General features: G+C 62.1%; 54 protein-coding genes and 3 pseudogenes (1 of these 57 cut by a window edge). 35 read left to right on the top strand and 22 right to left on the bottom strand.

The annotated features are described in order from the left end of the window. Window positions 1-503 carry the final stretch of a hemolysin family protein gene (locus AC0L2C_RS03630; protein WP_473495489.1) on the top strand. 808 nt of this gene lie to the left of the window's left edge, so only the last 503 of its 1,311 coding nucleotides appear in the window; the start codon falls outside the window, past its left edge; its stop codon occupies window positions 501-503. A gap of 249 nt (window positions 504-752) precedes the next feature. Here AC0L2C_RS03630 and AC0L2C_RS03625 read toward each other — a convergent pair whose 3' ends face one another. From AC0L2C_RS03625 to AC0L2C_RS03615, 3 genes are all read right to left on the bottom strand, one after another. Then, complete coding sequence (locus tag AC0L2C_RS03625; protein WP_473522713.1) at window positions 753-1,616, bottom strand: alpha/beta fold hydrolase; 864 nt, start codon at window positions 1,614-1,616, stop codon at window positions 753-755. Continuing rightward, window positions 1,613-2,521: an alpha/beta fold hydrolase gene (locus AC0L2C_RS03620; protein ID WP_473522712.1), complete on the bottom strand. Its 909-nt coding sequence runs from the start codon at window positions 2,519-2,521 to the stop codon at window positions 1,613-1,615. Before AC0L2C_RS03620 ends, AC0L2C_RS03625 begins: the two co-directional genes overlap by 4 nt. Window positions 2,522-2,697: 176 nt before the next feature. Further along, on the bottom strand, window positions 2,698-3,570 hold the full coding sequence (locus AC0L2C_RS03615; protein ID WP_473522711.1) for an NmrA family NAD(P)-binding protein: 873 nt from the start codon (window positions 3,568-3,570) through the stop codon (window positions 2,698-2,700). A 116-nt stretch (window positions 3,571-3,686) separates the two neighbouring features. On the opposite strand from AC0L2C_RS03615, the gene AC0L2C_RS03610 reads away from it, so the two are divergent. After that, window positions 3,687-4,619, top strand: a complete 933-nt coding sequence (locus AC0L2C_RS03610; RefSeq protein WP_473522710.1) for a LysR family transcriptional regulator — start codon at window positions 3,687-3,689, stop codon at window positions 4,617-4,619. A gap of 123 nt (window positions 4,620-4,742) precedes the next feature. On the opposite strand, the pseudogene AC0L2C_RS03605 reads toward AC0L2C_RS03610, so the two are convergent. The 4 genes and pseudogenes from AC0L2C_RS03605 to AC0L2C_RS03590 form a co-directional block, all read right to left on the bottom strand. After that, window positions 4,743-5,060 (bottom strand): annotated as a pseudogene (locus AC0L2C_RS03605) (VOC family protein); the annotation flags it as partial. Between the two features lie 345 nt (window positions 5,061-5,405). Next, a pseudogene (locus tag AC0L2C_RS03600) lies at window positions 5,406-6,284 on the bottom strand (AraC family transcriptional regulator). Window positions 6,285-6,405: 121 nt separating this feature from the next. Then, the gene (locus AC0L2C_RS03595) at window positions 6,406-7,221 is read right to left on the bottom strand and encodes an oxidoreductase (protein WP_473522709.1); all 816 of its coding nucleotides are present in this window, start codon (window positions 7,219-7,221) and stop codon (window positions 6,406-6,408) included. Between the two features lie 356 nt (window positions 7,222-7,577). Beyond that, complete coding sequence (locus AC0L2C_RS03590) at window positions 7,578-7,994, bottom strand: RidA family protein (RefSeq protein WP_473522708.1); 417 nt, start codon at window positions 7,992-7,994, stop codon at window positions 7,578-7,580. Window positions 7,995-8,124: 130 nt separating this feature from the next. Here AC0L2C_RS03590 and AC0L2C_RS03585 point away from each other — a divergent pair, with 130 nt between their 5' ends. The 5 genes from AC0L2C_RS03585 (at window position 8,125) to AC0L2C_RS03565 (ending at window position 12,754) form a co-directional block, all read left to right on the top strand. Continuing rightward, on the top strand, window positions 8,125-9,027 hold the full coding sequence (locus tag AC0L2C_RS03585) for a LysR family transcriptional regulator (RefSeq protein WP_473522707.1): 903 nt from the start codon (window positions 8,125-8,127) through the stop codon (window positions 9,025-9,027). Between the two features lie 563 nt (window positions 9,028-9,590). Then, a complete protein-coding gene (locus tag AC0L2C_RS03580) occupies window positions 9,591-10,583 on the top strand; it encodes a cupin domain-containing protein (RefSeq protein WP_473522706.1) in 993 nt (330 codons plus the stop codon). Window positions 10,584-10,870: 287 nt separating this feature from the next. After that, the gene (locus AC0L2C_RS03575) at window positions 10,871-11,236 is read left to right on the top strand and encodes a putative quinol monooxygenase (RefSeq protein WP_023799825.1); all 366 of its coding nucleotides are present in this window, start codon (window positions 10,871-10,873) and stop codon (window positions 11,234-11,236) included. After that, a complete protein-coding gene (locus tag AC0L2C_RS03570; RefSeq protein WP_473522705.1) occupies window positions 11,233-11,976 on the top strand; it encodes an SDR family oxidoreductase in 744 nt (247 codons plus the stop codon). Before AC0L2C_RS03575 ends, AC0L2C_RS03570 begins: the two co-directional genes overlap by 4 nt. A gap of 121 nt (window positions 11,977-12,097) precedes the next feature. Next, window positions 12,098-12,754, top strand: coding sequence for a DUF1579 family protein (locus AC0L2C_RS03565; protein WP_473522704.1), 657 nt, complete (start codon window positions 12,098-12,100; stop codon window positions 12,752-12,754). Between the two features lie 194 nt (window positions 12,755-12,948). Here AC0L2C_RS03565 and AC0L2C_RS03560 read toward each other — a convergent pair whose 3' ends face one another. Beyond that, entirely contained in the window at window positions 12,949-13,461 is a 513-nt protein-coding gene (locus AC0L2C_RS03560) for an OmpA family protein (RefSeq protein ID WP_027155108.1), read from the bottom strand. A gap of 10 nt (window positions 13,462-13,471) precedes the next feature. Further along, a complete protein-coding gene (locus AC0L2C_RS03555) occupies window positions 13,472-14,131 on the bottom strand; it encodes a L,D-transpeptidase (RefSeq protein WP_027155109.1) in 660 nt (219 codons plus the stop codon). A gap of 194 nt (window positions 14,132-14,325) precedes the next feature. Here AC0L2C_RS03555 and AC0L2C_RS03550 point away from each other — a divergent pair, with 194 nt between their 5' ends. Next, a complete protein-coding gene (locus AC0L2C_RS03550; RefSeq protein WP_128169604.1) occupies window positions 14,326-14,745 on the top strand; it encodes a helix-turn-helix domain-containing protein in 420 nt (139 codons plus the stop codon). Between the two features lie 96 nt (window positions 14,746-14,841). Then, complete coding sequence (locus AC0L2C_RS03545) at window positions 14,842-15,483, top strand: hypothetical protein (RefSeq protein ID WP_167366605.1); 642 nt, start codon at window positions 14,842-14,844, stop codon at window positions 15,481-15,483. Between the two features lie 635 nt (window positions 15,484-16,118). On the opposite strand, the gene AC0L2C_RS03540 is transcribed toward AC0L2C_RS03545, so the two are convergent. Next, the gene (locus AC0L2C_RS03540; protein ID WP_473522703.1) at window positions 16,119-17,354 is read right to left on the bottom strand and encodes a class I SAM-dependent methyltransferase; all 1,236 of its coding nucleotides are present in this window, start codon (window positions 17,352-17,354) and stop codon (window positions 16,119-16,121) included. Window positions 17,355-17,702: 348 nt separating this feature from the next. On the opposite strand from AC0L2C_RS03540, the gene AC0L2C_RS03535 reads away from it, so the two are divergent. After that, complete coding sequence (locus AC0L2C_RS03535) at window positions 17,703-18,761, top strand: alpha/beta fold hydrolase (protein ID WP_473522791.1); 1,059 nt, start codon at window positions 17,703-17,705, stop codon at window positions 18,759-18,761. Window positions 18,762-18,916: 155 nt separating this feature from the next. Continuing rightward, a complete protein-coding gene (locus tag AC0L2C_RS03530; protein WP_473522702.1) occupies window positions 18,917-19,966 on the top strand; it encodes a class I SAM-dependent methyltransferase in 1,050 nt (349 codons plus the stop codon). A gap of 257 nt (window positions 19,967-20,223) precedes the next feature. On the opposite strand, the gene AC0L2C_RS03525 is transcribed toward AC0L2C_RS03530, so the two are convergent. Together AC0L2C_RS03525 and AC0L2C_RS03520 are read right to left on the bottom strand one after the other, a co-directional pair. Further along, window positions 20,224-20,610, bottom strand: coding sequence for a YybH family protein (locus AC0L2C_RS03525; protein WP_473522701.1), 387 nt, complete (start codon window positions 20,608-20,610; stop codon window positions 20,224-20,226). A 29-nt stretch (window positions 20,611-20,639) separates the two neighbouring features. After that, on the bottom strand, window positions 20,640-24,044 hold the full coding sequence (locus tag AC0L2C_RS03520) for an adenylate/guanylate cyclase domain-containing protein (protein ID WP_473522700.1): 3,405 nt from the start codon (window positions 24,042-24,044) through the stop codon (window positions 20,640-20,642). A gap of 403 nt (window positions 24,045-24,447) precedes the next feature. On the opposite strand from AC0L2C_RS03520, the gene AC0L2C_RS03515 reads away from it, so the two are divergent. From AC0L2C_RS03515 to AC0L2C_RS03500, 4 genes are all read left to right on the top strand, one after another. Next, window positions 24,448-26,313: a TPR end-of-group domain-containing protein gene (locus tag AC0L2C_RS03515; protein ID WP_473522699.1), complete on the top strand. Its 1,866-nt coding sequence runs from the start codon at window positions 24,448-24,450 to the stop codon at window positions 26,311-26,313. 118 nt (window positions 26,314-26,431) lie between these two features. Next, window positions 26,432-27,760, top strand: a complete 1,329-nt coding sequence (locus AC0L2C_RS03510; protein WP_128186517.1) for a gluzincin family metallopeptidase — start codon at window positions 26,432-26,434, stop codon at window positions 27,758-27,760. 22 nt (window positions 27,761-27,782) lie between these two features. Beyond that, a complete protein-coding gene (locus AC0L2C_RS03505; RefSeq protein ID WP_128186519.1) occupies window positions 27,783-28,424 on the top strand; it encodes a hypothetical protein in 642 nt (213 codons plus the stop codon). 38 nt (window positions 28,425-28,462) lie between these two features. Next, window positions 28,463-28,789, top strand: coding sequence for a hypothetical protein (locus AC0L2C_RS03500; RefSeq protein WP_473522698.1), 327 nt, complete (start codon window positions 28,463-28,465; stop codon window positions 28,787-28,789). Between the two features lie 95 nt (window positions 28,790-28,884). Here AC0L2C_RS03500 and AC0L2C_RS03495 read toward each other — a convergent pair. Further along, a pseudogene (locus AC0L2C_RS03495) lies at window positions 28,885-29,716 on the bottom strand (quinone oxidoreductase family protein). On the opposite strand from AC0L2C_RS03495, the gene AC0L2C_RS03490 reads away from it, so the two are divergent. Next, entirely contained in the window at window positions 29,630-29,935 is a 306-nt protein-coding gene (locus AC0L2C_RS03490; RefSeq protein ID WP_473522801.1) for a hypothetical protein, read from the top strand. The pseudogene AC0L2C_RS03495 and the gene AC0L2C_RS03490 overlap by 87 nt on opposite strands. 13 nt (window positions 29,936-29,948) lie before the next feature. Next, window positions 29,949-30,383, top strand: coding sequence for a winged helix-turn-helix transcriptional regulator (locus tag AC0L2C_RS03485; RefSeq protein ID WP_473495156.1), 435 nt, complete (start codon window positions 29,949-29,951; stop codon window positions 30,381-30,383). 63 nt (window positions 30,384-30,446) lie between these two features. Here AC0L2C_RS03485 and AC0L2C_RS03480 read toward each other — a convergent pair whose 3' ends face one another. Then, the gene (locus AC0L2C_RS03480) at window positions 30,447-31,052 is read right to left on the bottom strand and encodes an NADPH-dependent FMN reductase (RefSeq protein ID WP_128176248.1); all 606 of its coding nucleotides are present in this window, start codon (window positions 31,050-31,052) and stop codon (window positions 30,447-30,449) included. A 92-nt stretch (window positions 31,053-31,144) separates the two neighbouring features. Here AC0L2C_RS03480 and AC0L2C_RS03475 point away from each other — a divergent pair, with 92 nt between their 5' ends. Further along, window positions 31,145-31,513: a winged helix-turn-helix transcriptional regulator gene (locus AC0L2C_RS03475; protein ID WP_473522697.1), complete on the top strand. Its 369-nt coding sequence runs from the start codon at window positions 31,145-31,147 to the stop codon at window positions 31,511-31,513. A 200-nt stretch (window positions 31,514-31,713) separates the two neighbouring features. Here the strand turns inward: AC0L2C_RS03475 and AC0L2C_RS03470 are convergent, their stop codons facing one another. After that, window positions 31,714-32,109 carry an acyl-CoA thioesterase gene (locus AC0L2C_RS03470; protein WP_027151084.1) on the bottom strand — a complete coding sequence of 132 codons (396 nt, stop codon included), beginning with the start codon at window positions 32,107-32,109 and terminating at the stop codon, window positions 31,714-31,716. 111 nt (window positions 32,110-32,220) lie between these two features. Here AC0L2C_RS03470 and AC0L2C_RS03465 point away from each other — a divergent pair, with 111 nt between their 5' ends. From AC0L2C_RS03465 to AC0L2C_RS03455, 3 genes are all read left to right on the top strand, one after another. Continuing rightward, the gene (locus AC0L2C_RS03465) at window positions 32,221-32,793 is read left to right on the top strand and encodes a GNAT family N-acetyltransferase (RefSeq protein ID WP_473522790.1); all 573 of its coding nucleotides are present in this window, start codon (window positions 32,221-32,223) and stop codon (window positions 32,791-32,793) included. A gap of 162 nt (window positions 32,794-32,955) precedes the next feature. Next, window positions 32,956-34,572, top strand: a complete 1,617-nt coding sequence (locus AC0L2C_RS03460) for a GMC family oxidoreductase (RefSeq protein WP_473522789.1) — start codon at window positions 32,956-32,958, stop codon at window positions 34,570-34,572. After that, complete coding sequence (locus AC0L2C_RS03455) at window positions 34,569-35,780, top strand: mandelate racemase/muconate lactonizing enzyme family protein (protein WP_473522696.1); 1,212 nt, start codon at window positions 34,569-34,571, stop codon at window positions 35,778-35,780. Before AC0L2C_RS03460 ends, AC0L2C_RS03455 begins: the two co-directional genes overlap by 4 nt. Before the next feature lie 138 nt (window positions 35,781-35,918). On the opposite strand, the gene AC0L2C_RS03450 is transcribed toward AC0L2C_RS03455, so the two are convergent. From AC0L2C_RS03450 to AC0L2C_RS03440, 3 genes are all read right to left on the bottom strand, one after another. Continuing rightward, window positions 35,919-36,857, bottom strand: coding sequence for a diacylglycerol/lipid kinase family protein (locus AC0L2C_RS03450; RefSeq protein WP_473522695.1), 939 nt, complete (start codon window positions 36,855-36,857; stop codon window positions 35,919-35,921). A 749-nt stretch (window positions 36,858-37,606) separates the two neighbouring features. Beyond that, window positions 37,607-38,566, bottom strand: coding sequence for a hypothetical protein (locus AC0L2C_RS03445; protein ID WP_473522694.1), 960 nt, complete (start codon window positions 38,564-38,566; stop codon window positions 37,607-37,609). A 133-nt stretch (window positions 38,567-38,699) separates the two neighbouring features. Beyond that, window positions 38,700-39,740 (bottom strand): CapA family protein, encoded by a 1,041-nt coding sequence (locus tag AC0L2C_RS03440; RefSeq protein WP_473522693.1) that lies wholly within the window; start codon window positions 39,738-39,740, stop codon window positions 38,700-38,702. A gap of 155 nt (window positions 39,741-39,895) precedes the next feature. On the opposite strand from AC0L2C_RS03440, the gene AC0L2C_RS03435 reads away from it, so the two are divergent. The 7 genes from AC0L2C_RS03435 (at window position 39,896) to AC0L2C_RS03405 (ending at window position 47,817) form a co-directional block, all read left to right on the top strand. Beyond that, the gene (locus tag AC0L2C_RS03435) at window positions 39,896-40,510 is read left to right on the top strand and encodes a hypothetical protein (RefSeq protein WP_473522692.1); all 615 of its coding nucleotides are present in this window, start codon (window positions 39,896-39,898) and stop codon (window positions 40,508-40,510) included. A 54-nt stretch (window positions 40,511-40,564) separates the two neighbouring features. Next, entirely contained in the window at window positions 40,565-41,146 is a 582-nt protein-coding gene (locus AC0L2C_RS03430) for a hypothetical protein (RefSeq protein ID WP_473522691.1), read from the top strand. A gap of 110 nt (window positions 41,147-41,256) precedes the next feature. Next, on the top strand, window positions 41,257-44,469 hold the full coding sequence (gene uvrB, locus AC0L2C_RS03425; RefSeq protein ID WP_473522690.1) for an excinuclease ABC subunit UvrB: 3,213 nt from the start codon (window positions 41,257-41,259) through the stop codon (window positions 44,467-44,469). Window positions 44,470-44,836: 367 nt separating this feature from the next. After that, window positions 44,837-46,366: an ABC-F family ATP-binding cassette domain-containing protein gene (locus AC0L2C_RS03420; RefSeq protein WP_473522689.1), complete on the top strand. Its 1,530-nt coding sequence runs from the start codon at window positions 44,837-44,839 to the stop codon at window positions 46,364-46,366. A gap of 104 nt (window positions 46,367-46,470) precedes the next feature. Further along, window positions 46,471-46,656, top strand: coding sequence for a hypothetical protein (locus AC0L2C_RS03415; RefSeq protein WP_023799860.1), 186 nt, complete (start codon window positions 46,471-46,473; stop codon window positions 46,654-46,656). Window positions 46,657-46,848: 192 nt separating this feature from the next. Further along, window positions 46,849-47,277 (top strand): VOC family protein, encoded by a 429-nt coding sequence (locus AC0L2C_RS03410; protein ID WP_091598521.1) that lies wholly within the window; start codon window positions 46,849-46,851, stop codon window positions 47,275-47,277. Between the two features lie 186 nt (window positions 47,278-47,463). After that, window positions 47,464-47,817: a DUF1428 domain-containing protein gene (locus AC0L2C_RS03405; protein ID WP_023799862.1), complete on the top strand. Its 354-nt coding sequence runs from the start codon at window positions 47,464-47,466 to the stop codon at window positions 47,815-47,817. 7 nt (window positions 47,818-47,824) lie between these two features. On the opposite strand, the gene AC0L2C_RS03400 is transcribed toward AC0L2C_RS03405, so the two are convergent. Together AC0L2C_RS03400 and AC0L2C_RS03395 are read right to left on the bottom strand one after the other, a co-directional pair. Further along, a complete protein-coding gene (locus AC0L2C_RS03400) occupies window positions 47,825-49,459 on the bottom strand; it encodes a tetratricopeptide repeat-containing sulfotransferase family protein (RefSeq protein ID WP_473522688.1) in 1,635 nt (544 codons plus the stop codon). A 195-nt stretch (window positions 49,460-49,654) separates the two neighbouring features. Further along, complete coding sequence (locus AC0L2C_RS03395; RefSeq protein ID WP_473522687.1) at window positions 49,655-49,849, bottom strand: hypothetical protein; 195 nt, start codon at window positions 49,847-49,849, stop codon at window positions 49,655-49,657. A gap of 383 nt (window positions 49,850-50,232) precedes the next feature. Here AC0L2C_RS03395 and AC0L2C_RS03390 point away from each other — a divergent pair, with 383 nt between their 5' ends. From AC0L2C_RS03390 to AC0L2C_RS03375, 4 genes are all read left to right on the top strand, one after another. Next, window positions 50,233-50,499: a hypothetical protein gene (locus AC0L2C_RS03390; RefSeq protein ID WP_023799865.1), complete on the top strand. Its 267-nt coding sequence runs from the start codon at window positions 50,233-50,235 to the stop codon at window positions 50,497-50,499. Continuing rightward, on the top strand, window positions 50,496-50,744 hold the full coding sequence (locus tag AC0L2C_RS03385) for a hypothetical protein (protein WP_077379956.1): 249 nt from the start codon (window positions 50,496-50,498) through the stop codon (window positions 50,742-50,744). Before AC0L2C_RS03390 ends, AC0L2C_RS03385 begins: the two co-directional genes overlap by 4 nt. A 50-nt stretch (window positions 50,745-50,794) precedes the next feature. After that, window positions 50,795-50,932 (top strand): hypothetical protein, encoded by a 138-nt coding sequence (locus tag AC0L2C_RS03380; RefSeq protein ID WP_167366538.1) that lies wholly within the window; start codon window positions 50,795-50,797, stop codon window positions 50,930-50,932. 169 nt (window positions 50,933-51,101) lie between these two features. After that, window positions 51,102-52,655: an EAL domain-containing protein gene (locus AC0L2C_RS03375; protein WP_473522686.1), complete on the top strand. Its 1,554-nt coding sequence runs from the start codon at window positions 51,102-51,104 to the stop codon at window positions 52,653-52,655. Between the two features lie 87 nt (window positions 52,656-52,742). Here the strand turns inward: AC0L2C_RS03375 and AC0L2C_RS03370 are convergent, their stop codons facing one another. Continuing rightward, entirely contained in the window at window positions 52,743-53,144 is a 402-nt protein-coding gene (locus tag AC0L2C_RS03370) for a Kazal-type serine protease inhibitor family protein (RefSeq protein ID WP_128177013.1), read from the bottom strand. 533 nt (window positions 53,145-53,677) lie between these two features. Here AC0L2C_RS03370 and AC0L2C_RS03365 point away from each other — a divergent pair. From AC0L2C_RS03365 to AC0L2C_RS03355, 3 genes are all read left to right on the top strand, one after another. Beyond that, a complete protein-coding gene (locus AC0L2C_RS03365) occupies window positions 53,678-53,890 on the top strand; it encodes a cold-shock protein (RefSeq protein WP_023799871.1) in 213 nt (70 codons plus the stop codon). A 255-nt stretch (window positions 53,891-54,145) separates the two neighbouring features. Continuing rightward, window positions 54,146-54,358, top strand: coding sequence for a cold-shock protein (locus AC0L2C_RS03360; protein ID WP_006202521.1), 213 nt, complete (start codon window positions 54,146-54,148; stop codon window positions 54,356-54,358). Between the two features lie 232 nt (window positions 54,359-54,590). Beyond that, window positions 54,591-55,007 (top strand): BA14K family protein, encoded by a 417-nt coding sequence (locus AC0L2C_RS03355; protein ID WP_473522788.1) that lies wholly within the window; start codon window positions 54,591-54,593, stop codon window positions 55,005-55,007. 178 nt (window positions 55,008-55,185) lie between these two features. On the opposite strand, the gene AC0L2C_RS03350 is transcribed toward AC0L2C_RS03355, so the two are convergent. After that, window positions 55,186-55,827, bottom strand: a complete 642-nt coding sequence (locus tag AC0L2C_RS03350) for an MBL fold metallo-hydrolase (RefSeq protein ID WP_473522685.1) — start codon at window positions 55,825-55,827, stop codon at window positions 55,186-55,188. Window positions 55,828-56,041 lie beyond the last annotated feature (214 nt).

Genomic DNA, 56,041 nt, shown 5'->3' with positions numbered 1-56,041 from the left:
CGATGCTCGGCGGTCGCGCGCTCGACCCGCGCCGGCATGTGCGCACCGCTCCCATCGTCCATGACCAGGCCGACGCGCTGGATGTCCTTTCGACACTCAAGGAATCCAACGTGCCGATGGCGCTGGTCCATGACGAATACGGCCATTTCGAAGGCATCGTCACCCCGGCCGACATACTGGAAGCCATCACCGGCGTCTTCCGGGCGGACCTCGACGCCGGCGACGAAGAAAACGCCGTCAAACGTGACGACGGCTCATGGTTGCTCGCCGGCTACATGCAGGCCGACGAGATGGCCGACGTTCTCGGCATCGACCTGCCCGAGAACCGCGACTACGAGACTGTCGCCGGTTATGTGCTGGCGCATCTGCACCATCTGCCGACGACCGGCGAATGCGTCGATGCGCAGGGCTGGCGCTTCGAGGTCGTCGACCTCGACGGCCGCCGCATCGACAAGCTCATCGCCACCCGCCTGCCAGGCGGCCATCGCGAAATCGTGCGGTAGCAGGGTTGCAAGACAATCGCTTCTGGTTTGCGCTGCCCCTCATCCGCCTGCCGGCACCTTCTCCCCGTATAGTGACGGGGCGAAGGGGCTGGCCGCAACGTCGGCGCCCTTTCTGCAACACTGGAGATTGGCGAAATCCTTTGCGAAGGCGTCCTTCTCCCCGTCACTAAACGGGGAGAAGTGCCCGGCAGGGCGATGAGGGGCAGCGCAAACGTGAGGGCAAGTCGGTCCCGGATCGCGAACGGTTGCTCAAGGTCGCAGCGTCCGCTCAATAAAGTCGGTCATCAACGCGGCTGCCGCCTCGGCGTGGGTTTCGAGCAGGAAGTGGCCGCCGTCGAAGATGTGCGCTTCCATACGTGGAAGGTCTTGCATCCACGACAGTGTTTCGGCGATGTCGAAGAACGGGTCGTGGCGGCCCCACAGCATGAGCGCCGGCGGTTGCCACGTTTCGATATAGTCGGCGATGACACTGAAGCGCGCGACATGGTTGGCGTAGTCGACGAGGAGCGCGCGTTGTGTTTCCATGCCGCCAGGCTGATTCATCACCCTCCAGTCCTCGATCCAGGGTTCGCCTTTGATCCGGGCAGCGACATCCTCCGGCAAGCCGTCCAGATATTGCTCGCTTGTGCCTTCCAGGGTCAAAAACGCGGTAGCCTCCCTTTCGTTCGCTTCCGTCGGGTTTGACCAGAACTCGAACGTGGCTTGCCATTGCGACCCGAACCCTGTGCGGTGTGCGTTGGCGCTCTGGATGATGAGGCCTGAGACGAGGTCGGGGGATTGCATGGCGACCTGGAGACCGACAGGCGCGCCCCAATCGTGCAGGTAGATGAAGCGCCGACTGATCGCGAGATGACTCAGGAGCTCCTGGATTGCGCCGCTGAACGCTTCGAACGACGGCGCGGGCAACGGCGCCGATTGGCCGTAGCCAGGCAAGTCGGGGGCGATGACGAAGGCGACGCGCGCAAGGCCGGGAATGATGCCCTGGAAGGTGCGCGACGAGCTCGGGAAGCCGTGCAGGAGCAGCAGCGCGGGATTGGACGCATCTCCCGCGGTGATGAAAGAAAGCTCGGTCCCGCCGGACAGGCGCAGCCGCTGTTGCGTGGGGGATGTCATGCCTGCACTCCTCGCACTGGTCCGGGATGGGCTCGATCAGGGTGCATCTCCTGTGTTCGCTTGATGAACTCGACCATCAGGCAGAGTGCTGGTTCGGCGTGCGTCTCGAGCAGGAAATGCCCGCCGTCGAAAACATGCGCTTCCATACGCGGCAGATCCTGCATCCAGGACAGCGTTTCGGCGATATCGAAATAGGGGTCGTGACGGCCCCAAAGCATGAGCGCCGGCGGTTGCCATCTCTTCAGATAGGCGGCGATCGTATAGAAACGCCCGGCATGGCTTTTGTAGTCGCTGATAAGCGCGCGGTGGGTCTCCATGCGGCCGGGAAGATTCATCACCCTCCAGTCCTCGACCCAGGGGTCGCCCCTGATCGTGGCGGCGACATCCTCTGGCAGGCCGCCCAAATATTGCTCGCGTGTGAATTCGAAGGTCAGGTCGGGGGTCGCGGCCGCTTCGTTCTCCTTTGTCGGTTCTGACCAGAATTTCAACACGGCGTCCCAGACAGGACCGAAGCCGGTTCGATGCGCGTTTGCGTTCTGGATGATGAGCCCCGAAACCAGCTCGGGCGCTTGCGTGGCGATCTGCAGACCCACGGCGGCGCCCCAGTCATGAATGTGGATGAAGCGGCGCCCGATCGCGAGGTGGGTCAGCAATTCGGAAATCGCCTCGCTGATCGCGGCGAAGGAGGGTGTCGGCGGGACGCCGGACTGGCCATGGCCCGGCAGGTCGGGCGCGATGACATAGGCTGCGTCCGCCAATCCGGGAATCACATCGCGGAATGCATTTGCGGAGCTGGGAAACCCATGCAGGAGGAGCAAAGCGGGGTTGGATGGATCGCCCGCAGTGACGTAGGCAAGCTCGGTTCCACCGGAGAGACGCATTTGGCGTGAGGCAGGCAGTCTCATGTTCAGGATTCCCTTTTTGCCGTCCGGAATAGAGTTAAGTCCAAACGAGTGGCGCGAGTTCCGCACGTCGCCGACAGCGTTGGTCGGCGAGACGCGGGGGTATTGCGGCCGAAAACGTTCCCTGCAAGTGGCTGGAAGCCCGTGATCCGTTTCGGCCGTCGCTACTCGGCCGAGGATCAGCGGCCGGCTGGTGTTGCGACAACGCGCTCTATCGCCGTCGCCAGGAAGGTCATGCCGCGCCGGTGCTCGCTGCTGTCCTGGCGCATGAACAGGCCGTTGGCGATTCCCTCATACATACCGAGCAATGCATCTGCCACCTCGCCCGGCACGCCTTCCTCGGCAAGCAGCGCGGCACGCTCCTCCGGCGCAACAAGCACAGGCGTCACCGGCCGGCCGAGAACGTCCGCGAAGGCCGATGCCACGTCGCCGGCGCTCCAGTCTTCCGGTCCGCCCAACTCTACGACCCGCTTTCCGGTCCATTCCTCGCACAGCACGGTCGCTGCTGCGCGCCCGACATCGATCGTGCTCACCATCGGGATTTTCTGCGAGGGCTCGATAAAGGTCGGCAGTATGCTTTGCGACAGGACCGGTTGCGCCACCTCGCTCCAGGTTTCGACAAAATACCCCGACCGCAGGAAGGCGGTGGCCGGCGCCACGCCGTCGAGCAGCGCCTCGAAGCTGTTGAGGGTGGCGATGACGCCGGTGCCGGAGGCATGCTGCGCGCCGATGGACGACAGGACGACGGCCTTTGGCAGACCTGCACGCCGTGCCGCATCGGCAAGCGCGGCGCCGATTTCTTCCGTGCGCTGATAGGGATCACCGCTCACCGGCGGCGGGTTGAGCAGGAACGCTGCCCGCGCGCCCTTCAGCGCATCGGCCATGGCGCCGGCATCCTCCATGCTTGCGACGGCTACCTCCGCGCCGAGGGCTGTCCATTTTTCGCCCCGTTCCTTGCGACGCAGCACGACGCGCACGGCTTCACCGCCTGCGATCAGGGCGCGCGCGACCTCGCCGCCGGCCCGTCCGTTTGCTCCAAGCACGACATACATCACTTCTTCTCCTTCTGCTCGCCTGACCTTCATCCGGCCTGACCTTCATCTCGATTGACGGGGGAACGATAGGCGCAGGCATTTCATGCGTCCAATGCATGGTGTATATAGTCGTCATGCGTGAAGTGGATTTACGCCGGATCGACCTGAACCTGCTGGTGGCGCTCGAAGCGCTGCTGGACGAGAAGAACGTCACCCGTGCCGCAAGCCGGCTCGGCATGAGCCAGCCCGCCGCGAGCCGAGCGCTCGGCCGATTGCGCGCGCTGTTTTCGGATGCGCTGCTGGTCGATGGACCGGGCGGCTACGTCCTCAGCGCCCGTGCGGAAGAGGTGCGCCCTGTGCTGCGCGGCATCTTGGCGGGTGTGCGAGAGATGGTCGAGGCCAACGCGTTCGATCCCGCCACCGCCACCGGCCGGATCCGGCTGCTGATGCCCGATCTCCAGGCCGCCGTGCTGGCGCCGCATCTGCTCGCCCGCCTTGGACGCGAGGCGCCGTCCCTCGATCTCGATATCGTCGCGCCGGGCACGGACGCAGTCGAAGCGCTGGAGCAGGGCATCGCGGATGCGATGGTGGCGCTGGTCGACGAAGCCCCGGCCGGCATCCGTCGGCGCGGCCTCTATGACGAGACGCTCGTGACGCTGATGCGCGCGGAGCACCCGGCGCTCGCCCGAAAGCTGACGCTCGAGCGTTTCCTGGCGCTTGAGCATATCGTGGTGAGCGTCACCGGCGTCGGGCCTGCGCCTGTCGACGAGGTGCTTGCCCGCATCGGGCGAACGCGGCGGGTGAAGCTGCGCGTGCCGAACTTCTTCGCGGCGCTCGAGATCGCCGCCCGCTCCGACCTCATCATGACCCTGCCTTCGAGCCTGGCGCGAGCGGCCGCCAACATGAAGCGCTTCGTATCGTTGCCGCCGCCCCTCGATCTTGGCAGCTTCACGATGAGCCTTGTCTGGCACGCGCGCCAGCAGGACGCGCCCAGGCACATATGGTTGAGACGTGCCATTGTCGCGGCGGCGGCGGACATGTCGTCGGCGATCGACGTTGGAAACTGAGGCCGCAAGGCGGCTCTCTGGAGCACAATGCCTCGAGCCGACCCGCGTTCAGGAAAGATGCTCTAGAAGGATCTCAACCGAAGCCCAGGTTCGGCGCTTGCGTTTCCGCCTGCTCGGGTGCCTTTAGTCACGGTCGGCCCCCTCCGCCTGCCAGAGCTGGATCGGGTTGCCCTCCGGATCTGCAAGCCGGACGAACCAACCATTAGGGTAATGTTCGGTGTCGACCTCAACCGCAATTCCGGCTGCCGTGAGCTGTGCGACCATGGCCTGGAGGTCGCGCACGCGGAAATTGATCATCCACGGCTGGTCGGCGCGACCGAAATAGTCACTATCCGCAGCAAACGGTGCGAAGACGGTTGCGCCCTGCTGTTGCTCCCACGAGCGTTGATCGTAGCTTTCTGGCGGCAGCGCCACGCCGAGATGGTCGGCATACCATCGAGCGAGCGCATCGGGCTACTTCGCTCTGAAGAAGAAGCCACCGATGCCGAGCACCTTTTCCATTGTATCTCCTTACCGACTCGATCGCGGTGATGACCGGCCCAATCCATATACGCGATATCAGGCGCTGCAGGGCTTCTTGGTCAAAACGACTGACAATGCCGCTCTTTGGAGTCCTGAAGGCGCCTGTCTGCACTGTGCAACCGCTCGTGTTTGTTGGCGAACCATTCTGGAGGTCGCGGTGCGGACCAAGCAGACATCAGTTCGGCGCGGAATTTAGCTGTCTCCAGTGGTGATTTGACCCACGTTCGACTGTAGCGGAGATGACCGCCATTGGAAGGTCAGCAATCACACCAATGGCAGGAAGATGTCGGTGATGGCTTCGTGCTCGGCAACCATCGGAACAAAACTCACCCGCTGACAGTAGAGGGGAAAATCCCGAAGGGCCTCACCGCTTGCCGGCAACCAGTCGCGATACAGGAATTCGATCGCCGGCTCGACATTTTCTGCGCCGATTGCGCGAAGCACGGCACATTCGTCCGGCCGGAAGAACACCGGCTTCCACGCCCTGGTCGTTCATCTCGATTTTCCGATCGGTCGCTGCACAGATGTCGAGGCGAAATTCGTCCGGCGGCGTTATGTCGGAATCCGAATGAAACACATTGTAGGTTGCACTGGACGCCGCGCTCAAACCTGCAGCCCTTCGCCAGGCGATGAATTTCTGGATAGTCTCGGCGACCAGGGCCGGATTGCCTCGGTTCTGCAGGACGGCGACGGGTGTTTCCGGCACGTCGATGATGTTGACGTCAGCCAATGAATACGCCGTTTTCATGAGCTTGCTCCTCGCGTTGGTCAATGGCCACAGGCTGGCAAACCACACCTCCCAGTCGGGCGTGTCCCGAAATGCGGAAGGCAATTCCCAAAGCTTTTCCGAAACGCGCGGGCGAAGGCGTCGGGCGCATCGTAACCGACGTCCAGCGCGGTTTCGGTCACGCTCGCCTCGTCCTTGAAGGCAAGCACCTGTCCCGCCCGTTTCATGCGAACGAGTTGGACGTAGCGATGCACTGATATGCCGAAATATCCTCTGAATTGGCGGTGGAAATGGTACTTGGACAAGGCCGCAACGGCACTAAGCGTGTCCAGGCCAAGATCATCCTCAAGATGCCGGTCGATGTAGCTCAACACCCGTTTCATGCGCGCGTGGTAGGGATCTTGCCGCGTCGTCATCATGCTCTCCTGTGTGAGAGCAATCTGCCAGCTTGCGAGACAGCGCGCTCGACTGTTCTTGCTGAACACCCCTGTTCACTTCGATGCGGAGCCGTTGGCGGTGGAGCACTGCAAACCGGGTTCAGACCGGCAGGCGGAACTGTTTGCGCAAGCTCTTGTCGAACATCTCTGCGGGGGCAAAGCGGCGCAGAATGCTGACCTGGCGCGCGGCCCTGCCGGCGGTATAGCGACGCCGCGGGCGGACATCGGTCGCCGCCTTGACCACCACATCCGCCACCACTTCCGGCGGATCGGCTTTCGGCATCACATCGCCCAGCAGCGCCTTGAGCCCGGCGCGCGCCCGATCGTATTCCTGCAACACCGAATCCGGCTCGATCCCGTTCTGGTCGAAGACGGTACGCACGAATGCCGGCTCGATGACCGAGACGCGAATATCGAAAGCACGAACCTCGTGATCGAGCGATTCCGAATAGCCCTCAAGCGCGTGCTTGACCGCAGAGTAATGAGCTGAGTATGGCGCCGGCACCAATCCCAGAATCGAGCCGATATTGATGATGCGCCCTTCGCCGCGCTGCCGCATTGACGGCAACACCGCATTGATCATGCGGATGACGCCGAACAGATTGACGTCGAACAGCGCCTGCACCTGTGCGACCGAGGATTCCTCGGCACCGCCAAGCAGACCGACGCCGGCATTGTTGACCAGGAGGTCGATCCGCCCGGTCTGCGCCAGCACGGTTGAAACGAGGGCGCTGACAGAAGCGCCATCGGTCACGTCGCAAACCAGCATGGTCACCCCGTCCGGGCCGTTGCCGACGGAGCGGCGACTTGTCCCGAAGAGGGTGAATCCTGCCCGCGCAAGCGCCTCGGCGCTGGCGTGGCCGATGCCCGAGGACGCTCCGGTCACAACAGCGGTCTTTCCGGAATTCGCATTCATTTCGTGCTCCAAATCGTGAGGGCCAGAATTTTCTCGCCGGTTGAATTACGATCCTAATAACATATTATGATCATAATGCAATGCCAAAAGGGAATGACAGTCGCGCGCTTACGAAAAGGGCCGAAAGAACGCGTCACGCGGCCGGACCATGGGAGTTGCTGACCCTACACGTCAGGACGAAGTGGCGTCCTGACGTGTAGGGAGCGGGCTGTCTGCCAGCTTTGCCGTAGAGGGGTGCCCTTGCCGCTGCCCATATGCAGACTTCGCCGACGGCGAAACTGGAGCCTAAAAGCTCCCCTGCTGCCCCCGGGCGTCGTCGGGAACAAGCGCCAATACAGAAATTGCAGGGCGAGCGATCAGCCCGACGGCTGGCCGCTGGTCGTCGAAGGGATGCGGGCGATGACCTTGATCTCGAAATCGAAGCCGGCAAGCCAATTGACGCCCACTGCCGTCCAGTTCGGATAGGGAGGTCCGCCGATCTCCTCCGCCCGGACCGCCAACACCGTTTCGATCTGTTGGTCCGGGTTGGTGTGGAAGGTGGTGACGTCGACAACGTCGTCGAAGCTGCACCCGGCGGCGGCCAAGACCGCGCGCAGATTGGCAAAAGCCCGCCGAACCTGATCCTCGAATGCGGGCTCGGGCGAGCCGTCCTCACGGCTGCCGACCTGCCCCGAGACGAAGAGAAGATCGCCGGAGCGAATGGCCGCGGAATATCGATGAATATCGTACAACGCGTGGCGTTTGGCCGGATAGATGGCGTCACGTGCAGGCATTCGTGTTCCTTTCTGCCTTGAAAACGGCAGCGCGCCGGAGGCGCCGAGTTGATACAGGCAGGAGATAGGGCAATCGCATTACGCGCATTAGCCGTTGAAATCGGCATGAGCTGATGCAAAATTACCATCAATGTCCCGCCCGTCCCTCAACGATCTCACCGCCTTCGTGGCCGTTGCCACGCACCGCAGCTTCCGCCGCGCAGCGGACGAGATCGGCACGGCACCTTCCACATTGAGCCACGCCATGCGTGCACTCGAGGAGCGCATGGGCGTGCGCCTTCTCAACCGCACCACACGCAGCGTCTCGCCGACGGAAGCCGGGTTCCGGTTGCTCGATCGCCTTCAGCCGGCGCTCGCCTCGCTGGACGAGGCGCTCGACAGCGTCGCCGGGTTCCGGGGCAATGTCGCGGGCACCGTCCGCATCAACGCACCACGATTGGTGGCTGGGCTTCTTGTTCGCGGGGTTCTTCCGCGGATGGCGGAGCGCCATCCGGACGTGACCGTGGACATCGTCGTCGAGGGGCGGCTGATCGACATCGTGTCCAGCGGCTTCGACGCCGGCGTGCGCCTCCTCGGATCGGTCCCCAAGGACATGATCGCCGTGCCGCTTGCACGCCGGTTGAGGTTCATCTGTGTCGCGTCGCCAGCCTACCTCGATCGCTTCGGCGACCCGGGAACCCCCGAGGAATTGCAACGCCACCATTGCATCGGCCACCGCCTGCCCAGCGGCAAGCTTTACCGATGGGAGTTCGAACGCGCCGGCCAGGAACTCGTGATCGAGGCAAACGGCCCCGTCGTCCTCGACGACGAAGAACTGATGGTCGAAGCCGCAATTGAGGATCTGGGAGTCGCCTACGTGGCCGATTGGGCCGCCGAAGCGGCCTTGTCCGACGGCCGGCTGCGCAAGGTCCTGACCGCGTGGATGCCCGCTGCGGAAGAAGTTGCGGTTTACTACCCCGGACATCGAGCCGTACCGCCCGCACTGCGGGCCTTTCTCGATGTCGTCAAAGACCTGCGGAAGAAAGAACCTTAGCGACGAGCAGCCGCGCCATGACCGGTCGTTGGGCCGGGGGAGTGCTCAGTTCGTTGCTATTGCGCCAACGCATCAGTGTTCTGCCTCAGTGCGTACGAATCCTGCATTGGGCCGATGACCAGTTCGATCGGTCGGGCTGAAGCAGGCGATGACGCAAGTGGGGCCGAGGGCGGACCGGCAGCTTGTAGTTTGATATGTAGGTGAGCAGACATACAGCTCGGCGCAGGAATCCCTCATCTTTTGCTATCGGATAGCCGACATTCGCGACAACCTGCGCTGATGTTCCGTTGCGGACTTCCCATATCGCACGAAAGAGCCGGACTTGATTGGAACTCTATCGTCGAGCAGATCAGCCACACGACGTAGTCTGCCAAACACCGACATTGCGCCGTCGCCTCGGTATGGGAACGCGCGAGCCGAGAAAATTCGGTAGTCGCGCAGCCGCCATCATGCAGACCTATTAGATTTAGGACCTAGAGGATCGATCCGTAGCATATTCTGCCCACCAAGAGATAAAGGGATGGATAAAGAGTATGCAAAAGGTTCGAGGCAAAGGAATGCATATGGACGATCCGCTTAGATCCATGAATCGGCCCGGTCTTGGACGTGCAACGATGGGCTATCAGCCGGCCGAGAATGATTTGTTGAGCGAGGTGCTGCGCGACCTGCGCCTTGCCCATGCGAGATATGGCCGCAGCGAATTAACGGCGCCCTGGGGCATCGCCGTGCCGTTCAGGGAGGGCGTACGATTTCATGCGATGCTCGAGGGTCAGTGCTGGATACAAGCCAAGAGCTTGCCACCGCTGCTGCTGGAATGTGGCGATGTGCTTCTTCTTCCCCACGGAACAGAGCACACCATGTCCGACCGGCCCAAAGGGAGAGCCTTGCCACTGGACGATATCAAACCGGCGTTGATCGGGAATGGAACCTACGAATTGAAGTCTGGCGGCGGCGGTCCGCGATCGCTGATCGCATGCTGTACGATCGGCTTTGAGGGGCCGACGGCAAATCCGCTCCTGGAACTGCTGCCTCCGGTGATGCATATCCGCTATGCAGAGCACAGCGATACTGTCCTGCCAAACCTCCTTTCTATGATGGCGCGGGAGGCTGATGGGCAAAGAATCGGATCGGCAACGGTAATGGCGCGCCTTGCTGATATTGTCATGACGCAAGTAATCAGATCCTGCGTCGAAACGTGTTCCGACAATCTGACTGGTTGGCTGGCGGCCGTGCGGGATCCGCAAATCGGGTCTGCGCTTGCAAGAATCCATCGCTCCCCCGGCGAAGACTGGCCAGTCGATCGCCTGGCGGCATTGTCTGGGCTGTCGCGATCGAGGTTTTCGCAGCGATTCAAGGGTCTGTTGTCGGTATCTCCCGCCCGCTATCTCCTGCAATGGAGGCTTAGGCTGGCCGAATCCTGGTTGCGGAACGGATATATGTCGCTGTCACAGGTCGCGTCTGAGTTGGGATATGAGTCCGATGCATCCTTCAGCAGGGCATTCAAACGCTTCATAGGCGTCTCGCCAGGCGCGGTCCGAGATTCCGGGCGCGGGTGAGCATAACAGAGACGGGATCGGTCCTGCATATCGCCTGATGCGATCCACGGCTAATGTAATCAGTGCGACAAACGGTCAGACATTCAAGCGTTTCTGCCATAGCGGCGCCGCGCCAGGATCTGCAAATTCTCAAAAGCCGTAACCACTTCGACCGATTCGCGAGCCAAAGCAGCGACTGCATCGCAGCGGATTATCGAAGGAGCAATAGCCGGGATTTCGCATGCGCCATGAACGCATGACGTGTGAATGCAGAATACCTCCTAGGCCGCTACCAGAAGGAGACTCATATGGCGTTGGTGTTGCCTGATCTTCCCCCACCAGCCACTGGCGAACACACGCCCTATTGCATTATCGCCAAGCATCGCGCCGCTCCCGGTCAAGGCGAAGCGCTCGTTACCCGGATGCTTGAGGATCTCGAAGCGACGAGATCAGAAACGGGCTGTCTACAATTCCACATCCATCGTGATCGATCCGACCCCGATCTCATCGTCATCTACGAAGTCTGGCGCAGTGTCGATGCAGTCAAGAGCCACTTCAGCGAAGCCTATGTCCAGAGGTTCGTCGTAGATGGTGGTGAGCTCGAACCGGGCGACATGGAGACGCAGTGGCTTGAGATGCTGAGCCCATATGCCAGCGGCAGAGATCCGCGATGACCGGTGACGAGCAGTCTCTTCTGAATCAGCGAGTCGTGATCGTTGGCGGGACAAGCGGCATGGGCATGGGGGCGGCTCTTGCGGCCTCGCGCGCAGGCGCCGAGGTCATCGCGCTCGGGCGGCGGCCACCGGCGAAATTGGCTGCAGAACAAAGCGCCCACGGTTCAATCACCTTCCAGTCGCTGGACATGACCGACGATGCGGCGGTCGAGCAAGTATTCGAAACGCTGGGGGCGCTCGACCACCTTGTCATCACCGCAACTCCACCAAGTCCTGGAGGAACCTTCCTCTCCCAAACGCTGGCCGACGCGCAGCCCGTTCTGTATGGCAAGCTCCTGGGCAGTTGGTCTTGCGCGCGGCACGCGGCGCCCAAGATGCAGAAAGGCGGTTCGATCACATTCACTACTGGAGGCTTGGTGACCAAGCCTCGCATGGGCGCTTCGATGATGATGGTCGCGTTCGCTGGTCTGGAGGCGCTGACACGAGCCCTTGCGCTCGAACTCGGTCCGATCCGCGTCAACACAATCCGTCCAGGCGTCATAGACAGCGAAATGTGGGCCGGCATGCCGCAAACCAAGCGGGAGGCGTTTTTCGCGCTGGTGCGCGAGAGCTTCCCAGCAGGTCGCGTTGGAAAAGTCGACGATATCGGCAAGGCCGCACTTTTCCTGATGACTAATGATTTCGTGACCGGCGCTATTCTAGAAGTTTCAGGAGGTGAAACGCTGGTCAGCATCGAATGATCTAACAGATAGAGCCTCAAGGGTTAAGAGATCAGTATCCATCCGGTTCACGCGGAAAGTTCACAACGGTGACCCTCAACCAAGCGCGTTACAGCAATTTCCAATAAACAATGGACCGCAGATGAAAAGAACCATTGAGACACTACACGTTGCCCTAATTGTCGTTGCGTTCGCCCTCCCCGTTCCTTCCGGCGCATTGGCTCAAGATGGCTCGGCCGCGGCCGCGCCCCCGACGCAGTCCGAGTTACCCAAATGGCTTAGTCGCGGATTGCCGGGTCAGGCGCATGAGGTTCTGGCGCCACTAGTTGGCACCTGGCGGGTCCAGTTGAGCTTCTACGGCACGCTCGGCCGCAGCCCCGATCAGCCGCCGCTCGTGACGGACGACCTCATTAGCCGTCGGCAGTGGTTGGCAGGCGGCCGTTACATCGAAGACACGATGGAGGGGACGCTGGATGGAGCGCCAATCTGGCGCAAAGGCTGGCTCGGCTACAGTATCATGGACGACCGATACGAGTGGATTACGATCGATCCTGTCAACACAACCATGATGTACTACGAAGGCACCCCTGGATCCGGAAATCAAAGGCCCATCAGCATGTCCGGGGCCTTCACCGACCAGGGTGTGGCTGGCGAAGACACGGTCGGCAAGTCGATCGGCATGCGCACAGTAATCAAAATCGAGAACAACGATCGCCATGTCTTTGAACTCTATTTCACGCGTCCCGGACAGCAAGAGACGTTGGCCACACGCGGCCTCTATACACGGCTGAAAGAGTGAGCGTCCGCTCGAGGACGGCCCGGCGTCTCATTAGCTCGCTCGGTGCTTGGCAATGGCGCAACCGCGACCTCCAGCGCTGTCTACTTTCAGGAAGCCGCAAAGCTGATCTTTACGGCCGACATGAGGCGCAAAAGCAGCCATGCCGCCGTCGCGTGTGAGACTCTGCTTCGGGTCACAAGCAGAACAGCAGCCCCCTACGGCTCGTCCCTCTCATCGCGCAAATTAGACACAACGCGGCGGTTCTGCGACCTGCAGGCGGTGTCGGGGCAGTCGCGGACGAGCCTGTCCTTGCCGTAGCCCTTGGCCCACATGCGGTTGCGGTCTATGCCGCCGGCGGCGAGGTAGTCCATCACCGCATCGGCGCGCTGCTGCGACAGCGCCGTTTCACTTGCGCCGGGATCGTCGGCGAAACCCTGCAGCTTAAGCAGCCAGCGCGGATGCTTTGCTAACCAGGCGATCTGGGTGTCGAGGGTGGCCTTGGCGACAGAATCGAGCGCGGCCGAACCTTGCGTGAAATAGGTGCGGCGGCCGACATTGAGGATAAAATCCTCCTCGCTGCCCGGCTGCACGTTCTGGAAGCCGGCAACCTCGGTGTTGGTGATGTCGGGCGTGGAAGGGGCCAGCGTGTTGCTGGTCGAGCAGGATGCGGCCAGCACCAGCAGGCCGGCGGCGAGCAGCCGGCGCGTGTTCTCAATCATGCGGTTCATGAGGCGCCAGTCATTCGACAGGGGTGGAAGCGGGCGCCTGGTCGGCGATGTGCGGCAGGACCTGCACCGCGGTGCCGATCGGGCAGCGCTGGTAGAGGTCGATGATGTCTTCCGGGAACATGCGGATGCAGCCGCTGGAAGCGTCGGTGCCGATGCTCCATGGCTCCAGCGTGCCATGCAGGCGGTAGCCGGTGTCGGCGCCGTTGCGGTGCAGATAGAGCGCGCGCGGCCCGAGCGGATTGTTGGACGCGCCGCCTGCGACCATGTGCGGTAGGTCCGGCTTGCGCTTACGCATTTCGGGGGGCGGGACCCATTGCGGCCACAGCGCGCGGCGGTCGATCGTCGCGCGGCCGTACCATTTGAAGCCGTCCTTGCCGACGCCGACGCCGTAGCGGATGGCGGTCTTGTTTTCCATGATGACGTAGAGGAAGTGGTGGCGGGTATCGACCACGACGGTGCCGACCGGCTCGCTGCTGAAATACTTGACGATCTGGCGATGCCATCTCTTGTCGATCTTGGCGAAGTTGGTCTTGCGATAGACAAAATTGTTGTCGCTGGCGGTACCGGCGAAAAAGGATTTTGCCGCCGCGGCTTGAGCAATATTGCTGGTTGCACCCACCGCGACCAGCGCCAGGCCGCCGAGCACGACACCCCTGCGTGATAAAACCATCGGCAATATTCCCCCCCATGCCAAAAGCCTGGCGGACCATAGTTGAGAATTACTTCGCCTCAAAGTGGAAAATTCTGCGTTGCTTCAGTCCGCCGTGTCCGGACATTCGGCAATTTGGCGGCGAGTGACCGAATTGTGACAATCTTGCCGAGGACGAACGTCTAACCTAAACCCCATCCAGGACCTTAACCAAATTGGCGCGACTGTTTGGGACCGAGCGTAGTTGCGACATTGCCCTATCCGGACGTGTGAGCAATGCCCACCAGCAGATTCAAAATCTTGCGGAAGCCGTGCGCCTCATAGATGCCGATCCAAACCAGGGCGTTGCTACTGCCGCGGCCGCGCTGGGGCTGTCCTATTCTTCGCTCTATCGACTGTTCCGAAACCTCGTGGGCCTTTCACCAAAACGATACGCGGGCGTCATGCGCTATTATCGACTAGTTGGGGCTCTGCTGGCCGACGCGCCCGCCGGCGGACTGGCGCAATTGGCCGCCATGCAAGGCTATTTCGATCAAGCCCATGCGAGCCGCGATTTCCGGCGTTATACAGGCATCGGGCAAGCCGAATTCCGGCGCCATTTAAACGGAATTGCCAAGTTGATGAACACTCTTTGAACATCTGCACAATCGCGTAGGCGCATGCAGCCTGTGTCGACGGCTCTGTCGCTCAGGATGCGCCAGCGGCGGCATGCTCACCACAGGAGATATAAAATGGCCGACACGACAACACCCCACACCGCGCTTCTCGCGGCCCTCACGACAGAGCATTTCGTGCAGCAATCGGCGATCAGCGCAACCATCAGCGAAATGGCGTCGCGAACGACCATCTACATCATGTCTCTATCGAGCGCTCTAGTGGCGACGGGCTTTGTCGCGCAGTCGCCTGAATTCCTTCAGCCGTTTCTCCTAGCCGTGCTGCCATCGCTCTTTTTGCTGGGTAGCTTCACCGTCTTAAGGTTGATCGATATAGCCGCCGAGAACATGCAGGCCCATATCGGCATCGCCCGGATCAGGGCCTACTACCGAACGCTGGGGGAGGATGCTGCTTTTCAGTTTTCCAAAGAGTTCGGCCGTTGGCCAGAAAACGACGCCGAACCGTCGCTGCGTGCCGGGCCGCTCCTGGCGCATCTGACCACAGCCGCGACGATGATCGCTTTCGTAAATGCCATTGTCGCGGCGGCGGGCGTGACCCTTCTAGCACTATATGTCGGATCAGCGTTGGCGCCTGCACTGTGCCTTGGTGCCGGCACAACAACCGGCTTGATGATACTATTCTATTGGTACCAACGCCTTCGAACGAAAGGCATGGTCCGTCTCGCCAAAGCTTATGGCCCTGAAAAGAGCGTTCTTTGAGCGGGAGGTCAATGCAGTCGGGGTGATACAGCGCATCCGGGCTTTGTCGCCTATCGCAGGCCACGTCAACTGGCCGGCAACACAATGACGGCTTTGAAAGCCGGGCCCATCTATTGGCGAAGCGATGTGGTTGGTAGAGCCGACGGATAGTCGCCGGCTTCACATCACGTCTTTTGGCAAGAACGCCTAGCCCGAATTCATGTCGGGACGAACGCGTACCCGTAACTCCTAGCGCCAGGCCGCGCCTGACAGAAGACGCCATAAGAGAAGGTCACGGAGCCGACAACCTCGCCAGGCTTATCGAAGTCATAAGAAAAAGGGACTGAGAAAGCGGATGTGGAGCGTTCACGAGAACGCAGCGCCCCTTTCGGGGCGAACGAGTGGGCGGACACCTCCCAATCACGGAGGAGCGGCGATCTGAGCGGACCGGCAGCTTTTGTGCACTGGCGAGAGATTGCTCAACGGCCGGAGTTAGGCGCAAAGCTGTCATTCGTGGCCGACCGCTTTGATCTTCGGACTTGTCGATTGGTTGCACTGGCGCTTCCGTCGGACGAAGATTGACGGCGGGATGATGTCATGCGAATCCTGCAGGGCGAGCTAACCAGCGGACCGGGCCCACGGTGTAGATAGCGAAACTACGCACTCGTCTGCATCGATCTCAGTAGGCGTCGCTCTTCTTCGACAATATAATCGCGGATGATTGGGACATCGTCACGGCGAGCCGAGATCAGTATCTGGAAGACAAAATTTGAACCGTTTAGGAAGCCGAGTTCGGCCGACGCCAGATAGAAATCCCACATACGGCAGAATCGTTCGCCCATCATGGCGACTGCCTCCTCGCGCCGGGCCTCATAACCGAGACGCCAATCGTGGATCGTCCAGTAATAGTGCAGCCGCAAATTTTCGCAGTCGGCGCACCAGATCCCCGTGCGCTCCAACGAGGCAAACACCTCTGACAAAGCCGGCACATACCCACCTGGAAAGATATACTTGCGGATGAACGGCGCCGTCGTACCAGGCGGTGACATGCGTCCGATCGCATGAACCAATGCGAAGCCGCCCTCCTTCAACAATCTACCAATGGTCGTGAAATAGCTGTCGAAATGAACGACGCCCACGTGCTCCATCATTCCGATCGAGACAACACGGTCGAACTGTCCGCTGACCTCGCGATAGTCGACCTCGCGAAAATCGATCTGATGAGCGACCCCGGCCTCGATCGCTCGAAGCCGAGACGCCGCCAATTGCTCCGTCGAAACGTTGATCGCCGTGACCTTCACGTCGCAATACTTGGCGAGATAGATGGCGAGAGTGCCCCAGCCTGAGCCGATCTCCATCACATGCATGCCCGGCTCTAGCTTGAGCTTCGCGGCAATGTGGCGATGCTTGTCCATCTGCGCTTGCTGCAGATTGCTGTCCGGTGCCGTATAATAGGCGCACGAATAAGTCATTGTCTCGTCGAGCCATAGCTCATAAAATTTCGTCGGGATGTCGTAGTGATGCTGAACGTTTTTGGCGGCGAGACCGAGCTTGTTGTTCTGCTGGCGTCGGCGCAACGCACGCCAGAATTTCCGCAACGCCTTCTGAACAGGGTGGGCTGCCAACCCAGTGCGGTTGACGGAAAAAAGTGACAAGAGGTCAAATGCTTTGCCACCGTTCTCGATCAGCAAGCGGCCATCCATGTAGGCTTCGGCCGCCTTCAGTTCCGGATTGAAGAAGATCTCGCGTTCGACCGCTTTGTCGGTTAGGCGGATCGTTACGTCGGGCCCATCCTGTCCACTGCCGAAGGCTTGCCTGAAACCGTCCTCGAATATGACAGTCAGGCGCCCGTTTTTTACAAAACGGGAGAGCAGATTTGGCAGCAGACGCATTGTGGCTCGTTTCTCGTCACTCGCCACGTAAGTATGACTGCCCGGTGTCGGTACATCAATACCGATCTGGGGGCGGAGAGGGATCGGACCTCAGAAGTCTCCTCCCAATGCCGAACTAGCGACCCATCCGGGGCCGCCTGCCCCGCGATCGGAAATGTCTGCCCTGGCGCAATAAAGATGTCCAAGGTGGTCGCCGGCAGCGTCTGCTATCCAGCAATCGCAAAGATCGCCTCAAGGGCGGACATGAGGCGCAAAGCGGACGCGTTCCACGATTGGCCGGTGCGCAGTCAATCGACCACACCAGACGCCGGCCTGTCGCGTGACCTTGCGTCGCGCTATCATGGCGCCGTGAAGCTTAGTCAAAGCATACGGTTCTGTACCTCTGCAGACGGCACCCGCATCGCTACGGCGTCATGCGGCGAGGGGCCGGTTATCTTGCGGGCAGCGCATTGGCTAAGCCATGTCGACTATGATCTTGAAAGTCCAGTGTGGCGGCCGTGGCTCAGCGAACTGTCAGCGCGCAATTGTTTCGTGCGCTACGATCCGCGCGGTTGTGGGCTGTCGGAGCGGCACGTCGCAGACCTGTCCGTCGACGCCTGGCACGCGGACCTGGAGGCCGTGGCCGCATCAATCAAGGAGCCGCGCTTTGTCCTGCTCGGCCTGTCGCAAGGCGGTGCGCTGGCCATTGCCTACGCCGTGAAGCATCCCGAGCGCGTCTCGCATCTGGTGCTCATGAACGCGTACGGTCTGGGCGCGCGGGCTCGCGCCCAAACCGACTCCGATCGTCTGGAGGCCGAGACACTGGTCAATTTCATCCGCATCGGCTGGGGGCGTGACAACCCTGCGTTCTGCCAGTTCTTCACGAACCTCTTCATTCCGGACGGGACGCCGGAGCAGCACCGCTGGTGGGGTGATCTGGAGCGCGAGACGGCAACAGCCGAGGTCGCCGCGCAACTGCTATGGCAGATGCAGGGGATCGACGTGATGGACCTTGCCGCCGCGCTGCGGGTCCCAACCTTGATAGCACACAGCCGTGGCGATATGCGTGTTCCATTCGACGAAGGCTGCAGGCTGGCTGCCACGATTCCTGGCGCCCGCTTCGTTCCGCTGGAAAGCAAGAACCACGTGCTCTTGCCGGACGAACCTGCCTGGCCTGTTTTCTACTCTGAACTCGGCAGGTTCCTCGGGCAGGATCGGGCCGCGCAACCAAGCGCCGTCCGCGATGCCGGCCTGACGCCCGCCGAAACTATGATACTGAACCTCGTCGTGGAGGGGCTGGACAACCGTTCAATCGCCGAGCGGCTCGGCAAGAGCACAAAGACGGTCCGCAACCAGTTGTCGGTGATCTTCAGCAAGCTGGGCGTGCGCAGCCGCTCACAGGCGATCGTCAAGTCGCTGTCCCGCTAGATCGTCTCACATGTGCCGGTGCGGGACAGATGTCCCTCGACGAATGCCGGATTTCGGCTGCCGTGAGGGACAGTTGCCTCATGCCAGCAGGCAAACTTGGCCTCATCCTCGAACTGACTGGCGCGGGATGCTGCTGGAGGCGAGGAGAAATCGACATGACCCAGGTTGACGAAACGAAGCTGAATGAACTGGTCGGGCGCGTGCTTGGAGACCTCGGCGGCGCTGTCAGCGTGCCGCTGGTACGGATTGGCGATTCCCTTGGGCTATACGAAACCTTGAACCGGATCGGACCCGCTACGGCCGAAGAACTCGCCGCTGCGGCAGATTGCGCGTCCCGCTATGTGCGCGAATGGCTCGCTGCGCAGGCGGCCTCCGGCTACGTCCAGCACGAGCGCGGAAGTTTCTGGCTGACACCTGAGCAGGCGTTCGTGTTCGCGGAACCGAACAGTCCTGTCAACATGATCGGCGCTTTCGACACCGCCGCCGCGATGGTCGAGAACCAGCCGAAGGTGCAGGCGGCCTTCAAGACTGGCAAGGGTGTCGCCTGGGGCGACCACGCCGGCTGCATGTTTTGTGCCGTGGCGCGGCTATTCCGACCGGGCTATGTGAATGCGCTGGTGCAGGAGTGGCTCCCGGCCCTCGATGGCGTTGCCGACAAGCTGAAGGCCGGAGCTGATGTAGCCGATGTGGGATGCGGGCACGGTCTGTCGACCATCCTGATGGCGCAGGCGTTTCCCAGGTCTCGTTTCACCGGATACGACTTCCACTCCGCCTCGATTGCCACCGCGACCGCGCACGCAATGGCACATGCGGTAGCGAATGTGAGCTTTGAGGTCGGCCGGGCGCAGGACTTCGCCGGCCGCGACTTCGACCTGATCACCTGCTTCGACTGCCTGCACGACATGGGCGATCCGGAGACCGCCGCTGTGCACATCCGCAAAGCGCTTAACGAGGGAGGCACGTGGATGGTGGTCGAACCGATGGCCGGCGATACGCTGGAGGACAATATCAACCCGATCGGCAGGATGTACTATTCCGCCTCCACGATGATCTGTGTGCCAACCTCGCTGGCGCAGGAGGCTGGGCTCGCACTCGGCGCCCAGGCGGGCGAGAAACGATTGACCGAAGTCATCCGCTCCGGCGGCTTCACCAAGGTCCGCAGGGCCGCGCAGACTCCGCTCAACATGGTTCTCGAAGCGACCTGAACAGATAGCAAAGCGACGAACATCAAGCATCTGTCAATTGACGGCTCGGAAGATCGTGGTCGGAGCGGCCTGCTGTGTCAGTTTGCGGCAGGGAGCGGTGGTCCCCGCTGCCGGGCCCTTTCGTGCACCTGCCTGGAAAACGCACCTTCGGCCGTCGAAGTGAAGTGCGGAGGCGGGCGTCACCGAAAGGGGACAAAAACCGGCTGCGGCCGTCAGGCCGCAAAACCGCGACGGTCCGGATGCGCGACGGCGCAGCCTCAGTTCCAGGTGTGGAGGCAGGCTCTCCAGGATCCATCGCCCTGGCGCCTGAAGATCGTGACGATAGTTCCCTCATAGCGCTGCGTTTTACCGCCTTCGTCCAAAGCGTTGGCCGACCATTTCCCTGTTGCATAGGCAATGTCGCCGACAGCCTGCGCATCGATCATCTCGATGGGATGATCCTTCACTCCGGCCGAGATCAATCCATTCCAGAAGTCTTTGATTGCGCTCGTTCCCCTGACGACTGCGTGAGTGGATGGCAACACGACCGCGTCCTGTGTATAGAGTGCAGCTACTGCGTCAGCATTGCCGCTGTTGAAGGCCGAATTCCAGTGATCGTTTGCTCGCTGAATTTCGTCGCTGATATTCTCAGTCGATTGTGTCATGGCGTCCTCCTTGTTTATCGCCTTCTCAATCAATTCGCGGCCCGAAGGCCTTCATTCGTTGTTGCGAGCGTCTGTGCGGCTTGCAGGTCAGGCAATGTCAGGCCCTCAGTAAACCCGGAATAAATCAGTGCGAGCTGCTCGCGCGCGCCAGGCGCGGGACAGTTGGCTCGCACGAGGCTCAGTGCAGCACGCAGTTCCCAGAAACGCGCTCCCTGAGCCCGGGCCGTCGCCAGTGCGTCCAGGAGGCGATTCCTCGAACCTCCGGTTTTGTCCTCCCCAAGTTGCAGCAGTACCTCCCCCTGCAGACGCAGTATCTCGGCCGCAAACCAACGCTCTTTGGTGCGCTCAATCCCTGCTTGCGCGGCTTCGAGCAGAAGGCGTGCAGCACCATGATCGCCGGCTCTGACCTCGATTTGCGCCTGAAGGGCAATGAAATAAGGAACCATGAATTCTGCGCCGGTCGCGCGCCACTCGGTAATACCTCGTTGGAGTTCGAGGCGGCCACGATCAAAATCACCTGCCTCGGCGTTTGTCCAAGCGCTTAAGATTGTGGCGCCGGAAAGCCACAAGCGAAATCCGGCTTCGCTGGCAAGGCGGGTTAATTCTGCGCACCGCTCCTGGACGCCTTGGTGATCGCCAATGATCTGGCGGATGACGCCGCCGAAGAATAGTGGCAGAGCCAGGCTGTTGCGATGACCCACACGATGCGCTTCAGCAACCGCCTCGTCGTTGGCCGCCAGAGCCTGATCGGGAAACCCAAGCGGCAGTAATGTGCGGGCGAGATAGTCCAGGCACACGACGTGCGGATCGAAGGCGTAAACAAACGCCGGCGATCTGTGCGCTTGGGGATCGTAAAGGGCAAGCGCCTCCTCCAGATGTATCCGGGCGCGGGAGAACTCGCCGGCAGGCAACGCGCTGACGCCGGCGGCCCGATGAGCAAAGAAGGCGAGCCCGGGATCATTGTTGGCTTCCGCCAATTCAAGCAGGCGGTCTGCTGCGCCACGTGCTTCCGCCAATTCGGCAGCATAGAGGTGGTAAAGGCACAGGCCGTACAGCACCGGAAAGAGCTGACGCGTCTCGCCCAGCTCTTCACAAAGTTCGCGCGCCCGACCGTAGGCCTCCGCCGTTGGAGGTGCGGCGAAGCCATGTGCCGCAACATGCGTGCTGCCGAGCGCCAGCCGGATTGAAAGTTCTCTGCGCGAACGTCCTTCGGACGGGGGCATCGCCGAAAGCCCGCTTAAGGCGTTGTCGAATCGGGCGAGCGCCTCCGTCAGGACCGAGCGCGAAAGCGCTCGGCGACCGGCCAGTTCATTGTACTCGACAGCCTTTTCCAAAAGGCCCGCCTGACCAAAGTGGTGGGCAAGCAGTTCGGGCTCCGTGGCTACGATTTCGGGGAAGCGCTCCTCGAGAATCAAGGCGATCCGAGCATGCAGCTGCTGACGGCGGCTGTGCAGCAGACTGCTGTACGCCGCATCCTGCACGAGTGCATGCTTGAAGGCATAGCTCGCTTGACTTTCACTGCCACGGCGGAAAACAAGGCCAGACGTGACCAGCTGGTTCGTTGCACGCTCGAGTTCCAATTCAGGAAGGCCCGTGGCTGCGGCAAGCAGCTCGTGCGTGAACTCGCGCCCGATCACTGCTCCGACCTGCGCCACGTCCCTGATAGAATCCAAACGATCGAGGCGGGCCATCAGCGAGTCGTGGAGCGTCGCTGGAACCGCCAGCGGAGGTAGCGGGCCAGCCAGAACGAGTTCTCCATCGCGCATTTGAAGCAGGCCTGATTCAAGGACGACCTTGGTCAGTTCTTCGACAAATAGCGGAACGCCCTCGGTCTTGGACAGAATCTGGTCCAGCACTTCGCCCGGCAACTGCTTGCCCCCTGTCATCGCCGCAATGATAGAGGCCGCCTGGGCGCGGCTGAGCCGATTGAGCGTCAAAAATGTCGCGTGCGGGAGACCACTCCAGCGGACTGCGCCTTCCGGTCGCGAAGTTGCAATCAGCAGTACAGGTAGTTGCTGAATCCGGCCTGCGATTTGGTCGAATAGCTCGGCCGAGGTCGGATCCAGAAAATGCGCGTCCTCAAGCAGCATCAGCACTGGTTGGCTGCGGGCAAGAGCCTCTAGTTGCTCGATCAGCAACTCGAACGTGCGCGTCTTCTGTTTTTGCGCCATAAGATCGACCTTGGGATAGCGCCCCTCAGTCGGGATGGACAGCAATGCGGCGATCAGCGGTATTGCCTCGTTTGGGTACTTGGTCGAACCGGCGAGAAGTTGCTCGAGACAGTCAAGCTGACGGTCGGGCGGGTCGGTCCGCCTTATGTCCCCGGCTCGGAGTAACTGATCCGTGACGGGATAAAGGGCGGTTTCTACGTGATAGGGGGAGCAGTAGTACCGCAGTCGCGTGTGTGCCTCGTCTTTCAAGTGCTCCCGCAGCTCTTGCAGAATACGGGACTTGCCAATGCCAGCCTCGCCGAACAGCTCGACTACTTGTCCTTCACCGGACGCCGCGAGCCGCCACCGGTCGAGCAGCAAGGCGACATCGTGTTCGCGCCCGGCAAGCGGCGCAGATTCTTCTGCATGAAGTGCTTCGAACCGACTCTCTGCGCGGCCCTCTCCAATCACTTTGAATGCGCTGACGGGCGTGTCGAACCCTGCCAGCTTTTGCGGCAAAATGCTGGTCACCTCGAACAGGTTTCCGATAAGTCGATAGGTCAGCTCAGAGATGACTACCGTTCCCGGCTCGGCGATGGCCTGGAGCCGCGCGGCAAGGTTGGGAGTCTCTCCCACGACCGCGTTCTCCTGCGCTGACCCTATGCCAATGAGGTCACCTACGACCACCACCCCGGTCGCGATCCCGACACGAACTGAGAGTTGCTGACCGCCCTTGACGGACAGACCGCTGACAGCGCTCACGACCGCAAGCGCCGCACGGACGGCGCGTTCGGCTTCGTCTTCATGCGCCTGCGGCCAACCGAAATAGGCCAACGCACCGTCGCCCATGAGCTTCGCGACGTGCCCCTGGAAGCGAAGGACTTCGCCTGCCGTGGTATTCTGGAACTGCCTCAGGAGGTCGCGCATCTCCTCGGGGTCAAGCCTCGTCGCGAGCGCCGTAGAACCGACGAGATCCACAAACATGACCGTCAGTTGCCGCCGTTCCGCCTCCCGGGGGCGACCGGGTTCGCCGAACCGCTCAACCGAAGCCGACATCGGAACTGGTGAGGCAGAAGCCGGCTTGGCCGACACTACCTCCGGCTGGCCTTCCATCGCGGCAATCGCCTCAAGTATTCGCTTGCGATGGCCAAGCGCGCCAACCCCAATTTCTTTCAGGTCTTCGGCGGTGAGGCGGGGCAGGATTTCGGCATCGATTGCGTTGTCATCGAAAACCGGAACATATTGCTCCAGGCCCAAGCTCTTGAGCCAAACTGCAATATTCATTTGGCCCCTCACGGCCATCGGCCCTCCTTCGGCGGGGAACAAGTTTATCACACTGACATTGCGATAACACGCTCCTTCGTGCACCCACGACGCTGGCGCGACGTGCACGAGCCGTCTTGGGAGGGCGGAGCAGGACCAAAAGGTCCGGAGGGAAATAGCTAAAGTTGGTTAGCAGTCCTTGGCCCGACCCTTCGGGAATGGCGGATTGCGTCAGGGTCTAACGGATCGTCGCGTTGCGCCGCTGTTCATCGACTGTTCAGGCTCCATGGCTCGATGGCTTGGGAGGTTTTCCAACGCGGGCTGATGTCGATCCCAGCCCGCACCCTCGCGCTGCGGCCCACATCGAAAAACCTTCACCGGTATGCCGTTAAATCGTGTAGTATGTACGTTTTCCGGAGACGGCATGTCCGAGGAGCGGGTTGAGCGCCGTCTGGCGGCGATCCTGGCTGCCGACGTGGTAGGCTACAGTCGCCTGATGGAAGCAAATGAAGAGCGAACGCTCGGCGCGCTTCGCCAGCATCGCCGCGAGTTCTTCGATCCCACTGTAGCCAAGCATGGCGGGCGCATCTTCAAGGTGATGGGCGACGGCTTACTTGTCGAGTTCGGCAGCGTTCTCAACGCCGCCCGTTGTGCCGTAGAAATCCAGCGCGGGATGGTAGAGCGCAACGCCGGGATCCCGGAAGACCGCCATTTCAGGTTTCGGATGGGCATCAATCTCGGCGATCTTATCGTCGACGGCGACGATTTTTACGGCGACGGTGTGAACATGGCAGTCCGGTTGCAAGGTCTCGCCGTACCCGGCGGCATTGCCTGTTCGGAGGCGGTGCGCCACGAGGTCGGCAACAAACTCGGCCTGGACTTCGCCGATCAGGGTGCCAGGACGGTGAAGAACATGTCCCATCCGGTGCATGTCTATTTCGCCAATTGGGGGAATGTCGCCTCGCGCACCGAAATTCGGACCGGCGAGATTGGGACGCGCCCCGACAAGCCTTCGGTGGCCGTCCTGCCCTTCGCCAATATGAGCAACGATCCCGACCAGGAGTTCTTCAGCGACGGCATCACCGAGGACATCATCACCGACCTGTCCAACGTTTCGGGCCTCTTCGTGCTCAGCCGCAACACCGTCTTCGCCTGCAAGCGCCGCGCCCTGAATCTGGAACACATCGCCAGTGAACTCGGTGTCGCCTATGTGGTCGAGGGAAGCGTCCGCAAAGCCGGGAACCGCGTCAGGATCAATGCCGAACTGACCGAAGGGGCGAGCGACGGCCACGTCTGGGCCGCCCGTTACGACCGCGACCTCACCGATATCTTCGCCGTGCAGGACGAGATCGCCAAAGCAATCGTCGAGCAGCTCAAGGTCAAACTCCTTCCCGAGGAGAAGAAGGCGATCGAGCAAGCGCCGACCGAGAATGTCGAAGCCTATACGCATTATCTGAGAGGCCGCGAGTATTATCACATCGCGTCGAAGGCAAACCACCTGATGGCCAGGCAAAGTTTCGCCAGGGCTATCGAACTCGATCCGAGCTATGCTCGAGCTTATGCCGGCATCGCGGTCTGCAACACGCGGCTCCGTTCGCAATTTGGCTTCGACATTCAGGTCGAGGATATTCTGGCAACCACTGCAAAGGCGTTGGCTATCGACCCCGATCTGCCAGAAGCGTATGCGGCTATGGGGCACGCCCTTTCGGGCGCTGGTCGCCGCGCCGAGGCGGTTGCCGCCTTCGAGCGGGCTTTGGCCATGGATCCTAACTGCCATGAGGCCAATCGGTACTATGCCGAGTTCTGCGTGACCCGAGGTCAGTTCGAAATGGCAGCGACGTATTTTCTGAGGGCAATGGAGATCAAGCCGACGGACTATGGTGCGCCGGTTATGCTCGTGAACGTCTTCCGCTCGCTCGGGCAGAACGATCAAGCCGAAAACTATGCGCGGATCGCGATAGAGAAGGCCGAGGAGGAGCTAAGGCTCCACCCGGAGAATGCCAATGTCGGATGCCTTGGCGCGATCATGCTCGCCTTCCTCGGTGAGCATGATCGAGCATTGGCATGGCTGGAGCGCTCCCTTGCGACCGAATCCGGCGACATAAACATCCAGTACAATGCCGCCTGCACCTATGCGCTGCTGGGCGAGAGCGACCGGTCGATCGACCTGCTGGAGGCCTGGTTGCCTCAGGTCGGCACGGAAATGAAGCTGTGGTTCAAGAACGATTCCGATCTCGAGCCCATTCGCGGCCACCCGCGCTACCCCAGGCTGACAGAACTCACGGAATAGGGCGCGGCCGGCGCGTTCGCAGACCCGACAAACAAAAAGACTTGCGTTGCTTACGAAGTTCTCGCCAAGCAACGAAGATTAATTTATGCTAAGCTAATATAGCTCGGGGGGTACTGGGATGGCGACCCGATTCAGGCTCTTTGTCCAGCCTCCGTTCGAGGACGCTCGAGCGTGCCCTGAAATCGTCACGGTTTCATCGCCCCTCGGAAGCGTCGGTGTCGGCCCGTCGGACGATCGAATGTATGTCGTGGAGCCGGTCGGCAAGACCATGCCCTATGGCGTGAACCGCGCGCCCTTGGGAACGCCGTTTATCTATCTGCCGCCCTGGACAGGAAATATCCTCGCGCCGGCAGTGCCCGACGAGCGCGGCAATTTCGATCACTACCAGCCATCGACGCCCGGCTTCGAGGCCGCGCATCTGTTCGGCTCCGTGCGGTTCACGCTCGATGTGTGGGAACGCTACCTCGGCCAGTCGGTAGCATGGCATTTCCGCGATCACCATGAGCGTCTGGAAATCTCGATTCTGCCGACATGGAACAATGCTCAGTTCGGCTACGGCTATCTCGAAGTGGGCAGCCAATTCGAGACGGACGGAAGTATCCTCCCTTTCAGCCTCGACTTCGACGTCATCGCTCACGAGGTCGGCCACGCGATAGCCTTCGCCGTGCTGGGCGTGCCGGGCCTGGGCAAAGAGTTCCCCGAATATGTCGGCTTCCAGGAAGCCTTTTCCGACTGCGTGTCGCTGATCGCCGCCATGCATTTCCCGTCGGTGATCGACAATGTGCTGGATGAGACGCGAGGCAACCTCTATCTCGCCAACCGTCTCGCGCGCTTTTCGGAATTTTCGCCGCATAGCCAGATAAGGTTGGCGAACAACCAGCGGACGATGGCCGAATTCGTTCACGGCTGGAAGAACGAGCATGACCTGTCGGAGCCGCTCACCGGCGCGATATTCGACATCCTGGTCGATATCTTTCACGAGAGCTTGGTGGCACGCGGCCTGATCTCGTCCGAGGTCGAGAATCTCGCCGATGTCGCCGAAGCCGATCCGGCTGCCCGGGCGCCACTACAGGACGCCTTCGACCGCGCTTTCGCCCGCCGGATTGACGGCTTCCGCGAGGCGCTGCTCGATGCGCGCGATGTCGTCGGGATGTATCTCGCCGAAACGCTATGGGCTCTGGGGCCCGATTTTCTGGACTATGGAGATGTCGCGACGGCGATGCTCGCCGTCGACGAGGTCGAGACGGGGGGTGAGTTCTCAAGGCTCATCGATCGCAATTTCAGGCGTCGGGGAATCGGCGAGCTGCACGCTGGCAGGCGGATCAACAATAGGCCGCGCCGCGGCCATTCCCATTCGGCGCGCACCTTGCTGCCGAGAGATATATCTAATTTTCCGAAGATGAGCTATCGAGAAAGAGTTCTGTTAGCGAGGTCGATGTCTATCTAGATAATAATGAGTGGAGAGGAAGATGTCAGATAATGAAACACTACTTGGCGTATCATCTGTATATCTGTTTGGGCGGCCGCTTGACGACGTGATCCTGAGAGGAGGCGGCGTATACGGTAACTTACGGGTACCAAGACCAGGAAACAACAATTTTCTGCGACGCCAGCTCGAACATGTTGTTGGAACTGCTCCGAATCAACGCCCTGATGCGCGTCTGGCGCGGATTTTTTCTTTTTCCTTTGAGGGAGCATTTTATGAACTGGCTCCGCCAGCGATTTTTCTCGTCCATGGGGCTGGCCTTGACCCCGACGACCCTCCCCCGACCAATGCCGCTGGCCAAGTTGAGTACAAAAGACTGTCCCGAGCTCCCGGCTCCAGTGCGCGAACGGGCCTCGGCTTGCAAATTGGAGCCTTCTCCAAGGACATGAGAGTATGGATTTACGACAAGAGCGACCATTCACTCAGGCTGGACGCAGAGACGGGGTCACTCGAGCAAATCCTGTTATCTGGAGAGGCCCATGGCGGAGGCATGGGCAGGTCGGGCGGAGGCATGGGTAGATCGGGCGGCGGCATGGGCAGATCCGGTGGCGGCATGGGTAGATCGGGCGGCGTGATGGCAAGATCAAGCGGATGGACGCCACGAAAAGCAGGCGATCTAGATTGATTTCGTCGACGTGAGGCAATAACAAGAAGGAACATCCTATGCCTGTAGATCCTGTAGATATAGATCGTTTGGAAGATAACCCTGTTGACATCCCTAAAGGTGGCATTAAATACTTTGACATTGTTGGCAATAATCTTCTGACAGCTGACTTGGAATTCTACGCCTCATTCGATCAAGCTGGCGCGAAACGGGACAATGAAATTAAAATCTATGTCGATGAGTTTGGAACAAGAAAAAAAGAAAGACTGCCGATGATTGCTGAGGCAACTGAAAAAGCGGACAACAATGCGAATAAAGTACGCTGGGTTGTGATCAAATTGAATGGCAATATAGCGGACACAGAACAAGGTTTGAGAGTCATTTAGAGGCCTTCGCCGCCTGCAACGCGGCCCGCCAGAAGTCGGCTCCTGGCGCTGTTCCGACCATTTGAGCACACGCATTGCACGGAGCCTGTGCGCATTTAATCGACCACACCACAAGGCATCAGCACGACCTTGCCGGTCGAGCGGCGCTCCTCCAGCAGGCGGTGCACTTCGTTGGCCTGGTCGAGCGGATAGCGGCCGCCTTGCGTCACGGCAAGCTGGCCGCTGGCGGCCAGCTTGAAAAGCTCCGACAGGCTGGCCCTGAGGCCATCGGCAGAGAGCAGCGGCAGCAGGGCAAAACCTCGCAGGGACTGGTTCCGGGTGATCATCGCTTCCAGGTACGAGGCGCTGATCGCGTATCTGCCCAGGGCTGCAAAGACCAGCTCTCCGCAAGGTGCCAGAGCATTGAGCGACGCCGCCGTCATCGAGCCGCCGACAATGTCGTAGATGATATCGACGCCAGCGCCGCCTGCCGCTTCCCGCACACGCATGGGCCAATCCGCCGTGCTGTAGTCCACCGCGGCATCGGCCTCAAGCGACAGGGCAAGATCGAGCTTGGCCCTGCTGCCGGCGGCCGCGATCACGGTGCTGGCGCCCTGGCGTTTGGCGAGTTGGACCAGCAGAGAGCCGACTCCGCCCGCGGCAGCGGTGACCAGCACCGACTTGCCGGCGGGCGGGCTTTGCCGCAGCAGATGAAAAGCCGTCAGTCCCTGCACCATCAAGGCCGTCGCGTCTTCGAATGAGAGCGCGTCGGGCAAAGGCACGGCCAGCTTTGCGTCGATCGTCACATAGTCGGCATAGCCGCCAAACGGGCGTTTCGAAGCGAATAGCGGCGCCGACCCCTTGACCAAGCGCCTCCACTGTGCCGGCAGCCTCGACGCCGAGAACCATCGGCAATTGCGGCGTCATCGCATAGCGATCCCCGCGCATCAACACCTCGAAGAAATTCACGCCGGCCGCATGAACACGGATCAGCACCTCGCCTGCTTGCGGCTCCGGCTTCGGCATCTCGACGATGTCGAGGACGTCGGGACCGCCGAAACGGTTCAGTTGAATGGCTCTCATGGCATGCACCCATCGCTATGGCATCGGCTGCTGTTTGCCACTATCTGCCTGATCGCGACCACACACTCATTTGTCCCCTGCTGACCAGGAGGTGACCATGGCCATGCCGACCAAAACGGGGCCGACCAAAACGGGGCCGACCAAAAGGCTGCTCAAGAGACTGCCTCTGCTGCCGGCGGAACGCGCGCTGAAAGTGATCTCGGGCCGATGGAAGGCTGTCATTCTCTACCATCTCTTCGACGGCCCCCGGCGGCTGTCGGCGCTGAAGACGCTGGTGCCTGATATCACCCAGAAAGTGCTGATCCAGCAGCTTCGCGAAATGGAGGAACACGGCCTTGTCAGACGCGAGATCTTTGCCGAGATCCCCTCACGCGTCGAATATTCGGCGACGCGCCTCGGCCTCAGCCTCGAGCCTATCCTTCTGGCGCTCTGTGAGTGGGGCCAGCACCATGCGGATGAGTTGAACGAGATGGACCGCCTCGCCGACTGTATCATCAGGCCTCGGCAGGCGCGGCAGCCAGCCATCGCCTGAATCAAAAGGGGCGACGCAAGCGCCGCCCCGGGAATCCTTGGGAGGATTGTTGTGGTCTGCGGTTCAGGCCGCCTTGACTTCCTCGGCCACCGCGTCGGCCTGGCGCGCCGCCTTCAGCACTTTGGCCCACCAGGCAACGTCGTTGACCAGCGCGGTCGCCGCCTGGTTCAGGTGCTCGAGCTCCTCGAGCTTCTTTTCACCTTGCCGGACGGCAAGGAAATCGCCCCACGCAATATGGACTGCCGACTTGACCGGCGCCATCTGCAGCTCGACCGCATGCAGCCTCAGCTGCTCGACGGCACGCGCGCCGCCGACGCTGCCATAGCCGACGAAGCCGGCCGGCTTCTTGTTCCATTCATTGGCGGCGTAGTCGATCGCGTTCTTCAGCACGGCGGTCGGGCCATGGTTGTATTCGGCGGCGGTGAAGATGAAGCCATCGAATTCGGCGACCTTCTTCTGCCAGCGCTTTGCCACTTCATTCTGCGACGGCGCCCAGGCGGACGAAGCGACCTCGTCGAAGAACGGCAGTGGGAAGTCGCGCAGGTCGACCACTTCCACGTCGATGTCGGCATGCGACTTGGCGATCTTGGCGATCCACTGGGTCGGAACGTCGGCGAAGCGTGCGGCGCGGGTCGAACCGACGACAATGGCGATTTTGGGTTTGGACATAGAGGGGCTCTCCTTCAGGCGAATTTCTGGTATCGTTTAGATACCTGAGCTATATGAGTGACTGCGCCGACGAGGCGCAAGGAGGCACCTTTTTGATACCAAGGCACCCGCACCGCACCGAGGACTGCCGCGCCATCTCGGAAATCCTGCAGCGCGTCGGCGACAAATGGACCGTGCTCGTCGTCGGCAAGCTCGGTGACGGGCCGCTGCGCTTCAACGAATTGCGCAGCGCCGTCGGCGGCATTTCGCAAAAAATGCTGACCACCACGTTGCGCGGGCTGGAGCGCGACGGCTTCGTCACCCGGACCGTGTTTCCGACCATTCCGCCACGCGTCGACTATGAGTTGACCGACCTTGGCTACGAGCTGCTTGTGCCGGTCGGCGCGCTCGGCGAATGGGCGCGCAAGAACACCGAGCGGGTCAAGGCCGCTCGCGCGAGGTTCGATGGGATACATGCCTGAAACTCTTGCGCCGCAAGGGTTCACAGCAGCGAGCCGCTTGTCTCGCCGTCCCTTCTCCCCTTGTGGGAGAAGGTGGATCGGCGCGCAGCGCCGAGACGGATGAGGGGTGTTGGACGGAGTGCCGTCGGTGCCAAGCTGGAACACCCCTCATCCGACCGCGCTTCGCGCGGCCACCTTCTCCCACAAGGGGAGAAGGGAAGTCAGCTTTCCGCCGGAACGGCCTTCGGCTTGCCTTCGCCGTCCAGCGCCACCATGACGAAGTCGGCGTGGGTGACCTTTTCCATCAGGTCGGAGAGGTAGCGCTGCGCCCATGCCTCGACCTTGAGCGTCATCGAGGTGCGGCCGACGCGCTCGACATGCGTATAGATGCACAGCGTGTCGCCGATCTTCATCGCCTTGGCGAACGACATTTCCTTCACCGCCGCCGTCACCACGCGGCCCTTGGCGCGCTCGGCGGCGCGGATGCCGCAGGCCAGATCCATCTGCGCCATCACCCAGCCGCCAAAAATGTCGCCCGCCGCATTGGCGTCCGAAGGCATGGCCAAGGTCCTCAGCGTCAGATCGCCAATCGGCCGCCCGTCCGCGTAATGCACCATGCGCCAAATCCCCTCGATATCGATCTTCTCCCGTATCGGGATGGCACCGATGCGTCAACGCGCACTGCCAGGTGCTAGACTGCGCGCAACGAGTTGAGAAAGGCAGCTGATATGAAACTTACCTCTCGCCCTCTGACATCAGATCTGTGGCCCGCGCTCGAGGAGCTGTTCGGTGAGAGCGCCGCCTGCAGTCGCTGTTGGTGTATGTACGGTCGTATCGGCAGTTCTTATCGAAAGCGATCAGGCGAGGAAAACAAGGCTGCGTTCCGACAAGCCGTCGAGCATGGTCCCTCCCCAGGCGTGCTTGCTTTCGACGGCGGTACTGCTGTCGGCTGGTGCCGGGTGACACCCCGCGATGCCGTGCCCTGGCTCGATCGGCTGTGGCAGTTGAAGCGGGTGGATGATGCGCCGGTCTGGTCCTTGTCCTGCCTCTACGTGCGAAAAGCATACCGCCGGCAAGGCATCACGTCTCACCTGATCGCAGCGGCGCTGCAAGCTGCAAGGCGCGCAAACGCCCCTGCACTTGAAGCCTATCCTTTTGATGCAAGCGTATCGCCGAGCGCTTCCGGCAGCGGATACGCTTCCACCTTCGCTCGCGCCGGGTTCAGGGTCGTCGCTCGCAGGATGCCAACCCGCCCGATCATGCGTTATGATTTCCAGCAAAATGCTGATGATGGCGTGTAATGCTGGACCGCTTGGCGACGCGGCAAAGGCCGCTTCGGGCAGGACACCAAATGCAAACGAAGTGCCGGTCGCTTTTTTCACAGGCGATGCCGGAAGTTCCGGTGATCGCGGCGGCTTGCGGCGTCTAGGTTGAGCGAGAATTCGGAGCCGGCCGCAGCCATCATGCAGACCTATGATTTCATCATCGTTGGCTCCGGCTCGGCCGGCTCGGTCGTGGCCGAAAGACTGTCGGCTTCCGGCCGCTTCTCGGTTCTGGTGCTCGAGGCCGGCGGCAGCGACCGGCGTTTCTACGTCCAGATGCCGCTCGGCTACGGCAAGACCTTCTTCGATCCGGCGGTCAACTGGAACTACAAGACCGAGCCGGACCCCGGCCTCGCCGGCAATGTCGACCACTGGCCGCGCGGCAGGCTGCTCGGCGGCTCGAGCTCGATCAACGCCATGGTCTGGATCCGCGGCGCGCGCGAGGATTTCGACGCTTGGGCAGCGGCCGGCAATCCCGGCTGGGCCTTCGATAACCTGCTGCCCGTCTTCAAGGCGCTGGAGGACAATCAGGCCGGCGCCGATCAATGGCGCGGGGTTGGCGGTCCGCTGCATATCACCGACTGCTCGACCGCAGTCCATCCGCTGACCAAGCGCTATCTGGCGGCCGCCAGTCAGGCCGGCCTGCCGTTCAACCCGGATTTCAACGGCGCCTCCCAGGAGGGCGCCGGCATCTATCAGATCACCACCAAAAACGGCCGCCGCATGTCGGCCGCCCGCGCCTTCCTGCGCCCGGCGATGAAGCGCAAAAACCTCCGCGTCGAGATCAATGCGCTGGCGACCAGGATCCTGTTCGAGGGCAAACGCGCCGTTGGCATCGAGTATCTCCAAAATGGTGAGACGAAAACCGCCCGCGCCGGCCGCGAGGTCATCCTGTCGGGCGGCTCGATCAATTCGCCGCAATTGCTGCAGCTTTCCGGGGTCGGCCCGTCGGCCCTGCTCGGCGCTCTCGGCATTGCCGTCGTCCACGCCAACGAGAATGTCGGGGCGAACCTGCAGGACCATGTCGGCATCAACTACACCTTCAGGGGCAGGCTGCCGACGCTCAACCAGATCCTGCGCCCGTGGTGGGGCAAGCTCATGGTCGGCATGCAATACATGCTGATGCGCTCCGGCCCGCTGTCGCTGTCGATGAACAATGCCGGCGGCTTCTTCCGCACCGATCCGGCGACGGCACGGCCCAACATGCAGCTCTATTTCCAGGCATTCTCGACCGTCATTCCGAAGAGCGGCGAGCGCCCGATCCTGACGCCCGATCCGTGGCCGGGCTTTTCCATCGGCCTGTCCAACTGCCGCCCGTCGAGCCGTGGCGAGATCATGATCCGCTCCGCCAATCCGCGCGACTATCCGAAGATCGTCGCCAACGCCTTCTCGACCGAGGCTGATGTCGCCGAGATGCTGGCGGCAGTGAAGTTCATCCGGAAGATCGCCGCCATGCCGGCAATGGCCGAGATCATCGAGGAAGAGGTGTTGCCTGGCCCGTCAATCACCTCGGACGCGGATCTCATCCAGGATTTCAGGAGGCGCTCGGGCACCGTCTACCACCCGGTCTCGACCTGCCGCATGGGGCCGGACGCTGCGCGCGCCGTCGTCGACCCGCGCCTGCGGGTTCACGGCCTCGAAGGCTTGCGGGTCATCGACGCCTCGATCTTTCCCGATAACATCACCGGCAACACCAACGCCGCCGCGATCATGACCGGATGGAAGGGCGCCGAACTGGTTCTGGAGGATCAAAAATGAAAATCACCGACGTAAAGACCTGGGTTGTCGGCAACCCGCCGCCCGGTATCGGCGGCAAGTATTTCATCTTCGTCAAGCTCACCACCGACGGCGGCGTCGTCGGCTATGGTGAGGCCTACAACGCCACCTTTTCCGCCCACGTCACCGCGAGGATGATCGAGGACATGGCCGAGCGCTATCTCATCGGCCGCGATCCGCACGACATCGAGAACTTCTTCCGCCGCGCCTATTCTTCGGGCTTCACCCAGCGCCCAGACGTGTCAGGCATGGGCTGTTTTTCGGCGCTCGAAATCGCCTGCTGGGACATCATCGGCAAGGAGGCCGGCAAGCCGGTCTACAAGCTGCTCGGCGGTCAGGTGAACGAAACGCTTCGTTCCTATACATATCTCTATCCGCACAGCGGCAGCGTCCATTCGGAAGATGCGCGCGGCAAGAACGTCTACAACGACCCCGACCTGGCGGCGGAATGCGCGCTCGAATATGTCGAGCAGGGTTTTAATGCCGTCAAGCTCGATCCGGCCGGCCCCTACACTGCCTTTGACGGTCACCAGCCGCGTCTCGTCGACATCGATCTCTCCGCCCGCATGATCAAGGCGATCCGCGAGGCGGTCGGCACAAGGGCCGACATCCTGTTCGGCACGCATGGCCAGTTCACCGCATCGGGCGCGCTGCGCATGGCCCGCGCCATCGAACCCTACGACCCGCTGTGGTTCGAGGAGCCGGTGCCGCCCGATATGCCTGAGGTAATGGCCGAGGTGGCGCGCGGCACGTCGATCCCCATCGCCACCGGCGAACGGCTGACGACCAAGTTCGAATTCGCCCGTGTCATCGAGAACCGCGCCGCGACCATTTTGCAGCCGGACCTCGGCCGCTCCGGCGGCATTCTCGAAACCAAGAAGATCGCCGCCATGGCCGAGGCCTATCACATCCAGATCGCCCCGCACTGCTATTGCGGGCCGATCGTCGGTGCGGCCAACATCCAGCTTGCCGTGACCCTGCCCAACTTCCTCATCCTGGAATCGCTGAAGCAGTGGGACGGTTTTCACGAAAAACTGCTGAAGAAGAAGATCGAGTGGCAGGACGGCAACGTCATTCCGTCGAAGGAGCCGGGCCTTGGCGTCGAGCTCGACGAAGCCGTCTGCGAAGCGCATCCCTGGACCGGCACGGAGCTGCATCTGCAGATGATGCAGACGCCGTTGACGCCGTGAGCGCGCAAGAGCTGCGACCGGGTTTCCCGGCCAGGCTCAAGCTCTGCCGTCAGGTAATTGTCAAGCGATTCCAGCATGTTGTCCTGATCGCCTAAATCACGATCGAAGCGACCGGAACCGAGGTCTCAACAGCTTGATTCAATACCTCAGCGTCAGCGCGCCGGGCAGGATCTCGAAGGTCGCCGGTATGCGCCCCGGCGACTCGCCGTCTATGTCGACCAGCGCGCCGTTCTTTTGCACATCGCCGAGCGGTTCGACAACGACTTTCCTGCCGCGCAAAATGGTGATTGCCGGATGGTTGCGATGCCGGCCGCCATAGATCAGACGGAGATCCCAGATCAGCTTCAGCTTGCCAGCCGCGCGCAGGATGACGATGTCGAACTGGCCGTCGTCCAGTTCGGCATCCGGCGCGATCATCATGCCGGCGCCGAAGAATTTTCCGTTGGCCACCGCCACCAGCGCGACGCGCGCCTCGACCGGGACGCCGTCGTCGACGGTGATCACGACGTCCTGGAACCGGTAGCGCATGAATTCCCACACGGTGCGCCAGTAGAACAGCGCCTTGGCCGACACATTGCCCTTGCGCTTGTCGGCGTTGACCGCGCGGTCGGTGGCGCCCGACAGCCCGAGGCTGGCGATGTTGATGAAATGGCGGCTGGCCAGGGCGCCATGGTCGTCGACATAGGAGATGCGGCCGGCATCGACCCGGCGGGCCTTGGCCTCGGCGATGCGCTTCAGCGTCAGGTCGACCTCGTCCGAAAGACCGAGCCCGCGGGCGAAATCGATGCCGGCGCCGCAAGGCAGCAGGCCGAGCTCGGCCGTCCGGCCGCTTTCCGCAAACGCCTGCAGCAGCCCGTCGGCGACTTCGCTGGCGGTGCCGTCGCCGCCCGCCGCGATCACCAGGTCGAAGCCGCTGGCGGCAAGGACCAGCGCCAGCCGTTCGGCGTCGCCGGTCGCCTGCGTCTCGCGCAGCTCGAAATCGCCGAAATGTTTCCTGAGCGAAGCGCTGACCTCCGGCCAATGCCGCTTGAGCCAGCCGCCGCCGGCAATCGGATTGAGAACCACCCCGACCTTCAAGAATGCCTCCCATAGGTCAGCAACGACACTGCTGTCCTAAAATCCTTCGCCGGCATTGACGCCCGCGCCGCAGTGTGGGGCAAGGGCAGAATCCTGCAGCTCGCCGCAGGATGGGCGTGTCCCGCCCCGCATCTCGGCAAAATAAACGCGCCGATGCAGGCCTTGGTCCCCGATAATCCCGCAATCCACAGGCTCGCAGCCATTTCGCCAAACGCTTACCCGGCGTACATTAAACCCATCTCAGGCGGCTACCGATTGCCAAGTCGAAAGGCAAAGCGAAACGGCAGATTTCCTGAGGCCCGTACGGCCCCGAACGCAGGCTTGCCTGTTTTGAGGACCGAGACTACGGGGCCGCGGAAAGCGTGCGAACGCCTACGGCGGACCGATGCTGCCATGAAGGACGGCAAAAACCTTCGATGGCGCGCTGGACGAAGCTTGCAAGGGTGGAGACTGGCGAGGTCCCGAACGGACGCTGCCCTCGGGCGGTGGCTGGCAGGACCGTCAACATCAAGGCCGGCATGGCGCGACGTCTTTACGGAAGTTGCTGCCGCGACCGTGTCCTGATCTGACAGGGAGGCGCTGGGAGAAATCCCGGCGCCGACTGTTTTTTGGGCTTCTTTCGCGATTTGACTGCCTGTCTCACGCGGTTCGACCGGAGCGAAGCTTCCTGGTGTTGATTCAGAAGCTGACAGCAGACCTCTAGTTCGAACACCTAGCTGTCGGCGAACTGGCGGCCAAGATACTCAGGGCTAACCCGCCGCCGCGTCCGTTGCGCCGATCTTGCGCACCAGCGCCGCCGTCGCCAGCATCGCCCCGATGTCGGCGATGATAGGCGCGACATGCTTGGCGTAGTCGAGCGCCACCGAGATATCAGGCAGCTCGAAAAAATTCCTCGTCTGCGGCAGGAGTAAAAAGCCGTCGCTGCCATTGAGCGCGACCCGCGCCGGATCATCAGGCCATGTCTCCTTGAGCCATGTCAGTGCCTGCGCCAGCCGGCCGCTCACCAGCGGGTGCGCCGCTTCGACATTGTCGGTGCGGAAGTCGTAGGCAGCATCGAGCTCGGGCACCCCGCATGACAATTCCTGCATCTTGCTGGCGAACATGCCGCGGAAAAACCCGGCGGCCATGTCAGTCCGGCGGGCGGCCACCAATATGCCGGGGAACGGCACCATGGTCTCGAAGGCAACGACGATCCCCTTGAATGCTATCGTGCCGCCGGTGCCTTGCCGGAGATCGGCTTCATAAAGCTCGAACGGAAATCCCTCGTAGCGGCCGGAGACGATGTCGTCGAAGCGCTTGGTGTTGAATGTGCCGATCGTCTCGCGCGGCAGCCGGTCGAACGAATTCGGCGTCACCTCATGCTGGTAGCGCAGGTCCCTGATGAAGCCGAAGATGATCGGCAGCAGTGTCTTGCGGTGCTGCAACCTGCTCGTCGGCTTGATCGCCTGGAAATAGAGCAGGATCGCCGCCACCAACCCGACGACATAGAGCAACACATGCGGCGTCGAGAGCCATTGCTCGTAGGGATCGGCGATCCTGTTGAAAAGCCAGGCGACAAGCGCCACGAACACCAGCACCAGTCCGATGAACAGCGGCACCCGCCAGCGGACTTGCCGGTAGGCCGAAGCCCTTTCGGCCTCGTAGGCCGCCAGATTGCTCTTGATGCCGGCGATGTCAGCTTCGTCAGGCATGAAATCCGCTGTTTCCATCGCCATCCCACCGTCGAAATGATCGAACACCCAGCTTGGACAATAGCCGATTTTGCGGAAAGTCGCGCGACTACAGCGTTGGGATGGTGGTGAGCCCACACGATTTATCCGAGCCATCAGTCAACTGTGGCCATCAATTCCCGTTACCAAAAACCGCAACGAAACGGTTCGTAACGTTTTGCCTTAATACGCCCTCCAGCGCCTCGACGGGAACCAGATGCTCATGGTCGCCGGCGCGCAGCCGCATGAAGGGATGCAGCCGGTAGGCGGCAATGGCGCCACGCGTGCCGGCGTCGGCGCTGATATCGACGGTCAGGATGCTACCGATGCGGCCGGGCCATGGCTGCCGCGCCAAGGCGGTGCCGAGGAAATCGCCGAGCCCATAGGCGACGAGCGCCTTGCCGATCCGCTCCACCGGCTGCACGACATGGGCATGATGGCCAGCGATCAGCCCGACGCCCTGCGTGGCCAAACGCCGGGCCAGCGCCCTCGTTTCAGCCTGTGGAAAATGCCGGAATTCCCAATCCCAATGTGGCACGGCACAGGTGAGGTCGACGGCGGCGCGGCGCGGCCATCGTGCCGGCTCGCCTTGCGTCGACACACGGCCGGCGAACGCCGCCGCGCCGGCGTTGCGCCACAGCGTGAAGGCGGCAAAGCCTATTGTCAGCGGCCCGACTGCGACGCGTTCGACCGGACCGGCGGCCGCGGTACCGATGCTGCGGATGCCAAGCCGTTCCAGCGCTGCCACGGTCTCGTCAAAACCCTCGACGCCCTGGTCGAGCACATGGTTGTTGGCGAGCGACAGCACCAGCCTATCGCGCGAGACGCCGACGGCGGCCAGCGCCTCGGCAAGAAACCGCTCGGTCATGGCATGACGGGTGCCAAGCTTCGTGCCCATCGCCGCGCTCGGTCGCTCCACCACCGGGCTTTCGCAATTGCCGATCACCAGATCGGCGGAGCCGAGCAGCGTGGCGATCGCCGGGTCGCATTGCGGCGCGCTGCGATTGGCCACCGCCGAGATATCGCCGACAAAGGCGAACCGCACCGTCCGCGCCGGTGGCGGCTCGATCATGATTCCTGCCGCTGGCGCAAAGCCTTGGCGATCGCCGCTGAGCGAAGGCTTCAAGAAGCGTGGCAGCCAGGACAGTTTGTAGGAAAGCGGATAATTCGACACGCGCAGCCTGCACCGGGATGAATGGCCACGGTAGACGATGCGCCCGATATAGCGAAGCGCCTCCGTTCGCAATCGTGCGGCCAGATGCCCCGCAGTAGGCGCAACACACAAGATGCGTATATGGTTGCCGCCGAACGGCATACCGGAGGACCAAGATGACGCGATTTCCGAGCCTGCTGGCATCCGCCCTTCTTCTGCTGCTGCCGGCTGCTTCCGCCGGTGCCGCGGCCCGCGAACCGGCCGCCCTGTTCGAGGCAAAAACCGTGGCCGACCGCGACAGCACGCTTGCCGCGCTGGAAGCCGCTGCGCCCACTGATCCTGCGTCGGCCTACGCCGCCGGCGCCGGCCAATTCTTTTCCGCGCTGGAGATCCTGGCCGGCGGCCTGCACCGCCACGGTTTCGAAAGCCCGCAATCCTTCATGCTGCCGCTGATGCGGCTGCCGGTGCCGGACAATTCCAATCCCGAGCCGCTGACCTACGACGGCTTCCGCGCCATCCTGGTCGCCTTCCGCGATCGGCTGGAAAAGTCCGCCGCCACACTTGGATCCGTGCCTGCCGATGCCGACATCGGCATCGAGGTCGACCTCACCCGTCTCGGCATCGACCTCGACGAGGACGGCCAGATCGCGCTGGACGAAAGTGCCGCCGCAATTATGGCGTCCCTGTCACGCGGCGGTGCGCCAGACCCGGCCGCACCCGCCCTCACCTTCCGCTTCGACCGCTCCGACGGCTATTGGCTGCAGGGCTATGCCGAATTCCTGATGGCGTAGGCGGATTTCTGGCTGGCGCATGACTTCAGCAACGCCTTCGACGGCTCGTTCCACATGCTGTTTCCGCGCGCAAAACTGCCGCTGCAGGACACGCTCGTGCCGCCGGACGGCGGCATGAGCGGCGGCATGTTGTCGGCCGAGTGGCGCATCGCAGACTTCATCTCGCTGGTTCATCTGGTCAATTGGCCGGTGGTCGAGCCGGAGCGCCGCCAGGCGGCGCGCCGCCACCTCATGGAAATGATCCGGCTGTCCCGCGAAGACTGGAAGGCGATCCGCGCCGAGACCGACAACGACCGTGAATGGCTGCCCGGCCCGCAACAGAAAGGCGCCAGCCCGCTCACCGGCCTGGAGGTCGGCGAGGAGCAGGTCCAGGCCTGGCACGCCGCGCTTGATATGGCCGAGGACCTGCTCGAAGGCCGCACCTTGCTGCCGCATTTCCGCTTCGCCGACAAAGGCATCAACATGAAGCGCTTCTTCGACGAGCCAAAGCCCTTCGACCTGGTGCTGTCGATCACCGGCCCGGCCATCGCGCCCTATCTCGAGAGCGGAAAGATCCTAACCAGCGAAGAGTTCGACCAGATCCGGCGCCAGTTCGGCGGCGCCGGGTTTTTGACCTTTGCGCTGTGGTTCAACTGAGGGCGTTTCGACATCGCTCCTGACACCCTTGTGTCAGCAGCCTGGTTTCGTCTCGAACCGCGCGCCACTCCGCTCTTTCCATTTTGGCCGATACCTCCCATATTTGGGGCATGGCCAAACTTCCTGACAAAAAGACGCCGCCGCCGGCGCGTGACGATCGTGCTTCGCCGCCCAAGCGGCGCAGCCCGTTGACCGATTTCCTCGATGCGTCCGAGCCGCTGCACAAGCGCGGTTTTGCCGAGGCGCCGCAGGCTGAATTGTCAGGCACGCCGCTGACCGGCTCGATCGCCGATTGGGCCGAGCAGATCGAGCAGGAGGCCGAAAAGGAAGGGCGCCAAGTCTCCCCCCTTGAGGGGGAGATGTCGCCGAAGGCGACAGAGGGGGTCGGCAAAGGAAGCGCCCAACATAAGGCATCGTCGAGCCCGGCCGCACCGACCCCACCCGGCGGCTCCGCCGCCACCCTCCCCTCAAGGGGGAGGGAAGTCGCCAAGGCGAAAAAGATCCCCGAACGCTCCTCCTCTCCGGGCCGCACGGCGCGAGGCACCTCGATGGGCGGCGCGGCGTCTGCCAGGGAGCGCACTGCGGCTGGCCTCAATCCTGTCGCCGGCCTCGATGTTTCGCTGGAGGAAGCCGAGACCATGGCCTCCGGCGGCGTCACCGCCACCGTTGCGGCGCTGTCGGCGCTGATCGAATCCGGCAACCCGCTGCACAAGGACGGCGTGCTGTGGACACCGCACCGCCCGGCCCGGCCCGAAAAATCCGAAGGCGGCATCGCCATCAAGATGGTGTCGGATTTCGAGCCGGCCGGCGACCAGCCGACGGCGATCAAGGATCTTGTCGAAGGCGTCAACGACAACGACCGCACCCAGGTGCTGCTCGGCGTCACCGGCTCGGGAAAAACCTTCACCATGGCCAAGGTGATCGAGGAGACGCAGCGCCCTGCCTTGATCCTCGCCCCCAACAAGACGCTGGCCGCGCAGCTTTATTCCGAGTTCAAGAAATTCTTTCCGGAAAACGCCGTCGAGTATTTCGTCTCCTACTACGACTACTACCAGCCGGAAGCCTATGTGCCGCGGACGGATACCTTTATCGAAAAGGAATCGTCGATCAACGAGCAGATCGACCGCATGCGCCATTCGGCGACGCGCTCGCTGCTGGAGCGCGACGATGTCATCATCGTCGCCTCGGTGTCCTGCATCTACGGTATCGGCTCGGTCGAGACCTACACGGCGATGACCTTCCAGATGCAGATCGGCGACCGGCTCGACCAGCGCGCGCTGCTCGCCGATCTCGTCGCCCAGCAGTACAAGCGGCAGGACATCAACTTCGTCCGCGGCTCGTTCCGCGTGCGCGGCGACACGATCGAGATTTTTCCGGCCCACCTTGAGGACCGCGCCTGGCGCATTTCGCTGTTCGGCGACGAGATCGAGGCGATCACCGAATTCGACCCGCTGACCGGCCAGAAGACCGGCGAATTGAAGAGCGTCAAGATCTATGCCAATTCGCACTATGTGACGCCGCGCCCGACACTGAACCAGGCCATCAAGTCGATCAAGGAAGAGCTCAAGCAGCGGCTGGTGGAACTCGAACGGGCAGGACGCCTGCTCGAGGCGCAGCGGCTGGAGCAGCGCTGCCGATTCGACCTCGAGATGCTGGAAGCCACCGGCTCCTGCGCCGGCATCGAGAACTATTCGCGCTATCTCACCGGCCGCCATCCGGGCGATCCGCCGCCGACCCTGTTCGAGTACATCCCCGACAATGCGCTGGTCTTCATTGACGAAAGCCACGTCACCGTGCCGCAGATCGGCGGCATGTATCGCGGCGACTTTCGCCGCAAGGCGACGCTGGCCGAGTACGGTTTCCGTCTGCCGTCCTGCATGGATAACCGGCCGCTGCGCTTCGAGGAGTGGGACGCCATGCGCCCACTTTCGGTCGCGGTTTCGGCGACGCCCGGCGCCTGGGAGATGGAGCAGTCCGGCGGCGTCTTTGCCGAGCAGGTCATCCGCCCGACCGGCCTGATCGACCCGCCGGTCGAGGTGCGCCCGGCCAAGACCCAGGTCGACGACGTCGTCGGCGAAATCCGCGAAACGACAAAAGCCGGCTACCGCACGCTGGTCACCGTGCTGACCAAGCGCATGGCCGAGGACCTGACCGAATATCTGCACGAGCAGGGCATTCGCGTCCGCTACATGCACTCCGACATCGACACGCTGGAGCGCATCGAGATCCTGCGCGACCTGCGCCTCGGCGCCTTCGACGTGCTGGTCGGCATCAATCTTTTGCGCGAAGGCCTCGACATCCCCGAATGCGGCTTCGTCGCCATTCTCGATGCCGACAAGGAGGGTTTTTTGCGCTCCGAAACCTCGCTGATTCAGACCATCGGCCGCGCCGCGCGCAATGTCGACGGCAAGGTCATCCTCTACGCCGACCAGGTCACCGGCTCGATGGAGCGGGCGATGGCCGAGACCAACCGCCGTCGCGAAAAGCAGATGGAGTGGAACGCGGCCAATGGCATCACGCCGGAATCGGTCAAGTCGCGCATCTCCGACATCCTGGACTCGGTCTACGAGAAGGACCACGTCCGCGCCGACATCTCGCAGTTCACCGACAGCGCCGGCGCGATGATGGGCAACAATCTGAAAGCCCATCTCGACGCGATGGACAAGCAGATGCGCGACGCAGCCGCCAATCTCGATTTCGAGAAGGCGGCCCGCATCCGCGACGAGATCAAGCGGCTGCGCGAGATGGAACTGTCCATCTCCGACGATCCGCTGGCCAAATATGCCGACATGGAAAGCCCGGTTTCGGGCCGCGAAAAGGGCAAGCACAACAAGGGCCGCGCCATCCACCGCACGGTGGATGACGACGGCAAGGGGCTGTTCCGCAAGCCCGCGCTCGACGAGATGGGCGCCGACGGGGCCGTGCCGGTCAAGAAGCCGCTATTCGCCAAGCCTTCGCTCGATGCGATGGGTCCGGGCACCGACATGCCGACGCCCGCCGGGGCGGTGTCACGCTCGCTGTTCAAGAAACAGTCGGCCGAAGAGGCGCACGGCTCCGATTTCGGCATCCCCGGCGAGCCGACCAAGCCGCTGTTCAAGAAGAACTCGCTCGATGAAATGACGGTGCGACGGACTGAAAAGCCAGTTGAGGGCAAAGTGCCGGCCAAGCCACAGCCGATCTCCCGCCAAACGGGCGCGGAGGAACGCGACGATTCGGCCAAACCAGTTATCCGCCAGCGCGCTGGCATCGGCTCTTACGAGGATCCGGCCGATGCCCGCCGTGAAAAGCGCCGACCCGGCAAGACCGGCCGGCCGGGACGGTAGCGTTCCTTCGCACCCCCCTCTGTCCTGCCGGACATCTCCCCCACAAGGGGGGAGATTAGCAACTTCAGCGCTTAGCTCACTTTTACACGCCCCCTTGCCATCGGCCCCTCCCCTGGTGTAGCCAGTTCTACAACTCGAACGTCTTGAAAGGAGGGCTGCGTGTTGTTTTCCCACCACCGTCAGCGCGGCCCTGCCCCTGCCCTGCGAGCTTGCTTGCAGGGCTGACCAGAGACGGTCCGGGTTCTCCCGCTTCGATTTTCTTGGTCTGCCCTTCGTGGTGCCGCAACGCCGAGCCTGCTGGCCTGCCTGCGCACCGTCAAAGTGCATCGAACCGGACCTTTATTCCGGGCAGACCAGAGAAACCAACATGGCCCTGATCAGCCTCAAGTCCCTCGGCGTCACCATGAGTGCGCCGCTCTTCTCCAACCTTGATCTCAGCATCGGCACCGGCGACCGGCTCGGCATCGTCGCCGCCAACGGCCGCGGCAAGTCCACCTTGCTGAAATGCCTGACCGGCGAGGTGGAGCCAACAGCAGGCGACATCACCCGCACGCGCGGCCTGCGCGTCGGCTATGTCGAGCAAGCCGTTCCCGCAGCACTGGCCGAGCATGGCTTTCAGCAGATGGTGGCCGACGCCTTGCCGGCCGAGCAGGCCGAAAGCGAGCAATGGCGCGTCGATGTCGTTCTCGATTCACTCGACGTGCCGCAGCCGATGCGCGAGCGGCCGATGCGGGCCTTGAGCGGCGGCTGGCAAAGGCTGGCGCTGATCGCACGCGTCTGGGTCACCGATCCCGATGTCCTGCTTCTCGACGAGCCGACCAACCATCTCGACCTCGCCAAGATCAGCCAGCTCGAAACCTGGCTGAACGCACTGCCGCGCGAGGCGCCGGTGGTGATCGCCAGCCACGATCGGGCGTTCCTCGACGCAACGACCAACCGGACGCTGTTCCTGCGCCCCGAACAGTCGCCGGTATTTTCGTTGCCCTATTCGCGGGCACGCGATGCGTTGAGCGAAGTCGACGCCTCGACCGAGCGCAAGTTCCAGCGCGACATGAAGGTGGCGCAGCAATTGCGCCGGCAGGCGGCCAAGCTCAACAACATCGGCATCAATTCGGGCAGCGACCTTTTGACGGTCAAGACCAAGCAGCTCAACCAGCGCGCCCAGCGCCTCGAAGAGGTCGCAGCGCCGGCGCACCGCGAAAAATCGGCGGGCGCGATAAGGCTCGCCAATCGCGGCACCCATGCCAAGGTGCTGATCACGCTTGACGACGTGGCGGTCGAAACGCCTGACGGCACGCTGCTGTTCAGGACCGGCAAGCGCCACATCTGCCAGGGCGACCGCATCGTGCTGCTCGGCCGCAACGGCGTCGGCAAGTCGCGGCTGATCAGCCTGATCAGAAATGCCGTCGTCGAGCCAGAGAAGGCAACACAAGGCGTGAAGGTGACTCCGTCGACGGTGCTCGGCTACAGCGACCAGGCATTGTCGGGCATCAGCGGCGACGACACGCCGCTGGCGATGCTCTCGCGCAGATTCGACGTCGGCGAGCAGCGCGCCCGCTCGCTGCTGGCGGGCGCAGGCGTCGGCATCGACATGCAGGAGCGCAGGATCGGCGTGCTGTCGGGCGGACAGAAGGCGCGGCTGATGATGCTAGCGCTGAGGCTCGCCAATCCCAATTTCTACCTGCTCGACGAGCCGACCAACCATCTCGACATCGACGGCCAGGAAGCGCTGGAGGCAGAATTGCTCGGCCATCAGGCGAGTTGCGTGCTGGCATCGCACGACCGCTCCTTCATCAGGGCGATCGGCAACCGTTTCTGGCTGATCGAGAAGCGGCGGCTGGCCGAGATCGACAGCCCGGAAGACTTCTTCCGATCGGTGGCAGAAGCGGGCGGTTGAAGCTTTGCGGCAAAAAAATCCGACGCTCTGTCGGATCATGGCCGCGTGCCACGTCCTTGGGATGCCGACACGGTGATGCCGGCGCCAATCGAGGAGAGAGCATCATGTCCATTCTGTCATCCGTAGGTCGCATCGCGACCCGTTACTCGGCGGCTCGCGCCCGCTACCGCAGCGAGCGCGCCCTGCTTTCATTGCCGATCGAACTGCGCAAGGACATCGGCTGGCCGGAGATCGTCGTCGACGCGCAAAACAGCCGCCGGATTGCAATCTCCTTGTCCGAGGCAAGATGATAAGTTGAAGAGACCAACCGGCCGCAGCGGCGCCGTCATAAGCCTTGCGCGTCGCCCAGGGTCACTCCAACCGCCGACGGCCCGGCGCATCTGGTCCCGGCATTAAAAAAAGCATCTGACGTGTAGGATCGCCGCCGCTTCATTCGTCCTGTGGTCCGCAAGGTCAAACCAAACGCAGAGAGGAGCAAAAAGATGAACGACCAGCCCCAAACCCAGCCTAAAGCGAAAGTCCTCGGCGGATTGACGCCCTACCTTCAACTGGACGGCGCCTTCAAGGCTTCGGAATTCTATCAGAAGGCGTTCGGCGCCGAGCAGGTGTTCTTCTACCCGCCGGACGAGCAGGGCCGGACGATGCACATCCATCTCCACATCAACGGTTCGACCTTGATGATTTCCGACTTCTATCCCGAGCACGGAATGGCCCCGGTGAAGCCGCAGGGCTTCACCATGCAGCTGCATCTCGGCAGCGACGACATCGACGCCTGGTGGCAGCGCGCCATCGATGCCGGTTGCAAGGTCGGCACGCCGCTGCAGGTGATGTTCTGGGGCGATCGCTGGGGTCAGTTGACTGATCCCTTCGGCGTGGAGTGGGCGATGAACGCGCCAGTAAAGGCGGCGTAGCGCCACCGTTTCTTCCTTCTCCCCTTGTGGGAGAAGGTGGATCGGCGCGCAGCGCCGAGACGGATGAGGGGTGCTGGAAGAAACGAGACGTTGGTGTTTCCCTGGAACACCCCTCATCCGACCGAGCTTCGCTCGGCCACCTTCTCCCACAAGGGGAGAAGGAAAATCCAACAAGGAGAACCCACAATGTCCTATGTTGATGGTTTCGTTCTCGCCGTACCCAAGGCGAATCTCGATGCCTACAAGAAAATGGCGCAGCTGGGCGGCACCGTCTGGATGGAGCATGGCGCGCTCGCCTATGTCGAGTGCATTGGCGACGACGTGCCCTATGGCGAAATGACCTCGTTCCCGCGCGCCGTGCAGGCCAAGGACGACGAGATCGTCGTCTTCTCGTGGGTCGTCTATGAATCGCGGCAGAGCCGCGATGCGGTGATGGCCAAGGTCATGGCCGATGAGCGGCTGAAGTCCGACTGGTCGGCGATGCCGTTCGACGGCAAGCGCATGATCTTCGGCGGCTTTCAGCCCTTCATTGAGTTGTAGGCCCGCATTACGCCAGCCGGTCGAGCAGCGGCTTGAGCCGGTCGCCATAGCGCTTCCACAGATCGACCGAGCCCTGGTACATCGGCTGGCGCACCTGCGCCGCCGACGCCGTGCGGACCGGCCGATCGGTCTCGTGGAACGACAGCACTGCATCGTCCCATGGCAGGCCGAGATAGGCGATCAGCGCCCGCGTCTGCCCTTCCTGGTCGGCGACGAAATCCTCGTAGCGCACATCATGCACGACATCAGGCAGAACGGTGCGCCAATGCGCCATGATGTCGGTGTAGAGATTGTGGAAATCGGCAAGCTCGCCGAGGTCGTAGCCGTAGCGGTGGCTGTCGCCACGGAAATGCACCTTGTAGATCGACAGGCAGGTCGCCGCCGCGTCGCGGGCGCAATGGATGATCTTGGCCTTGGGCAGCATCAGATGAATGAAGCCGACCAAAAGGAAATTGCCGGGCATCTTGTCGGTGACATGCCGGAAACCCGGATAGCGGGCGTGCAGCAGGTCCAGATAGGCCTGGCCTGCCTCGGCAAAGGCTTTGTCGGGCAGGTCAGCGATCCCGCTGGGGAAACCTCCCTTCATACCAGGCGGAAACTGTTTTCCCACCGCCGTCTTCAATATGCCGAGCTCGCCCGCGCCATAGACCTGCGGATGGCTGGCGATGATCTGCTCGACCAGCGTGGTGCCGGAGCGCGGCATGCCGACGACGAAGATCGGCGTGTCGTCGGCAATCCCGCTCGGTCTGTGCTTGTCGAAGAAGGCCTTGTCGAACACCGCCTTCATCGTTTCGAATTCGGCGCGTGTCTTGTCCGCATCATAGTCGATGCCCATGCGGCGGATGGCATTGCCTTCGGCGAAATAATCGAAGGCACGGCCATAATCCTTGAGGTCGTCATTGGCCTTGCCGAGGCCGAACGAAAGCTGCATACGCGCCAGGCTGCCTTCCGGCGCCTTGGCGTGCTGCGCCTCCATCCCGGCAAGCTCGGCGTCGCGCTCCTGCTGGCGCTTGACCTGGGTGAGCATCAGCCAGGCCCTGGCCACGCCGGGATCGACCGCCAGCGCCTGCCGGAAATGCTCCGCTGCCTCTGCGAGGCTGCCCTTCTCCATCAGCCCGACGCCCAGACCGTGCAGCAGGTCGGCGTCCTTCGGCCGAATTGCCAATGCTTCGCGGAAGACGGCGAGCGCCTCGTCGAGCCGCCCAGCCTCCTGCAGCGTTTCGGCAAGCCCGATGCGGGCGCGGACATGGAACGGGTTGCGGCCGATGGTGCCGCGATAGATCTCCTCCGCGCCCTCGAACTGGCCGAGTTGCTTCAGCGAGGAGCCGAGATTGTCGCGCGCCGCGAGTTGCTCCGGCCGGATTGCCACCGCGCCACGGAAGAAATCGACGGCTGCACCGACACGGCCGAGGTCGCGCATCACCGTGCCGAGATTGTTGAGGAAATCTGGATTCTTGGGTTGCAGGCGCACCGACTGCTCGAGGAGATCAAGTCCTTCGGCGCTACGCCCGGTCTGGTGCAGCAGCAAACCGAGGAAATGTGCTGCCGCCGCATGATTGGCCTTTTGCGCCAGCACCTGCCGGTAGAGCATCTCGGCTTCCTGCCGGCGCCCCGCCTGATGCAATTGCAGTGCCTGCTGCACGCGCTGGTCGAGCCCCAGCGGCGGCTGTCCGCCTGAGCCGAAATTGCCGCCCGCGCCTGCCGGTCTTCTCGGATCTCTGTTGATGGGAAACCTGCCGTGTTTTGTCCGCCTGCCGCGATCTAGGCCATCGGCGCGGCAGGTTCAAGGGTTCTCAGGCCAGCTTGCCGGAAATCCTTGGTTCATGGCCCGGCCAGGTCAGATCAGGCGGTTGGTCTCCGCAACCTGTCTGGCCCGCCGCAGCGTGCCGTCGGTATCGGCGATCCTGCGCCTGGCTGCCTCGTCACTTCGTATCGTCAGCCGTGCCGACACGACTTTCGCAGGCCCGGCGATCTGCTTGACAATCGGCTTGATGGTTACGGTCGTACCATCAGGTGTTTTCACGGAAAACATGATTTTTCCTTTCAGATGTAAATAAAAATCGATGCCGGGATGAATTTTTCCGGCACAATCTCAAACAATTCTTGTGAAGTTTCCGGACCGTATCACCATTTCCCAAATAGCCCTAGAAAAGTAAATTTACGACGAGGTCGGCGACGGGCGGGAATCTTCTTGAATAAACCGCATTTTGGGATTAATGAATTGAGATCGTTTTTTGGGCCAAGCTTGGCATCTCGCGGCGTCAGAAGTTCTCGACCCGCCAAACTCATTCCAGATCGCCGATACCCAAATTGCCGATACCCAAATTGCCGAACAGGGACCCACGACCTTAAGTCCCGGTGCCGCGAAGCGGGCACCACCCTATCGGATCCAAGACGACACTTCGAGGCACGAGAATGTCTGGCCGAACTACCCATTCCATCGCGCATTTCGAGGCACCCTTCATGATTGGCGGCCTGGACGGACAATTGCCGGCCGGCGACTACGACATCGACCACGATGAGGAGCTTGTCGATGGCATCTCGTGGCTTGCCTGGCGCCGTGTCGCCACTTTCATCCATTTGCCGGCGAGAACGGTGAAAAGCCAGACCAGCCAATTGGTCGCCATCGACTTCGCCGAACTCGAAACCGCGCTGAGGCGCGACCAGGAGAATGCCGCATGATCCGCTTCCAGCAGAACGCGCGCCCGCGCACCGACACGCCTGCGCATCTTTTCGCGATCGGCCAGACCGTTCGCATGAAGAGCCGCACCGGCCTTGTCCAGAAGACCGCCGAGCTGTTCCAGATCAAAAGCAAGCTGCCGGTCAAGGACGGCTCGCCGCAATACCGCATCCGTAGCGACGAGGAGACCCATGAGCGGGTCACCACGGAAGACAATCTCGAAGTGGCCGACGATCCAAACAGCTAGCCATCCATCAACCGTCGCCACCATGTTCACCAATCACGAGGGACCAGGAAATGGCCAAGGGTCAACAGCGCAGCAACCGCGAGACACGCAAGCCCAAGAAGGACAAGACGGCGGCAAAACCGGTCTCCCCCTTCGGCTCGGCTGTGAAGCAGGCGGAAGCCGGTTTGAAACCGAAGTCCAAGGGCTAGCGGCGGACGGATGAGCAGCCCTGCATTCATCCAGCCATCGCGGGCCGGATTAAAGATCACGTAATTTCGAAGCCCTATAAGGTCCGCTGGAACCGGGCCCGATCACGGTTGGCTGCCTGGCGGGCCGCGCGCGAAATCGTCGCTCGCAGCCGAAGGCAGGGAGGCGCACATGGACAGGTCGCGCATCATCGTGACAGCGGTGGTGCTGGCCCTGCTCGGCGCGATAGTGCCCATCGCGGCGATGTTCCACTTTTCATGGGTCCTGGCGGTTCAAGAAGAACACGAGCGGCTGGAGCTGTTCGCCAACCGCGCGATCGCCAGGGCCAGCATATCCCTCATGGATGCAGCCGGCGCGTTGCGGGAGATCGACCGGTTCACCGGCGACCGCTGTTCGGTGGACCACATTGCCCGCATGCGGCGGCTCACCATCAACACGCGCTCGATCGAAGAAATGGGCTATTTCGAAAACGGCCTGCTCAAATGCACATCCTGGGGACCGACCGAGGGACGCGTTACGCAAGCCGCACCGGATTTCACCGCTGCAGACGGCGTTGCCGTCACTGCCCGGATACGGCCCCTGGCCAACCTGGACCATCCGCTGATGGCCCTGCAGTACAAGCGCCATAATGTCCTTATCGACCCCCTGCGCTTTGTCGACATCGTCGTCGATCCCGACGTTCAGCTTGCCCTGGCGACAAACACGGGCGTCCTGCTCAGCGCGCTGAACGGGCCTGATCCTGCCCGCATCGGCAAGATCATCGCCGACCCGGGCAAAGGCCTGGATGACGGTCATCTGTTTGCCGCGGTGCGCGGGACGGACTGGATCGCCGTCGCCACCGAACCGGAAAGCCAGATTGTCGACAGCGTGCGCAGGCGGCAATTGCTGTTGTTTCCCCTCGGCGCTTTCATCGCCGCTTTCATCATCGGCATGGTTGTCTGGCTGTCACGACGGCGGCTGTCGCCGCTTGGAGAATTACAGATTGCCGTGCGCAAGCACGAGTTTATCGTCCACTATCAGCCGATCGTCGCGCTCAGGACAGGCAATTGCGTGGGTGCCGAAGCGCTGGTGCGCTGGAGACGACCCGACGGCACGCTGGTCCGGCCCGATCTTTTCGTCCCGCTGGCCGAAGAGAGCGGCCTGATCGCGGCAATCACCGACCAGATCATCGCCCTTGTTGTTTTGGACCTGAAAAAACTTCTTATCGCCAATCGTTCGCTCCACATCGCGATCAATCTCAGCCCGGCCGACGTCAGAACGGCAAGGGTCCTTCCGGTCATCGAAAAGGCCCTGCAGCACACCGGAATTCAGCCTCGGCAGATCTGGCTGGAGGCGACGGAGCGCGGTTTCGTCGACGTCGATTCAGCGCGTTCGACCGTCATTCGCGCCCGCGAGCTTGGCCATGCGGTCGCAATCGACGACTTCGGCACAGGTTATTCGAGCCTGTCCCATCTCGAGGGCCTGCCGCTCGATGCGCTGAAGATCGATAAGTCGTTCATCGACACGATCGCTACGGATTCCGCCACCAGTTCCGTCACGCCGCATATCATCGACATGGCCAAGACGCTGAAGCTGAAGATCATTGCCGAGGGCGTGGAGACGCAGGCACAGGTCGACTACCTGATGGAACGCGATGTCGACTATGGTCAGGGTTGGTTGTTTGCCAAACCTATGCCCGCGGCCGAGTTCATCGCCTATTGCCGCAAGGCCAGGCCGCCGACGTAGAAGCAAGAGCCGCCAGCTGCCCTCGCGCGGCTGCGCCCAGTTGATGGATGAGCCTCCCCGCCCGGAGACGGGGAGGAAACCAGCCTCTCAGCAGGGACCGTCGTCGACGATGCGATAGTCGGCGGCGCGAGCCTCGCAGGCGTTGGGGAAGGTGCGCAACGCGCTGCCGCGGCGGGCGCAGACCGGGCGGTATTCGCGCGTGCAGAATGTCTGCTCTCCATCACCGCCACCGTCGCGGCACTGGCCGTCGCTGATGATGCGATATCCGGCCCGCTCGGCAAGGCAGGCATTGGCGAAGGTCTGGCGGTCGCCACCGCGCCGCGCGCAGACCGGATCATATTGTCTGGTGCAATATTGCGGCTCGGGCCGAGGCGGGCGGTAGCCCGGTCCGTCCTCCTCCACCACCACCGCGGTACAGGCTGCAAGAACTGCCGACAGCAACAGGATGGCAAAACCCTGTCGCGAGAAGATTGCCGCAGGAAATTTCATCACCAGACCTCCCTCTAGCCCCCGCTCGAATGCATGTCACCCAAAAGCATGCCCACGGGGCTCTGACCCGAGGGTGCGAAGCGGTTTGGGACAACGGCATGCGCAAAAGATGCAAAATGCGCCTACACGCCAAGCCGATCCTCGCCATTCCACCCGCCGAATGCAACCCCTGTTTGCAGGCTCCCAGCAGGCTGGACCATGCGTGGCCGGGCTATGGCCGATGACCACCGGGCGAGCACCCCCGCTTTGTCGATGCCATGTGTGCGAAGGCGTCCATGAGCGGCCGTTGGCGCTACCTTGCAACCACCGCGTTTCCGTGCGATAAATTTTGTGTTCGGGCATTTGCGACCCGGAGAGCGGAACGTTTTGGACGACCTTTCCCCGATACTGTGAATCTCTGACGGCCCCGTTTTTCGGCGGGGGGTTTTGACCATGCGCCAATGCATGACTGCCGAAGCAACCACCGGGACTTGCCCACGGCGTCAGGCGGCGGGCAAACCACAAAGACTGACACGGGTGAAGGAGTTTCCCCAATGGCCCAGACCGGCACCGTTAAATTCTTCAACGCTACCAAAGGCTTCGGCTTCATCACGCCAGATGACGGCGCCAAGGATGTGTTCGTCCACATCTCCGCGATCGAGGCTTCGGGCCTGCGCACGCTCGTCGATGGCCAGAAGGTCACGTTCGATGTCGAGCCCGACCGCATGGGCAAGGGACCGAAGGCGGTCAATCTCCGCGCGGACTGAATCGTCGGCGCGCGCACGTCCGCGCGGACGTGCCAGGAATGAGCCCGAGGCCCCTCCAAAGGCCTTGAACCGGCTTTCAGCGCCGGACCCGAGTTTCGAAGGCGCGGCGGTTTCGTCGCGCCTTTTTTCGTGCCAGGGCGGCAAGCCACTGCTCGCAAAACTTTCTCTTGCCGATGGCGCTAAAATAAACGACAAATTTCCACTCGGGCATTTGCCGGCCCGAGACTGGACTTGATGGGATCAAAGGAGCTTCCCATGCCGCAGACCGGCACCGTCAAATTCTTCAATCATGCCAAAGGCTTCGGCTTCATCACGCCGGATGATGGCGCGAAGGATGTCTTCGTCCATATTTCGGCCGTGCAGGCGTCGGGTCTTCCCGGTCTTGAGGATGGGCAGAAGGTAACATTCGACACCGAGCCGGACAAGCGCGGCAAGGGTCCGAAAGCCGTCAACCTGTCGATCGGCTGAGCCGAGTTCGAGACAGCGTCGGACGGTCCGCTGGCGCAGCTCCGCTCGTTGTCGAGCGTACGATATTTGTGCCTTGCGCCATGCCTGATCGATGAATCGACTGGTCCCAGCCCGCCAATTTCGTTCAGCCCCCGTTCAGCCAGGGTCACCTATTAACCTTCGGTAAAGCCGGACCGCATCCCGCAGATTACCTGGGCCGCAGATTACCCGGGCCGGCATGAAGGAGACCGAGATGAACCGAATTTTCAAGACCGCCGTCCTGTCCGCCGCAATTGTTGCAACCACGCTCGCGACCTTGCCGGCGGCCAGCGCTGGTGACTGGCGCCACCGGCACCACCATCGTGGTAATGGCGATGCGATCGCGGCAGGCGTCCTTGGCCTCGCGGCCGGCGCCCTGATCGTTGGTGCGCTCAACAACCCGCAGCCCAGCTATTACGACCCCGGCTATGACGATGATGGTCGCTATCCACGGCCCGCCCCGGTGCGCCGCCACTACGCGGAACCGCGGGTCGTCTACAATGACGGCTATGCCGAGCCATGGACCCGTGGCTGGTATGAATATTGTTCGGATCGCTATCGCTCTTTCAACGGCCGCACCGGCACGTTCACCGGCTATGACGGCGAACAGCATTTCTGCACCGCGAACTGAGGCTTCCCTGCCCCCCAAAAAAGCGCTGTCCGCAAGGACAGCGCTTTTTTTTCGGCGTCATAGGGAAAGGAAAGACCGACGCGCGCCGCGTGAGGCTCCGCAGCCACGACGCGTTTTAGGTTGTTGTTTTATGCATGTCGTTATCGCAAAACCGCTGCACACTTTTGCGCGACATGCATTAGATCAGGAAGGGGTTGCTCCGGCGCTCCTCGCCGAAGCGGCCGCCGGGACCATGGCCGCAGATGAAGCCGATGTCGTCGCCGAGCGGCAGAAGCTTGTCCTTGATCGAGGCGATCAGCGCGGCGTGGTCGCCGCCCGGCAGATCGGTGCGCCCGACCGAGCCGCGAAACAACACGTCGCCAACATGGGCGAACTTCGCAGCACGATTGTAGAAGACGACATGGCCGGGCGCGTGGCCCGGGCAATGAAAGACTTCGAACGCGTGCTGGCCGAACGAGACGGTATCGCCTTCGCCGAGAAAGCGGTCGGGCACGCAGTTGCGCACCGGATCGGTGATGCCGTAGTGTTTCGCCTGGTTCTCGAGATTGGTAAGCAACGGACGGTCGGCCTCATGCGGGCCGATGATCTCGATGCCGAGCGCGTCCTTCAGCTCCATGGCGCCGCCGGCGTGGTCGATGTGACCATGCGTGATCCAGATCGCGCCGGCGTTGATCGCATTGTCCTTGAGCACTGCCAGCACCTTGTCGATGTCGCCGCCGGGATCGACGACGACGCCTTGCCTGTCGTCCATGTCGAAGAGGATGGTGCAGTTTTGCTGGAAGGCCGTGACCGGCACGATGCCGGCGTTGAGCTGACCCATGATCGTCCTTTCGCTGTGTCGCTTCTGATTTAGAGACACACGCGAACGTCGTCCACCGCATCCGGCTGTCGCGACAACGCAAAAATGAAGTGGGGGGGGGGGGGGGGGCCCCCCCCCCCCCCCCCCCAAAAAAAAAAGAAGGGGGGGGGGGGTGGTGGGGGGGGGGGTGAGTTATTTTTTTTTTTTTTTTTTTTTTTTGAAAAAAACAAAGCAC

The organism is Mesorhizobium sp. WSM4845, from assembly GCF_055811455.1.
Note: the sequence above shows the minus strand (reverse complement) of the source record. Positions and strands in the feature narration are given on the sequence as shown.

Bases quoted from the DNA above. Each gene is read 5' to 3' on its own strand.
- AC0L2C_RS03525 (WP_473522701.1), bottom strand. From the start codon at position 20,610: ATGACACAATCGACTGAGAATATCAGCGACGAAATTCAGCGAGCAAAC.
- AC0L2C_RS03580 (WP_473522706.1), top strand. From the start codon at position 9,591: ATGGACGATCCGCTTAGATCCATGAATCGGCCCGGTCTTGGACGTGCA.
- AC0L2C_RS03555 (WP_027155109.1), bottom strand. From the start codon at position 14,131: ATGGTTTTATCACGCAGGGGTGTCGTGCTCGGCGGCCTGGCGCTGGTC.
- AC0L2C_RS03470 (WP_027151084.1), bottom strand. From the start codon at position 32,109: ATGGTGCATTACGCGGACGGGCGGCCGATTGGCGATCTGACGCTGAGG.
- AC0L2C_RS03455 (WP_473522696.1), top strand. From the start codon at position 34,569: ATGAAAATCACCGACGTAAAGACCTGGGTTGTCGGCAACCCGCCGCCC.
- AC0L2C_RS03620 (WP_473522712.1), bottom strand. From the start codon at position 2,521: ATGAGACTGCCTGCCTCACGCCAAATGCGTCTCTCCGGTGGAACCGAG.
- AC0L2C_RS03565 (WP_473522704.1), top strand. From the start codon at position 12,098: ATGAAAAGAACCATTGAGACACTACACGTTGCCCTAATTGTCGTTGCG.
- AC0L2C_RS03355 (WP_473522788.1), top strand. From the start codon at position 54,591: ATGAACCGAATTTTCAAGACCGCCGTCCTGTCCGCCGCAATTGTTGCA.
- AC0L2C_RS03540 (WP_473522703.1), bottom strand. From the start codon at position 17,354: ATGCGTCTGCTGCCAAATCTGCTCTCCCGTTTTGTAAAAAACGGGCGC.
- AC0L2C_RS03460 (WP_473522789.1), top strand. From the start codon at position 32,956: ATGCAGACCTATGATTTCATCATCGTTGGCTCCGGCTCGGCCGGCTCG.
- AC0L2C_RS03370 (WP_128177013.1), bottom strand. From the start codon at position 53,144: ATGAAATTTCCTGCGGCAATCTTCTCGCGACAGGGTTTTGCCATCCTG.
- AC0L2C_RS03520 (WP_473522700.1), bottom strand. From the start codon at position 24,044: ATGAATATTGCAGTTTGGCTCAAGAGCTTGGGCCTGGAGCAATATGTT.
- AC0L2C_RS03615 (WP_473522711.1), bottom strand. From the start codon at position 3,570: ATGTATGTCGTGCTTGGAGCAAACGGACGGGCCGGCGGCGAGGTCGCG.
- AC0L2C_RS03575 (WP_023799825.1), top strand. From the start codon at position 10,871: ATGGCGTTGGTGTTGCCTGATCTTCCCCCACCAGCCACTGGCGAACAC.
- AC0L2C_RS03445 (WP_473522694.1), bottom strand. From the start codon at position 38,566: ATGGAAACAGCGGATTTCATGCCTGACGAAGCTGACATCGCCGGCATC.
- AC0L2C_RS03395 (WP_473522687.1), bottom strand. From the start codon at position 49,849: ATGTTTTCCGTGAAAACACCTGATGGTACGACCGTAACCATCAAGCCG.
- AC0L2C_RS03430 (WP_473522691.1), top strand. From the start codon at position 40,565: ATGCTGTTTCCGCGCGCAAAACTGCCGCTGCAGGACACGCTCGTGCCG.
- AC0L2C_RS03415 (WP_023799860.1), top strand. From the start codon at position 46,471: ATGTCCATTCTGTCATCCGTAGGTCGCATCGCGACCCGTTACTCGGCG.
- AC0L2C_RS03515 (WP_473522699.1), top strand. From the start codon at position 24,448: ATGTCCGAGGAGCGGGTTGAGCGCCGTCTGGCGGCGATCCTGGCTGCC.
- AC0L2C_RS03350 (WP_473522685.1), bottom strand. From the start codon at position 55,827: ATGGGTCAGCTCAACGCCGGCATCGTGCCGGTCACGGCCTTCCAGCAA.
- AC0L2C_RS03420 (WP_473522689.1), top strand. From the start codon at position 44,837: ATGGCCCTGATCAGCCTCAAGTCCCTCGGCGTCACCATGAGTGCGCCG.
- AC0L2C_RS03510 (WP_128186517.1), top strand. From the start codon at position 26,432: ATGGCGACCCGATTCAGGCTCTTTGTCCAGCCTCCGTTCGAGGACGCT.
- AC0L2C_RS03530 (WP_473522702.1), top strand. From the start codon at position 18,917: ATGACCCAGGTTGACGAAACGAAGCTGAATGAACTGGTCGGGCGCGTG.
- AC0L2C_RS03545 (WP_167366605.1), top strand. From the start codon at position 14,842: ATGGCCGACACGACAACACCCCACACCGCGCTTCTCGCGGCCCTCACG.
- AC0L2C_RS03410 (WP_091598521.1), top strand. From the start codon at position 46,849: ATGAACGACCAGCCCCAAACCCAGCCTAAAGCGAAAGTCCTCGGCGGA.
- AC0L2C_RS03385 (WP_077379956.1), top strand. From the start codon at position 50,496: ATGATCCGCTTCCAGCAGAACGCGCGCCCGCGCACCGACACGCCTGCG.
- AC0L2C_RS03480 (WP_128176248.1), bottom strand. From the start codon at position 31,052: ATGTCCAAACCCAAAATCGCCATTGTCGTCGGTTCGACCCGCGCCGCA.
- AC0L2C_RS03435 (WP_473522692.1), top strand. From the start codon at position 39,896: ATGACGCGATTTCCGAGCCTGCTGGCATCCGCCCTTCTTCTGCTGCTG.
- AC0L2C_RS03505 (WP_128186519.1), top strand. From the start codon at position 27,783: ATGTCAGATAATGAAACACTACTTGGCGTATCATCTGTATATCTGTTT.
- AC0L2C_RS03465 (WP_473522790.1), top strand. From the start codon at position 32,221: ATGAAACTTACCTCTCGCCCTCTGACATCAGATCTGTGGCCCGCGCTC.
- AC0L2C_RS03595 (WP_473522709.1), bottom strand. From the start codon at position 7,221: ATGAATGCGAATTCCGGAAAGACCGCTGTTGTGACCGGAGCGTCCTCG.
- AC0L2C_RS03625 (WP_473522713.1), bottom strand. From the start codon at position 1,616: ATGACATCCCCCACGCAACAGCGGCTGCGCCTGTCCGGCGGGACCGAG.
- AC0L2C_RS03590 (WP_473522708.1), bottom strand. From the start codon at position 7,994: ATGCCTGCACGTGACGCCATCTATCCGGCCAAACGCCACGCGTTGTAC.
- AC0L2C_RS03365 (WP_023799871.1), top strand. From the start codon at position 53,678: ATGGCCCAGACCGGCACCGTTAAATTCTTCAACGCTACCAAAGGCTTC.
- AC0L2C_RS03380 (WP_167366538.1), top strand. From the start codon at position 50,795: ATGGCCAAGGGTCAACAGCGCAGCAACCGCGAGACACGCAAGCCCAAG.
- AC0L2C_RS03560 (WP_027155108.1), bottom strand. From the start codon at position 13,461: ATGAACCGCATGATTGAGAACACGCGCCGGCTGCTCGCCGCCGGCCTG.
- AC0L2C_RS03485 (WP_473495156.1), top strand. From the start codon at position 29,949: ATGGCCATGCCGACCAAAACGGGGCCGACCAAAACGGGGCCGACCAAA.
- uvrB (WP_473522690.1), top strand. From the start codon at position 41,257: ATGGCCAAACTTCCTGACAAAAAGACGCCGCCGCCGGCGCGTGACGAT.
- AC0L2C_RS03610 (WP_473522710.1), top strand. From the start codon at position 3,687: ATGCGTGAAGTGGATTTACGCCGGATCGACCTGAACCTGCTGGTGGCG.
- AC0L2C_RS03405 (WP_023799862.1), top strand. From the start codon at position 47,464: ATGTCCTATGTTGATGGTTTCGTTCTCGCCGTACCCAAGGCGAATCTC.
- AC0L2C_RS03390 (WP_023799865.1), top strand. From the start codon at position 50,233: ATGTCTGGCCGAACTACCCATTCCATCGCGCATTTCGAGGCACCCTTC.
- AC0L2C_RS03375 (WP_473522686.1), top strand. From the start codon at position 51,102: ATGGACAGGTCGCGCATCATCGTGACAGCGGTGGTGCTGGCCCTGCTC.
- AC0L2C_RS03360 (WP_006202521.1), top strand. From the start codon at position 54,146: ATGCCGCAGACCGGCACCGTCAAATTCTTCAATCATGCCAAAGGCTTC.
- AC0L2C_RS03570 (WP_473522705.1), top strand. From the start codon at position 11,233: ATGACCGGTGACGAGCAGTCTCTTCTGAATCAGCGAGTCGTGATCGTT.
- AC0L2C_RS03500 (WP_473522698.1), top strand. From the start codon at position 28,463: ATGCCTGTAGATCCTGTAGATATAGATCGTTTGGAAGATAACCCTGTT.
- AC0L2C_RS03585 (WP_473522707.1), top strand. From the start codon at position 8,125: ATGTCCCGCCCGTCCCTCAACGATCTCACCGCCTTCGTGGCCGTTGCC.